We start from the raw sequence: 57,671 nt of genomic DNA, 5'->3' as shown, positions 1-57,671 counted from the left end.
TCGAGCAGGAAGGCGCGCAGACGGATGAGTTCGTCGATGTCCCCCGGCTCCGCACGCCGCACCACGGTGTCGGTCGCTGTCGTCACGCTGTCCTCCTGTGAAGGCCGAAGTGGGTGAAGACCTCGTCCAGGGCGCGGACCAGGTGGGCGATGTCCTCGTCGGAGTGATTCGGCGTGACGTTGACGCGGAATCGCTCGGTGCCGACCGGGACGGTGGGCGAGTTGATGGGCTGCAGGTAGATGCCGTGCAGGTCCAGCAGCCGTGCGGCCGACTGCTTGCACAGCTCGGCGTCCCCGACCAGGACCGGCAGAACGTGCGTCGTGCTGCACGGCATCACCTCGATCCCGGCGCCCTCCAGGGCCGTACGCAGATGAGCGGTCTTGCTTTGCAGCGCGTCCCGTTCGGCGGTGGAGGTCTTCAGATGTTCCACGCTGGCGTGGCAGGCCGCCACGACCGCGGGCGGCAGTGAAGTGGTGAAGATGAAGCCCGAGGCGAAGCTGCGGACCGCGTCGATCAGGGTGGTCGAGCCGGTGATGTATCCGCCGATGACGCCGATCGCCTTGGCCATGGTGCCCTGGATGATGTCGACGAGGTGATCGACATTCAGGTCTGCGGCGATCCCCGCGCCCCGGGGCCCGTACATGCCGATCGCGTGCACTTCGTCGAGGTAGGTGAGCGCGTTGAACTCGTGCGCGAGCTTGACGATCTCTTCGATGGGGGCGACGTCACCATCCATCGAGTAGACGGACTCGAAGACGACGATCTTCGGACGGTCCAGAGGCTGGCCGGCGAGCAGCTCTTCCAGGTGGGCCACATCGTTGTGGCGGAACGTCTTGCGCTCCGCTTTGGTGCTGCATATCCCGTTGATGATCGAAGCGTGGTTCAGCTCGTCGGACAGGACGATGGGATCGGGCAGCAGGCGTAGCAGGCACCGCAGAGTCGCATCGTTGGAGCTGTATCCCGTGGGAAAGACCAGGGCGGCTTCTTTGTGGTGCCATTCGGCGAGCGAAGCCTCCAGCGCGGAATAGTGGGCGTGAGTTCCGCCGATGTTCCGCGACCCCCCGGAACCGGCTCCGTACTCATCGATCGCCCGGTGCATGACCTCGACCACCTTGGGGTGCTGCGACATCCCAGGTAGTCGTTGCTGCACCATACGGTCACCTGCTGACTGCGCCCGTCGGCCGCGCGACGCGTCGCCTTCGGGTACGCATTCGCGTGACGATTGATTTCTGTGAACGTTCGGTACTGGCCATCTCGTCTGAGCTTGTCAAGCTTTTCCGCCAGATAGCTTTCGTACATTCCCCCGCCTTGCAACTAACATGCGCACTCGAGCGCACGTGTCATGTAAACGCCGGAATTACATACAGCGGGAACCTGCCCCGCAAGTCGGCCGCCTGCATCTGTGATGCACCTTCTGTATGACGGCTGGTCAACGGAGCTGACGGCGGCACGTGAGACGCTGATCACAGCACCGAGGGCGGGTTCGCGGAGGTGCGGCGTGCTCGCGTCGGCGGGCCGTACGCGGCAGGCGTCGGGGGCTGCGCCTTGCCAAGGTTGCACGTCAGGCGGTCGGGTGGGCGTAAACGAGCGTCGATGGCCGGCAGGAGGGGCGCGTTCGGGGGGCGGGGTGTCGGGCCGGCGGGAGGGGGATGTCGGTGAGGTGCCCCAGGATCTTCACCGGGTCTCCTTCCGGCAGGTAATCGCGGCTTCTTCGTTCCGCGCGCTGGTTCAGGGCGCCGACACCTGCACCTGCACCTGCACGGTGAAGTCCACCTGGTGAAGCATCGGCGAATGCGGCACTCGTGGCCGAGCAGGGATGCCTGAAAAGGGATTCGCCAGGGGTGCCGGACGTTGGCCTCGCGTTGCCCCAGGTCGGCGCCTACTTCCTAGGCGGAGGCCCGCGTTCCCGTGTGGCGCGATGTCGCCGTGATCAGCGCCACAGGGGGTGATGCCTCATAGCGGAAAGTGATCAAACTCCCCTTGCGTCGTGGAGGAGTTGTACGCAGAGTCACGCGTCGAGGTGGCTAAAACGGTTATTTCTGACTTCGGCTCACTAAAAGTCACGTAGTGCGCCATACACTCTGATGTGGCTCAAAAACTCCCGGACATCGGACATGATGGCTTGGAGTCTTCAACGGACTGTTGTTAGGTTCCCTTCCGTCGCTGAGAAGCGACAGTGTTCAAACGGGGGACGAACCAAATGAATCTTCGGCATGCTGACCACTCGACTGGTCTCGCCATTCACTTCTGCTGCCTCACCTGACGGCACATCACCACCGCAGGCAAGAGCCGAACTTCTGCTTCCGCGCACCGCCCGCAGTCGATTCTTCCCGGCCCCGCGGGGCCGTATCACCATGAGTTGAATCGGCCGGCTGCTCCCTTACCTTTCCTCGTGTTTCCGCGTATTCGCACATTCGACCCGCCATGGGAGCGCGAACCCGATGCCCGATTCCGCCGGCCGGTCCTTGCCGAGAGGTTCCCAATGACCGGCCATGAACTCCACCTTGCCGCATTTCCGTTGGGAGGCAGGAGTGCCGCCAGCGGCTCCTGCCAGGGCATCGTCCGGGCCGACGCGCTGCGGCCAGCGCCCCCGGCACCGCTAACCCGGTGCCTCCCGGCGCGCTCGATACCGGGCGGACCGACCCGCGACGCGAGCAGTTCGGCCACTTCGTCCCGCTGACCCCACTGGGCCGGGGCGCCCGCCGGACGCCACGTCAACCATGGGCTCACCGACCCGTAACCGGGGCGAGCCCGTACGACCGTACCCATGTCCCGGCGGCTCCATGGCAGCCCACAACGGCATCCGCACCGCCTTCATATCCACTCAGCACGGGGGAATCATGAGAGAAGTCAGCGTCAGCACGGCCGCGGCCGTGCACCGATGGGCGCAGGTCGCCGGTGACGCGCCGGCCATCATCTACGAGGGCACCGAGACCACGTACGCCCAACTGAGCGCCCGCGTACGCGAGATGGCCGGCGCCCTGTCCCAGGGTGGACTGCGGGCCGGGGACCGCGTCGCCTACCTCGGACACAACAGCGCGCTGCTGCTGGAGACGGCGCTCGCCGCCGCCCACCTCGGAGCGATCTTCCTCCCGGCCAACTTCCGGCTCGCCGCCGAGGAAGTGTCCTACCTGCTCCACGACTCCGGCACCCACACCGTGGTCGCCGAGGACGGGCACCGGCCGGTCGTCGACCGTATCGCCGACGGCTCGCCGGTCCGCCGCTTCCTGCTCGGCGACCGTGACCCGCTCGTCCCGGCCGCCACCTCGGCCCATCCGCGCTGGGAGCCGCTGTCCGAGGCGGGCGGGAGCGCTCCGCGCGGCGAAGCCGTCAAGGTCGGTCCGGACGACACCGCCGTACTGATGTACACCTCGGGGACGACGGGCCGTCCGAAGGGCGTGATGCTGACCCACGGCAACCTGTGGTGGAACCACCTCAACGTGACCGGTTCCCTCGACGTACGCCCCCGCCACACCACACTCGCGGTGGCGCCCATGTTCCACATCGGCGGCCTCAACGCTTTCACCCTGGGCGCCCTGGCCCGCGGCGGCACCGTGGTCGTCAGGCGGGCTTTCGAACCCGCCCAGTGTCTTGACGACTTGGCGCGGTATCGGGTGAACAGCGTGTTCGCGGTGCCGGTGATGTTCGCCGCGCTGGCCTGCACCTCCGGATTCGCCGAAGCCGACCTGACCGCGCTGACGGCCGCGGTCGTGGCCGGGGCCCCGGTGCCGGGGCAGCTGGTACGCGACTACGCGGCCCGTGGCGTCCGGTTGCAGCAGGCATGGGGGCTGACCGAGACCGCGCCGTTCGCGACGTACCTGCCTGGACACCTGGTCGGCGACCACCCCGACTCGGCCGGCTTCCCCATGCCGTACACCGAGATACGGCTGACGAACCCCGAGACGGGAGCCACCGTCACCGAAGCGCGGGTGCCGGGGGAGGTCTGCGTCAGGGGGCCGCACGTCACCCCGGGCTACTGGAACAACCCCGAAGCGACCGCGGCGGCGTTCGACTGCTCCGGCTGGTTCCACTCCGGGGACATCGGCTACCTCGACGAGGGGGGACTGCTGCACATCGTCGACCGCCTCAAGGACATGATCATCAGCGGCGGGGAGAACGTCTACCCCGCCGAGATCGAGCGGGTACTCGCCGCGCACCCCGACGTCCATGACGTGGCGGTGGTGGGTGTGCCGCACCCCAAGTGGGGCGAGACCCCGATCGCGGTGCTGCGCCAGGACGGCGCGGCGCCCCGGCTCACCATCGAGGAAGTCCGCGCGTACGCCGGTCAGCGGCTGGCCCGCTACAAGCTGCCGACCGCCGTCAGCCATGTGGAAGCCCTGCCCCGCAACCCCAGCGGAAAGCTCGACAAGGTGGCTCTGCGGGCCTGGGCGCTGAGTGAGTACGAGACCGCCGGACCGCTCAACCACTGAACCATCGCCCCGGCGCATTGCTGGGCCAACTACGTACTCCTTATCGCGGGTTCGACCACATACCGGCCCATCGCGCCTACCGAACCCGCGTCACCACTGCGTCACGGAAGAGAAATGCACACCATGGACACTGCCCTGGCAGCCAACGACAAGGCCGAGCTCCTCATCGACGGCCATACGCTGACGGTGGCCGATGTCGTCAGCGGCGCCCGCCCCGCCGACACCACTCGCGTCCGCGCCCGGCTCGCCGAAGGCGCGGTCCAGCGCATCGAGCAGTCCCTCGCGCTCAAGAACAAGGTCATCGAGGCCGGTCTGCCCGTCTACGGCGTCACCTCGGGCTTCGGCGACAGCAACACCCGGCAGATATCCGGCCTCAAGTCGGAGGCCCTGCAGACCAACCTCATCCGGTTCCTGTCCTGCGGCATCGGCCCCGTCGCCACCCCGGACGTCATCCGCGCCACCATGATCGTACGGGCGAACTGCCTGGCCCGGGGCGCCTCCGGGATCCGTACCGAGATCCTCGAACTGCTTCTGGACTGCCTCAACAACGATGTGCTGCCGCCCATCCCCGAGCGCGGCTCGGTCGGTGCGAGCGGCGACCTGGTACCGCTGAGCTACGTGGCCGCGCTGCTGACCGGACAGGGCAAGGCGCTGCACCAGGGTGAGGAGAAGGACGCCAGCGCGGCACTGGCCGACGCCGGTCTCGGTGCGGTGGTGCTCGGGGCCAAGGAGGGCCTCGCGCTGGTCAACGGCACCTCGTTCATGTCGGGTTTCGCCACCCTCGCCGTCCACGACGCCACCGAACTGGCCTTCGCCGCCGACCTGAGCACCGCGCTGGCCTCCCAGGTGCTCCAGGGCAACCCCGGCCACTTCGTCCCGTTCATTTTCGACCAGAAGCCGCACACCGGAACCCGCACCAGCGCCCGGACCATCCGCGAACTGCTCGGCAACCCCGAGGACTGCGACCCGTCCGTGGACCCCGAGGGCGCTGCCCTGACGGAGTCCGGTTTCCGGCAGCTGGAGGAGCCCATCCAGGACCGGTACTCGGTGCGCTGCGCGCCGCATGTGACCGGTGTGCTGCGTGACACCCTGGACTGGGCGAAGAACTGGGTCGAGGTCGAGATCAACTCCACCAATGACAACCCGCTGTTCGATGTGGAAGCGGGCATGGTCCGCAACGGCGGCAACTTCTACGGAGGCCACGTCGGTCAGGCCATGGACGCGCTCAAGACCGCGGTGGCCAGTGTCGGCGACCTGCTGGACCGTCAGCTCGAACTGATCGTCGACGAGAAGTTCAACAACGGGCTCACTCCGAACCTGATCCCGCGGTTCGACGCCGACAGCTGGGAGGCCGGGCTGCACCACGGCTTCAAGGGCATGCAGATCGCCGCCTCCGGCCTCACCGCCGAGGCGCTGAAGAACACCATGCCGGCGACATCGTTCTCCCGGTCGACCGAGGCCCACAACCAGGACAAGGTCAGCATGGCCACCATCGCCGCGCGGGACGCCCGTACGGTCGTGGAACTGGTCCGCCAGGTCGCCGCCATCCACCTCCTGGCCCTGTGCCAGGCGGCGGACCTGCGCGGTCAGGAGTGCCTGAGCGCTCCGACGCGCGCCGCGTACGAGCTGATCCGCTCCGTCTCCGCCACGATGGACGGTGACCGGCCGCTGGCCCGGGACATCGAGCTCGTGGTCGGCCTCATCGCGTCCGGCGAGCTCCGCCGGGCCGTCGAGGACGCCGGGCGGGACTGATCCGTCACTTCGCGAGGGCCCGCTGAGAGTGATGGACCTGCGAATGCCTTCGGTGATGACCATGCGCTGACAAGGGCGGCTACAGCATTTGCTGCAGCCGCCCTTTCCCGGCTGGGCTCGTTCTCCCCGCATTCTGCCCAGCGGCTTGAAGAAGGTGCGCCGTGCGCCCTTCCCGCGGAGTCCGACCCGCAACGTACTCGCGCCGAACCCGATGACTCAGAGCCAGTCCCGCCGCTTGAAGATGACGTACAGGCTGGTGCAGACCACCGCCACCAGCACGATCGCGAAGGGATAGCCGAACGCCCAGTGCAGCTCCGGCATACGGTCGAAGTTCATGCCGTGAATCGTGCCGACGAGGGTGGGGGCGAAGAGGATGGCGGCCCAGGAGGAGATCTTCTAGAGGTGACGAGGCTGACCAGGACTCAGGCCGGGCGCGCGGGGGTGACAGGGCGCGAGCGCCCAGGGCCCATGCCGCGGCTGACGGCCGGTCGCAGGACGCCCACCGTCCGGCAGCGGTCACCAGGTGGGGTGGTGGCGGGCGATCAGTTCGGGGAACCCTCTGGTCAGGCCCTTCATGACGTTATCGCCGTAGCAGGCGAACAGGGGGTTGTCCGGGTCCACCGTCACGCCGCCGGCGGCGCTGACGTACCGGCTCGGCAGGGGCCGGACCGACGCCTCCAGACGAGGGCTGTAGAAGAACGGCATGGAGTACCGGTCGACCCCCGGGGCCGGGCGGACGACCCGGTGAACGGTGGCCTTGAGGTATCCGCGCGTGGCGACCTCCAGCAGTTCACCGAGGTTGACCACGAACGCGTCCGGCAGGACCGGGACGTCGACGAAGTGACCGTCCTCGACGGCGACCTGCAGCCCGCCTTTGTCGTCCTGCACCAGCAGGGTGAGCAGTCCGTAGTCCTTGTGGGTGCCCGCGCCGTCGCCCTTCGGGACGCTGCCCGCCGTGGCGTCCGGCCCCGGGTAGTGCAGCAGCTTGAAATGGATCTGCGGCTCCGGGGTGACCACATCATCCAGGAAGCCCTCGGGAGTCTCCAGGGACTCCAGGATGAGCCTGAGCATCCGGTGCGAGAGGCTCGTCAACCGGTCCATCCATGCCAGTACGGCCGGCCGCAGCTCCGGCAGGGCGGCCGGCCACTGGTTGGGGCCGACCAGCCACTGGTAAGCGGGCTCTCCCGGGCCGGGGCTCCGCGCCGGGCGCTCGGGACCGATGTCCAGCTGCCGGCGCTGGTCCGGGATGCCCCGGGTGCGCTCCCGCCCCATCGCGGAGTAGCCGCGGAAGTGCGGGGAGTTGAGGACGTCGAGAGCCGCGTGCTCCGACTCCGGCAGGGAGAACAGCCGACGCGTCAGGTCGAGCAGCTCGGCGGCGCCGGTGACGCCGTGGCCGGTGAGCTGGAAGAACCCGATGTCGTGGACGGCGGCCCGCAGCCGGTTCAGGAACCCGGCGCGCGCTTTCGGGCCGTGTTCGCTGTCCCGGAGATCGATCACGGGAATCGCTTCTGGCATGGAGTGCTCCTGGTTTCTCGATACGGTGGTGAACCTCACCACTGCGTTACGGTTCCGGACCGGCCCGCACGGAGGCGGCACGCCGGGACGGGGAGAAGAGAGAGAAGGCGGGGCAGTTGCAGGGGCGTGGGAACAGCCCGCGTCGACCAGGTGTCCGGCCGACGCCGTTGTCGATGCCCCGTCAGGACAGCGGAGTGCCGTGCAGGGTCACCGCGTCGGCCGCCCGCTCCAGTGCCGCCGCGCAGTCCCGCTCCGTCCCGGCGACGGCGACGAGGAGGGCATACCGGGAGCGGGAGTCGCCCGGCGGGTACAGCCGCAGCTCCCGGCCCGGGGCCGTCAGCACCCGTACTTCCCGGATCTCGGGCGGCAGCCGGTCCTCCGCGATCTCGACGGACTCCACCCGTACCTCCCTTTCGGGATACAGGAAGCGGACCGCGGCCGTTGCGGAGGCCCCGGACGTCCGGAAGTCCGGCGTGGCGCCGACCGCCAGATCGGCCGCCAGCAGGCCGATCTCCAATCCGGTGACCAGGCCGCCGAGGTACGGGACACGGCCGCCGCCGATCCGTGCGTTGATCTCCACGACCTTCGGGCCGGAGGAGGTCAGGCGCAGCTCGGTGTGGGTCACCGTGTCGGTCAGGCCGACGGCGGTGTGGGCTTTCTGGACCACTTCGAGCAGAACGTCGTCGGACAGCAGCGGGTCGTCCGCCCGGACCGTGTGGCCCACCTCCTGGAACCCGGGGGCGTAGCCGAGCTGCTTGTGCGCCACGAACAGCGCCGTGACCTGCCCGTCGCGGCAGACCGCCTCCACACTGATCTCGGGTCCGTCGAGGAACTCCTCCACCAGGGTGGGCCGTGCGTACCGGGGCACCTCGTCGAACCAGATCCTGCCCGCCTCCTGGTAGGCCCGTGCCAACTGCCGCTCGCCGCCCACGTAGGTCACTCCGCAACTCGCCGAAAGCGCCCGGGGTTTGACCACCACCGGATAGCCGATCCGGGCTGCCGCCTCGCTCGCCTCGGCCAGACTCGCGACGGCTGCCGACCGGGCCTGCGGGACGCCGGCCCGGTCGAGCGCCTTCCGGCCGGCGTACTTGTCCCGGCACGCCCTCACGGCCTCGCGCGGGCTGGTACGCAGCCCTAGCGCGGTCGCCAGCTCGGCGACGGCCTCCACGCGCGTCTCCTCGTAGGTGAGCACACCCGCGAATCGCTCGGGGTGGGCCCGGACGGCGGCGGTCATCGCCGCGACGTCCAGGGTGTCCACCACACCGAACGAATCGATGTAGGGCTTTTCCCAGGAGGGAGGCGCGGGGCACAGCAAATGCAACCGGTATCCGGACGCCATGGACCGCAGTACGTAAGCGCGCCAGTGCTCGCTGCCGCTGCCTACCAGCAGCAGGAGCGGCCGCCCCGAGGAACCGGCCGAAGAACAAGCCGCATCAGTGGTGTCGGTGTTCGCTGTCGGCATGTGGGCCGGTTCCTCCGTCGTGTCATGCGTGGGGCGGCAGGCGGGGCGAGTGGTGAGGGACGGGGGCTCCTGACGCTGTCCACCCGTCGGTGGTGGACGCATCGGCCGGTGACGGGCCGGCCGTGGGCGCCTTGGCCCCGGCCCCATCGTGAGCGCTGTGGGCCCTTGTCCCAGGGCACTCACATCATCACGTGACCGGCGGGCGTTATCCACCCCCGCGTTTTACGCCGAATGGGCGCCCACTCTATTTGGTTCGGGTTCTCTTCCCGGCAGAGTTGACGGGTGAACCGAGGAAGCGCGCCGCCCTTCGCCGGAGAAACGCATCTGCGCCCACCGTTGGGGGCAGGCGGCAGCAGCACACCCCGCACGGAACGCGCAAGGCGAATTCGACCGTCACTTCTTCGGTGTAAAAGATGCACGTGGACAACGCTGCCCGGACCGAGTGAAGATGACGAACGGACAGGGGCCGATACTTCAATGCCCGCCAGGCGCACCATTACTGCTTCGACAACTGTTCTTCCTCCGGCAACCGTCACACCACACCCGCCGCATCAACGCCGCGGTGCCGCTCGCCGTCGCACCACCGAAGCCGCGCCGTACGGGTCGACAGGTGCTCACTCAAGTCCACCAAGCCAGGTACCGCGTGTTCCGATATCGAGGCCGAGCGGCAGCGCTCCGGGGCTGTTCCCACTCTTGCGCGTCGGCTCTTCTTCTCTTCCGGGGTCCGACGGGGGCGCCTTGACAGGGCGGATGCCCGGCTGGTGCCCCCACTCCGTGCACGTCGTGAGCGAAGGAGTACCCATGCTCTCAGCGGACAAGAACCGCATTCTTTCCCAGGTTCAACGCGGTACGCGAATGGGTGAACTGCTGCGCAGATATTGGCATCCGGTGGCGCCGGTCCTGGAGCTGACCCAGCGTCGCGTCAAACCCGTACGGCTGCTGGGAGAGGACCTCGTCCTGTTCCGCAAGCCGGACGGCAGCCACGGCCTGATTTCCCGGCGCTGCCCGCACCGGGGCACCGACCTCGGTATCGGCTGGGTGGACGGTGACGTGATGCGGTGCGCATACCACGGGTGGGGATTCGATTCCGAAGGCCGTTGCACGAGCCAGCCGTTCGAGGAGACGGGCCCGTCCGGCGGATTCCGCGGCAAAGTCGGCGTCACCGCGTACCCCACCACCACGCTCGGCGGGCTGATCTGGGCCTATCTCGGCCCCGCCCCCGCGCCGCTGCTGCCCGACTTCGAGCCGTTCACCTGGGAGCACGGCTTCGTCGAGATCATCATGACGGAACTCCCGTGCAACTGGTTCCAGTGCCACGAGAACAGCATGGACCCCGTCCATTTCGAGTGGCTGCACCAGAACGGGAACGCCGTACGCAGCGACCCGGAATCCCCCACGTATGTACCCCGGCACCTGTCGATCGACTTCCTGGAATTCGAGCACGGTTTCGTCAACGGGCGGGTGGTGGAAGTCCCCGAAGTCCGCCCGACAGGTTCCTTCTCGAGCACGAACGACGTGACCGACGGCGGGATCCTCAGCCTGTGGCCCTACACCCTCGCCTCCGGGAACACCATCGAGTTCCGGGTGCCGGTGGACGAACGACGCACCCTCAATTTCACCTGGCAGTACTCCGTGCTCCCCGACGACGTACCGCCCGGCCGGCAGGATCCCGGCGCGATTCCGTACTGGTACGGCCCGCTCACCGACCCGGCGACCGGTGACATCATCACGTCGCACACCGGGAACCAGGATTTCGCCGCGTGGATCGGACAGGGAACGTTCGCGGACCGGACCGTCGAGCAGCTGGGGCGCGGCGACAAAGGCATCACCCTGCTACGGCGGAGGTACTTCGAAGCGATGCGGAAGGTGGCGCAGGGGGAGGACCCGCCGGGCACGGTGCGCGACCCCGCGGCCAATGTCAGCATTCAACTGCCCCTCCTCGGCAAGGCCCGCTACACACAAGGGGTACCGCGCGAGGTTTTCGAGAAGAAACTCGCTGCCCGCAAGAAGAACGGGCTCCTCGGGATCGGCGGATTCTGGGCGGTGCAGGCCGGGCGGCCGAGCCACCTCCAGAAGGAGTACGACGAGATCGCGGGCGTCGTACGGAAGGCACCTGCCGGCAGCGTGTGACGCCTTTCGCGCAGGCGTCACCCATACGGACCATTCAGCTGCCCGAGTCACTCACCCGGATCATTCACCACAGTGACTCGGCCGGCGAAAGGGCACCCTCACTACCCGGGCTGAGCGGCCGTCGGAGGAGATGATGACAGCGAGGATCCCCACAGGCGGGTGCATGGCTGTATCGCCGTGGTCTCTCCGCCGGCACGACTCATGGGGGGTTCGAACGACACGCCCCATCGGGGAGTCGAATGATGTGAGTTCATCGGGCTGTCCGGAACCACTGACGCCGCTTCGAGGTCGCTCCGCGTCACGTGTCTCCGGAGAGCGGCATCACGAGAGGACGGAGATGAATGCGGAGGCACTGCGGTTGCTCCTCACGGAGCGGCGAGCCTCAGTAGCGCCGGAATCCCATGGCCTCACGCGGCCCAGGGGAAAGGGCCGACGTGCCCCCGGTCTCGCCCAGCACCAGGTCGATCTCCTGCTCAACCGGGGCTGGGGGACCTATCAGCGTCTGGAGTCCGGCAAGTACCGGAATCCGCCCGTGGACTTTCTGCGGGACCTCGCCCTGCTGCTGCGGCTTTCCGAGGTGGAATGGGTGGCCCTGTGCCGCTACGCCGGCATCGGCGACCCGCCCAGGCCCCTCACGCCGCAGTCCGGGCAGGAGGTGCCCCAGGTGTGGCAGGAGGCTGTCGCCGGAATGACCCACGCCGCCTGTGTCATTGACGCGTCATGGAACATTCTTGCCCATAATCAGCCCTTCACCGATATTTTTCCGTACGGGAAACGCCCCACCAATACGATGCAGTGGATGCTCTTCGACGGTCGGCCCCTGCTCACCGACTGGGCCACCACCTGGGCACCGCACCTCCTACCCCTCCTGCGGGCCGATCTGGCCGCCCGCCCCGACGACAGCACGCTGCGCCGGTTCGAGGCGGCCGTACTGACGGATCCCTGCGCGGCACCCCTCTACGAGACCGCCGGTGTGGCCGTCCACCCGGACGAGGACAGGCGTCCGCTGCAGCATGCGCGGAGCGGTCCGGGCTGGGTCAAGATGTGCATGGCGCAGCCCACCACCTCACCCGGCACCCGCCTCATCATCCTGATCTTCACACCCTGCGCGGGAGGTCCGGCCCGTCCGGCGAGTGGCGTCTGCGACTCGGCCACGTCGGTGGCCGGACGGATGGCCAGGCCGCCGTGTGGCGACAGCCGGCCCCCGCGTGACGCGCCGGCCCGAGCCGCGGAGGATCTCCGCGCGATACTCTCCGCCCACCGCTGAACCGTCGTTGCGGGCCACCGCTCCCGAACGTGGTGGCTGTCCGTCTCCCCTCCGTACCAGGGATCGAGCCGATGTCTGCTGCCCCGGAAGTGTCCGCCGCCCCGGACGGCCGTGCCCCACGGCGTCTGCTCTCCAGTTACCGGGACCTGATGGCGGTCCCGGGCTTCTGGAGGAACGCGCTCGTCGGAATGATCTCCAAACTCCCGCCCAGCATGGTCACGTTGAGCCTGCTGCTGTTGGTCGGCCGGGACTACTCGTACGGCACCGCGGGCCTGATGGTGAGCGGTTCGGCGATCGGGCAGGGGGTGACGGCACCGCTGCGCGGACGGCTGATCGACCGGTACGCGCCACGTCCGGTCCTGCTGGGCTGCCTGACCGCCTATCTGACGGTGACCGCGCTGCTGCTGTTCATGGTGCGGACCGGGGGGCCCGTGCCGGTGCTCCTGATCACCGCGGTCGGTCTGGGGGCCACCGCCCCGCCGGTCGCGGTCATGATGCGCTCGGTGTGGTGTTCGGCGGGCGAGGGGGCGACGCTGACGACGGCCATGGCCCTGGATTCGTCCATGATGGGTGCCGCGCTGATCACCGGCCCGGTGCTGGCCGGCTGGCTGAGCCTGTCGGTGTCGCCCGTCGCCCCGTTCTTCGTCACCGCGACGCTGACGGCGCTTTCGGTCCTCCTCCTGCTGGTGGACGCCACGGCCGCGCCGCGCTCCGCCGCCGGCGCCGGGAGGCACTGGCTGGGGCCGCTGGCCTCACCCCCTTTGCGGCGGCTGCTGGCCGCGAGCGGACTGTTCGTGACCGCCGTGACCGCCGTCGACGTGCTCCTGCCGCTGTATGCCAAGGAGCACGGCGCCGGCGCGTACACCGGTCTCTACCTCGGCGCACTGTCCGTCGGCAGCGTGGTGGGGAGCTTCGGTCTGGGGGCCGTACCCGACCTGCTGGCCCATGGACCGAAGGCATTCGTCCTCCTGATCGTCTTCGTCCTCGGTACGGGAGCGCTGTGCCTGGGCACGCGGCTGTCCCCGGAGATGGTGCTGCTGCTCTGCCCGGTGGCCGGGCTGGCCATCGGTTCCACGTTCGGGACGCTGCGGACGATCGGCGGCGATCTCGCGCCGCCCGGCCGGATGACCGAGACGATGTCCTGGCTCAGCAGCCTCGATCTGGCCGGGGGTGCGGTCGGCGCCGCGGTCTTCGCGCATTTCGCAGCCGTCCGGGGAAGCGGGACGGCACTGCTCGTGGTGCCCGCGGTGGCTCTGCTGGCCGCGGTGTTCGGCTGGGGTGCGCGGACGCGTGCGGAGCCGCTGACGGCCGACGCGAACGGCTCCGGTGCCACGCGCGGCTGATGGCGCAGCTCCGGTGTCCGCGGGGTGGGCCACGAGGCGCCGGCGGTGTGTTCGTGCGTGCGCGCCGCGAACTCCCCGACCTCATGAACGGCTGCAGAAAAACCGTCCTCCACTGACCCGATAAATGGGACTAATAAGGTGGAGAAAGGCGGGGAACGATAAATACAGAGGATTCTGTTTTATCGCTCTCCAGGAAACCTGTGCGCGGGCGCGGTAGGTGCGTCGGTAACAGCGCGGACCCGTTCGCACCGTCGGACGGCATCAGCGGCATTCCGTCCTCGCCTCCCACACTTGCCACCCGGAAGAAACCGCGTGCGGTGCGCCTCGGCCCGAAGCGGCTCGCCACCTGCTGCCTCACAGCCCGCTGCGCACGCCCGCCCGGGCGCGGCGACCGCCGGATGACGTAACGAGCGTCCCCCTGCCCCGCGGAGCTTGCACGCCCGGGGGCCCGGTGTCTTGTCATCGCTGTTCGAAACGACGGAGGTTGACTCCCCATGTCCAGCATCGTCGTCCTCAACCCGGTGAAGTTCGGCCTCCATTACAAACGGGCGGTCCAGGCCAGAGGACACCGGCTCATTTCGCTCTACTCCTTCAGTGAGGAGTTGCTGGAAGAACGCTGGCCCCGCCATGCCGATGGTGACGATGTCTCCCTCTACAGCCGGGACTTCGATGGGATGCTGAATGAACTGGAGCCGTATCGGGACGACATCCGCGCGGTGCTCTCCGGCAGCGATGCGTCCGTCGACCTCGCCGACCGTCTGGCCCACACGCTCCGCCTCCCCGGCAACTGCGTGGAACTGGCCCATGCCAGGAACCACAAGGACGCGATGCGCCGGGTGGCCGGACAGGCGGGGCTGCGCATCCCCCGGTACCGGTTGGTCACATCGATCGCGGACATCCCCGCCGCCGCGCACGAGGTCGGCTTCCCCGCCATCGTGAAACACACCTACGGGGGCGGGTCCCACGGCGCCGTGCTGCTTGCCGACGATGCGGCGCTGGCCGGCCTGGACCGCCTGGTGAAGTTCGACCACTTCCGTGAGCCGGTCCGCAAGTGGCTGGTGGAACAGTACATCCGCGGCCGGGAGATCGCCGTGAACACCATGAGTTACGACGGGCAGCACCAGATCATCGACATGTGGTTCTACTCCCAGCCCGACGACTCGGACTACGACTTCCCCTACTGGAACAACGTCCAGATCAACCGCGAGGACCCGGACTGGGACCGGGTGGCCGCCTTTACGCACGAGGTTCTGGATGTCTTCGGCGTACGTATCGGCCCCGGGCACACCGAGGTGAAGTGCAACGCGGACGGCGTATACCTGATCGAGGTCGCCGCACGCCTGGCCGGCGGTCCCGTCACGGAAATGTGGCTGGCACACAGCGACTTCAACCCCTACTACGCCGATATCGACTGCCGTACCGCCCGGCGCCCGGAAGCGCTGGGGCAGCACATCGCGTTCGACGCGGCCTTCGGCGCGATCGCCGTTCGCAACGAGGGCGCCCCGGGAGTCCTGCGGGAGATCAAGGGGCTGGACGCGTTCTCCGCGGGCCCGGGTGTCGAAAAGATACTGGTCGCCTATGCCCCCGGTGACTGGGTCCCCACCACGGACAGTACGACCAATATCCCGCTGGGCGCGTGGGTGTCCGGTGACACCGTGGCCCAAGTCCGTGAGCGAATGTACCACTTGCGCGATCTCGTACAACTCGATATCGACCGGGAAGCGGGCGGGCCTTCTGATGCTTGACTTCCGCAGCGACATCCTCACCAGGCCCCGCCCCGGGGTGGCCGCGAGCAACCAGATTGCTCCGCGGCGGTGCGCCCTGCCCACGCTGCTCGGCCTGCGGAAGACACCCCCGCGGGAAAGAGCGACGTACGGACACGAACGGAAAAGGAAAGGCCGATGACGTCGGCCAAGACGCTGGTCGTCCTGTCCGGCGGCATCGACTCCGTCGTGCTCGCCCACGCCTGCAAGGCCGAGGGAAGAGAAATATCCGCCATCGCGATCGACTACGGCCAGCGCCACCGCAAGGAACTGGAGTACGCGGGGCGGGCCGCCGGAAAGCTGAACATCGACCTGACCGTCGCCGATCTCGGCGGCTATTCCCGGCTGATGCGTGGCTTCTCCCTGACGGACGCCGATGTCACGGTTCCCGACGAGCATTACACCCGTACCGGAAGCGTCAATGTCGTCCCGAACCGCAACCCGGTCTTCATGACGGTCGCCTACGCCCATGCCGTACTGGCCGGAGCGCAGGAAATGTGTCTCGGGTTCCTCGCCGAGGACGCGGCCACCGCGCCGGACACCTCGCCCGCGTTTCTGACGGCGTTCAACGCGATGGAAGCCCGAGCCCTGGAAGGGCTCGCTGATCCACCACCCCGTGTGACCGCCCCGCTGATCACCCTGCGCAAGGCCGACGTTCTGCTCCTGGGCACGGAGCTCGGCGTCGACTGGCGCGAGACTTGGACGTGCTTCAAGGGCGAGCGGTTCCACTGCGGAAGCTGCGCGTCCTGCCACGACCGCCGCAACGCGTTCGCCGAAGCGGACCTACCCGACCCGACCCGATATCAGAGGTGAACTCCGCTTCCGGCGAACCGGGAAGACCAGGAGAAGCCGAGCCCATGCCGGCCGAAACGGCCTGACGAGTATCGAGAGACCAGAACGGACGGAGTTGCACCCATGTATGCGATCACCAAGGAATTTCACTTCTCCGCAAGCCACCAGCTCGGCGCCCTGCCGGCAGGACACCAGTGCGCCAGAACGCACGGCCACAACTACCTGGTGGTTCTCGAACTCCGCTGCGACGACACGGAACTCACCGAGCCCGGTTTCGTACGCGACTACGGGGAACTCGACGAGTTCAAGCACTGGCTCGACGCGACCTTCGACCATCGACACCTCAACGACGCCGTCCCCGGAATGAACCCGTCCGCAGAGAATCTGGCCTGGTGGGTCTATCACCAGTGGGTCGAGCGGCTGCCGGAACTGAGCTGTGTACGGGTATCGGAAACGCCCCGGACCTGGGCCACCTACCGTGGGAAGTAAGAACGGTGCGATGAGCCGGCAGGAGACGACACGCGGCCGGAAGATCGTCGTCAATGAAATCTTCGGCCCGACGATTCAGGGCGAGGGCCCCTCCATGGGACGCATCTGTTCCTTCGTCCGGCTCGGCGGCTGCAATCTGACCTGTACCTGGTGCGATACGCCGTACACCTGGGACTGGACCGGGCAGAGCAACGAGGGCACGGCGTACGATCCGAAGGCCGAATTGCACGCCATGCACGTCGTCGATGTGGCGGACCGGCTCAGGGCCATGGATGTCCGGCTGGTCGTCATCTCCGGTGGTGAACCACTCCAGCAGCAGCAGACCGTGACGCTCCTGTGCCACATGCTGAAGGAGAGCGGGGTATCCGTCGAGATCGAAACCAACGGGACCATCGCGCCATCGCCCGCATTGACGGCGACGCAAGCCCGCTTCAACGTCTCGCCCAAATTGCGGCACAGCGGTATGGGGCCGGAACGGACGGTGGTACCGGTCGCGTTGCGGGCCCTGAACGCCACCGGTGGCGCGGCTTTCAAGTTCGTCTGCCGTGGCCCGGCTGATCTCGAAGAGGTCGACGCCATTGTCGCGCGCCACGGCCTGGAATCCGTCTGGATCATGCCGGAGGGGCAGGACCAGGAGACGCTGACCCGCCATATGTCGTCGCTCGCCGACGCCGTCGTCGCCCGGCGGTGGAACATGTCGACCCGTATCCATGTGCAGGCGTGGGGGAACCGCAGGGGTGTGTGATGGTGAAAGCCGCCTGGGAAAGGCAGGAAGCGGTCGACGTATCCGTCGACGCCGTCCGGCTCGAAGAGCTGGCCCGGCAGATTCTGATCGAAATCGGGGAGGACCCCACCCGCGAAGGACTCCGCGAGACTCCGCGACGTTATGCCAAATGGTGGAAGGAGTTCGTGGAGTACGACGCCGGAAAGGTGGATACCCTGTTCGAGAGCAGTACCCTGGGCCAGACGGTCATGGTCTCGGGCATGACCGTCTGGTCGTTGTGCGAACACCACTTGCTTCCGTTCAGCTGTGACCTGACTGTGGCCTACAAGTCCGGCGGGGTACTGCTCGGACTCTCGAAGTTCGCCCGTATCGCGCACAAGCACGCACACAAATTGCAGGTACAGGAACGACTCGTGGTCGACATCGCAGACGAGATCTCCGACATCACCGGGACGAATGACTTGGCCGTGATGGGGCGGGGTGAACATCTCTGCATGACCATGCGCGGTATCCGTACGCCTTCGACGATGTCGTCATCCATTTTCCGTGGGGTGTTCGACCAGTCGGAGCGTGCCCGGGCGGAACTCTTCGCCCAGCTCGGGGTGAAGTGACCGCGGTCGGCCGCGGGGCGATGGCCGGGGACGCGGTCCCCGCGCGTACGGGGCGGCCTCCTGTGGCCGCCGACGCCTGGCCGGCTCGGGGGCGGGCGACCCAGCGCGGCCGGTACTCCGTCGGGCAGGTGGCTGTTCATGCCCCGGCAGCTGGGCCCAACCGCCTCGGTGAGGCCCTCTGCGCCGGCCTCGGGCCAACCGTCAGCGACCAGTTCGACAATGAGGTTCCCGGACGAGAGAAACACGTGACATCCCGTGCGGTCGGCGGCCTCCGAGCCGAGGGCTACCGCTCCGCCGAAGGCCGGGGCGCTCAGCGCGGGCCTTCGGCGGAGCGGGTTCGGCGGGGCGCGGGTGGGTGCGTGAGTTGCCGCGTTGCACGGACGCCGAGGGGTCTCCACCCTGTTCGGGTTCCGTCGGTGCCCGTTCCGGGGACCCGACGCCGTGTTTCGAGGTGACAACTTACCTCCCAGGCCGAGTAGTCGTCCGCGATCCCCCACGTCCTGATCGTTTGTATGTGTCCGGGGCGGACGGCGCACCGGCCTGAGTTGCGTCACCCATCCCCGCATTCCCTGTCATTTCCCAGGTGCAGCTCTGCTGACTGCCCCGGGCTTCGTGTCTTGCGGCCCTGGCGCGGCTGATGGGTACTTCACCTTGCCCAAGGGCGGCAAGACCCGGATTGCGGATATGCCTCAGTCGGTTGCTTCCGAGCCGGCCGAGCACTTCGCAGAGCATCCTGTCCCTTCGAAATCGAGTTGCCCTGGGGAGGGCCCCGAGCCCGAGCGGGAGGCGAAGACGTTCCCCCTGATGTTGACCACGACTTACGGTAACGCTGTACGCGCCGACATCTTCAACGTCGAGGTCTGGAAGCCAACTCTGGCTGCGGCCGGTGTCATCCCCGTGCGGGAAAAGGGCGGACGGTGGCGGGTTTCCCGGAAGGACGGCTTCCACGTCCTTCGGCATACCTATGCCTCGATTGTTCTCGAAGCCGGCGGGTCCATGGTCACGCTGGCACGTTGGCTCGGTCATTCGAGCCCTACCATGCTGTCCTTTCGGTTCGGTCATCACTCTTGGTGACGTAGGGCGTTCGTCGCCGGGCTGGATGTGATCTGGTGAGTGGCGATCCACGGCTGTCTCGGCCGGAGACCGGCCGAGCTCATTCTCCCCGGATTCTCCCCAGCGGCCTGAAGGGGGCGCGCCGCGCGCACCCCGCTGCGGTGTTCGACCCGCAGCGCGCTTGTGCTGACGCCGATTACTCAGAGCCAATCCCGGCGCTTGAAGATGACGTACAAACCAGTACATACGATCGCCATCAGGACGATGGCGAAGGGGTAGCCGAGTGCCCAGTGCAACTCCGGCATGTGATCGAAGTTCATGCCGTAGATGGTGCCGACCAGGGTGGGGGCGAAGAGGATGGCCGCCCACGAGGAGATCTTCTTGATCTCCTCGTTCTGTTCGAAGCCGGCTTCCGCCAGGGCTCGCATCTCGGCGTTCTGTTGCTGGTTCACCAGGGTGGCGTTGACGGTGAGGATGTCCTGGAGGGCCTGGCGGAAGCCGTCGACGCGTTCGGTGGTGTGGGTGGCGTGGTCGGCGACGTCGCGGAGGTAGCGGCGGAGTTCTTCGTCGATGCCGTATTTCTCGAAGCCGGCGGTGAGGCTTTCCAGCATGCCGTTCAGCGGGCGGGTGGCGCGCTGGAATTCCACGACCTCGCGGGAGAGCTCGTAGATACGGCGGGAGACCCGCGGATCGCCGCCGAAGACCTCCGTCTCGATCTCGTCGATGTCGTTCTGGACACCGGCGACCACCGGCGCGAAATCGTCGACGACCGCGTCGAGGATCGCGTACAGGACCGCCTCGGGGCCGCGCTTGAGCAGTTCCGGGGTGGCCTCCATGCGGCGGCGCACGGAAGGCAGGTCGGGGGCGCCGCCGTGGCGTACGGTGATGACGAAATCGGGGCCCACGAAGACGTGCAGCTCACCGAAGTCGACCTCTTCGGGATCGTCGAGGTAACGGGCGGCACGCAGGACGACGAAGAGCGTCTCGCCGTAACGCTCCAGTTTCGGCCGTTGATGGGCCTCCAGCGCGTCTTCGACCGCCAGCGGGTGAAGGTCGAATTCCGAGGCGAGGGTGACCAATTCGGAGGACGACGGCCGGTGCAGGCCGATCCAGGCCATGGAACCGGCAGTGGTGCGCAGGTTACGGAAGGTGTCGGCGAGAGTTTCGTGGGTACTGAGGCGATAGCCGTCGCGGTAAAGCGTGGCGTTGATGACACTGCCGACGGATGCGGAACCGGTATCCGGAGCCGGAGCGTCCGGCGCGGCGTCCGCCGGCGGGGTGGTGGACGCGGTCCGCTTCTTCGCGGGCTTGCGCAGACCGCGCAAGGCGCGCAGCCCGCGGCCGGGAGGATCAGTGCTCATGGCGGAACCGACCTCCGTGACAGATGGGGTGAACAGGAACACGGGAACTCGACGCAGGATATATGCCCAGGGTGACGCCACTGCTCAGTGGCCATGGTGCAGGATGGAGGGAGCAAGTGACGCCATCCGTGTGTCGCACCCGAAGACGTATATGCGGGTATCCCTACAATTGCGCGATGCAGATACCGAAGTTGTTCAGTGCCCCTCCGGGAGAGGTGATTCGGTGAACCGGCCCGACGCCACCGACGAACAGTGGGAAGGGCTCGCCGAGGTCGTTCCCCTTCGCAGCGGCAGTGAATGGCCTTCATGGCCCGACCACCGTGCCCTGCCCGAGGAGGAACCGGGCGAGGAGATGCGGCGGTTCGTCGTCATCCGGGTGCAGACCTTCGCCGACGCGCGCGAGGTCGCCGAGTACCTGATGGCGCAGATCCCGGTGCTGCTCGACCTCAGCAGCGCCGACGCCGACGTGGCCAAACGCATCCTGGACTTCTCCAGCGGAGTCGTCTTCGGGCTCGCCAGCGGCATGCACCGGGTCGACACCAACGTCTTCCTGCTGACGCCCGTCGGTACCGAGGTGGCCGAGCCGCCGGCCGGTGCCGTACCCCGATCGTAGGAAGGCTTCCCAGCCGTAACGGTTTTGCGTGCGCCGGTTGCCTAGCGTCCTCGTATGGACACGGAAAGTGTGCGTCCGGCGGTCACCGAATTACGTCTGTCCGCCTTCAAGTCGCATCGCGGTGCGACCGTCCCGCTGGGCCCGCTGACGCTGCTGACCGGCCCCAGCGGCAGCGGCAAGTCCAGCGTGCTCCAGGCGTACGAGATCCTCGCGCGGCTCGGCAGCGGCGCCCGGCTCGGCTGGGCCGTGGGGGTGGCCCCCGGCGGCGCGGCCGGCTGCGTACCGGCGTGGGCGCGCCCCGATGAGCAGGGGAGACGCGGGTTCCGTATCGGCTGCACGGTCGACGGGCCGGTCGGCCCCGTCCGGCTCGATGTCGCCGTACAGGCCGAGCCGGAGCTGCGCATCGTCGGCGAGCGGCTGACCGGTGGCGGCGAGACCCTCCTGTCCACGGCGTTGACGGACCCTGCCCGGCGTGCGGTCCAGGCCGCCTGGTACACGGCCGGGTCGACGCCGGTGACGCGCGCGCCGCTGCCCGACGACCGGCTCGGTACGGCACTGCTGCCGTTGCGCGTCGCGGGCAAGACGGCGGGGCAGCGGCTGGTGCTGGCGGCGGCGGAGCAGATGGTGGTGGCGCTCCGGTCGGTGTTCGCGTGCGATCCACGACCGGAGGTGATGCGCGGGGCCGGGCCTGGGGGAGGCGCGGGTGCGGGGGGTGGTGCGGAGGCGGGTGGTTCCGGGAACGGGGGTGGTTCCGGGGGAGGGGCTGGAAATGGTGGTGGAGGTGGCTCCGGGGGCGGTGGTCGTGGGGGTGGTTCTCGTGCGGCCGGTGGTCGCGGGGGTGGTCGTACGGGGGGCGGTGGCACCGGGGGGACTGGTGAGGCCGGGGGTGGTACGGGGGCTGGTGTGCGAGTTGAGGGGGCTCTGTCGGGAGGGTTCGCAGTTGCGGCCGGTGGCGACGGGATGGCGGATGACGGGGGTACCTCGCAGGGGAGCTGGGGGTGGTCCGCCGGCGACGGGCGACTGCGTACGGCGTGCGACAACCTCCCCGCCGTGCTGGGGCGGACGAGCCGGGAGTGCGCACGGCGGCATGCCGTACTGGTCGAGGCGGTGCGCGACGGTTGTGCCGGGCCGGTCGAGGGGCTGCGGGCCGAACCGGTGGAGCTCGCGGGGAAGGTCGGCATGCGGGCGCTGGTCGAGCGCGGCGCTCTGCCGGCGATGCCGCTGGAACAGCTCGGGGACGGGGAACTGCGTTACGTCGCGCTCGCGCTGGTGCTCCTGACGGGGCCGGAGGTGCTGGCGATGGATCCGGTGGGCGAGGTGCTGTCCGCCCGCCAGGTGCTGGGGCTGATGGCGGACGGAATGGACCGGAGCCTTGATGACCGGCAGACGCGCGCGTTGCTGGAGCTCGCCGTGCGGATGGTGGGGCGGGGGCACGTCCGGCTGCTGGCGACGGTACGGGACGCGGCGGTCGCCGACGGGCTGCCCGGGGTGCAGGTGCTACACCTAGGAGTATGAGTGAAGATCTTCATGCGTTGCAGCGGCGGCTGGCGGACTTCGCGGCCGCCCGGGACTGGGGCCAGTACCACACCCCGAAGAACCTGGCGGCGGCGCTCAGCGTCGAAGCCTCCGAACTTGTCGAGATTTTCCAGTGGTTGACGCCGGAGGAGTCGGCGAAGGTCATGACCGACGCGACGACGGCCGGCCGGGTCGAGGACGAGGTCGCCGATGTGCTGGCCTACCTGCTGCAGTTCTGCGACGTCCTGGACATCGATGTGCTGCGGGCGCTGGCCGCGAAGATCGAGCGCAACGAGACACGCTTCCCGGTGAAGGGGACCGAACGAGCCAATCGTCACTCTATGGAGTGAAGGATCTTTCCACATCGTCTTGGTTGTCCACAGATTTGCGAATTCCTCTGGCCTTTTGGGCCTTTGAAGTTCACGCTGGGTAGTGGCAGGTAGATGCGGCGAAGCTGACGTGGTCTGAGGGAGGGGGCGCGGATGGACGCGGTGCGCATCATCGCGGCCAGTCGGCGCGGACTGGCGCAGGCGCGGACGGTCGAGGAGATCGTCGTCGAAGCGTGGCAGGCGCAGGTCCTGGCCGAGGCAGTGGGCAGCCATCTCGCGATATCCGGGCCGCACGAAGTGCGGTCCCGGGCGCGGGGATTGGGTGATGCGGGAGGGAGGACGAGCGCGGCCCTGCTGATCCCGGCACCGCGGACCGGCGGGCCGCGGGCGGCCCAGCTGTCCGAGGTACGGGACACCCAGGCGGCGCTGCGGGGCCTGTCCTGGCTGCTCGGCGAGGTGTGCGAGGCGTTGGTGGGAGTGGTCTGCGCGGCGGACGAGGAAGGGATGTACTGGACCTGCGTGGAAGCCATGGACGTCGCCGACGAGTCCCGGGACCGGGTGACCGGGATACTGAATTACCTCGCCGTACGGAAGCGCGACATGGGCTGACGGAGCACGCGCCGGTGCTGGCGCCTCGGGGGCGCCGGCTGTGCGCCGGGTGGGGGTGAGCGGGGGTTGGGTGGGTTTTTGGGTGGGTGGTGGGTCGGGTTCGGGTGTGTGGTGGGTGGGTGTCGGGTGGGGCTGGGTGGGGTGGGTGTGCGCTAGGCGGGTTTTGGATGTGCGTCGGGTGGGGGTGTGGGGGCTTCAGGGAGTGCCCGCCATTGTCCGCGCCCGATCGGCCGGCCGGAACCTATCTCCGGTGGCCGCGTTGAGCGCGTTGTCTGGTCGGGAGAGGTGGGTGGCGAGACACCCGGGGTGATGGTTTTCAGGTACGCCGGGGCAGGGGCGACGAACGCGGTGTAGGCGGTGGTGGGCATGAGCCCGGGGGTACGGGGTGCCGTTTCTTCCGGATGCCGGGTTGCCGATGTGGGCGGGGAGATTCCCCGTGGGAAGCACGATGCCCGTGCCGGATCGGGTTCGCCCTCCGAGCTGGGTGATGTACCTGTTCGTCTTCTTCGCGGTGAGCCGGTGACGCCAGTCAATAACCCGGCCTCACCCGGCCTCACCCGGCTTCGCCCCCTGCTTCGAAGCCTCGATGCGAGTGCCTGCGATGGCTGAGCGAGGAGCAGAGCAGCGCTTCAGTGGTGCCGTCACCCTCCCAACGGAAGCTCTTTGCGCGTGCTGATGTCCGGATGATGAGGTGGCACGATGACTGACCACGACGAGGTGGGGGACGTTCGGCCGTTGGCGTTGGCTTGGGTGAGTCGGCACCTGGAGGTTGGTGAACGGGTCGTCAGGGCCGAGGCTCTGTATGGCGGAATTACCGCCGAAATGCGGAGGCTGACCATTGGCACGCGAGACGGGGGCACCCGTGAACTGGTGCTTCGGACCTTTGTCGACCCGTTCTACGTGGGGTACGCCGAGGACTGGTTGAGTAGGGAGACCGGCGCCCTGAACCTGCTTGCGGGGACCGGTGTGCCGGCTCCTGGGCTCGTCGCGGTTGATCCGGCCGCCGCGCATTGCGAGTATCCGTCGCTTCTGATGACGCATCTGGAGGGCCGGACGGTCCTCGACGACGAGGGCTTGGAGACGCGCCTTTCCCTGCTGGCCCGTCAGCTCGTCGCCATCCATGCGGTGCGGCCCATCGAGCGGCCCCGGGAGTATGTGGCGTTGACGACCCCCGAGAGTGTCGTGGTTCCGGAGGGGGCCGACGAGGGGGTATGGGCCGCGGCGATCGACGTGATCCGCAGGCCCGCGCCACCCTATGAAGGGCGATTTCTGCACCGGGACTTCCAGCCCGGAAATGTGCTGTTCGACGTGCCGCCCACGGGGGCGGCGGATGCCCGGATCTCCGGCGTTGTTGACTGGGCGGCGACTTCTTGGGGCCCGGCGGATCTCGATGTGGCGCACTGCGCGACCACTCTCGCGCTGCTGCACGGACCGGCGTGGGGGCTGCGGTTCGCCGACGCGTACGAGGAGGCCGGTGGAGCGCTGGCCGCGGACGCGAGCGAGCGGAAGTACTGGCTGGTGCGGGATGGGCTGGCCGCCTCGGAAGAGGTGGGGGAGGTGGCGCAGGTATGGCGGAAGGCAGGCAGAACAGAGCTGACGACGCGGGTCGTGGAGGAGCGGCTGGACGCCTATGTCACCGCCCTGATGGAGACGCCGGGCTGAGCCATATCGGCGGGGAATTCCGTACCCGCATCTGAGCATCCAGGACCTGAGCATCCAGGACCTGAGCATCCAGGACCTGAGCATCCAGGATCTGAGCACCCAGGAGTACGGCCGACAGCTCTGCGCCCTGCAAAACGAACGGCTATATCCCTCGACGTAGCTGGGCGGTGCGCCCCGATAGGAGAAGCCCCCGAGATTCGCTCTCGGGGGCTGCGTTCGTTCGGGGGAGAGGAGAAGAGAGCGAAATTCCGCGACGGTGGCCCGGGAGGCTGGGGGCTGGGTGGGGAATTGGGGCGCGCGGGGGCAGGAGGGGCGGGTGAGAGGGTGCGGTTTGGGAGTTGAGGCGGCGGGCCTCAGGGGGCAATGAGGCCGATGGTGTTGTGGGTGGTGGTGGGGGCGTAGTGGGGCGTGTCATGAGTGGTGGCGTCGTAGCCGGTGGTGAGGAGTTTTACGGCGGAAGCCGGGAGGGGCGGGAGGGCGGGGGTTTTGCACTCGGCGTAGCCGCTGGTGTCGGTGGCGGCCTCGCACAGGAGGGTTTTTTCTCCGGAGACGGTGAACTTGACGGGCAGGCCCGCCACCGGGGTGCCGTCGCGTTCGGTGAACTTCGCCTTCAGGCCGGTGGTCTGCCGGGTCAGGACGTCGAAGAAGCCGGAGTGGGCGGAGGCGTTGAGGCGCTTGGGGGCGGCGTGGCGGTCCTGGTGTTCCAGGGCGGAGGCGGCGGTGACGGTGAGGGCGCTGGCCAGGGTCAGCGCCGTGGTGGAGATGGCGGCTGTGCGGGTGGCGGGATATTGCACGTCATACCTCTTTCGGTAAGTCGTAACTCCGACTTACCGATCAACGTGCGGAGGGTGTCGAGGGTGTGCGATACGGGCCGGTTGAGCCGAAAGAGTGAGACGCGGTGTTGGGGCGATGTGGGCCCGAAGTGCGTTTATGGGACCGGAGGCGGGCCCCAGGGGGTTTCGAGGGTTTTGCGGAGAGTGTTGACCGCTTCGTGGCCGATGCGTTCGGCGAGTTGGCGTTCCAGACCTTGAAGAAAGCATTCGGCTCGCCGGTGGGCGCTTTCGCCTTTCGCGGTACGGCGGATCAGCCGTTGCCGGGCCGAAGCGGGGTCGGGAATCTGTTCCAGCAGGCCCGCGGCGACGAGGCCGTGCACGGCCTGATGCGCGGTCTGCCGGGCCACGCCCATCCGCCGGGCCAGCGTGGCGACGGTGGTGCCTTCTGCGTCCAGTACGGCGAAGAGCTGGACCTGGGTGGAGGTCACCGGCGGGCCGCCGGCCGCGTTCATGGCCGCCAGAAGCGCCTCCTCGAACCAGCGTCGCGCGTCACCGAGCAACTGGGGGAGGTTGCGGCGGGGCGGGGGCGGCACAACCAGGTCTGTAGCCGGGTCCGTAACTGGGTCCATGGCTGGGTCCTCGCGGCAGAGTGGTGGATGGATGGGGAGGGCGGACCTCGCGACAGCGGACCGGAGGGCTTGCCCGGAGGGAGTGGCGCGTGTCAGGGTACCTGACACGTCGATCGTCAGGCTGCCTGACGATCGGTGGCCGGATTCCCCCTGGGAGGTTTTGTGACCATCGAGTACGCCACGCGGTACCGCCGGGCCTCGCGCATACCCGCCGAGCCGGGCAAGCCGTACTTCATCGAGAAGGGCGAGGGGGACCGCGCCCACCTGTTCGGCGACCTGGTCACCGTCTACGCGGGCGGGGAGCAGACCGGGAACATGTTCAACTTCTTCACCTGCGAGGGGCCGAAAGGCGACTTGATCCCGGCCCACCTGCACTCCGACACGTATGAGGTCTTCTACGTCACCCAGGGCGCGGTCCGGCTGTTCGCCGAGGACACCGAGGGGCAGCAGCAGGAGAAGCTGCTGACGCCCGGCGACTTCGGCTTCGTGCCCGCGAACTGCCCGCACGCCTACCGCATGGAGCGCCACCACAGTCAGATCGTCGGCGTCGCGGCGGGACCCGGCGGCACCTTCGAGCGGTTCTTCGAGAGCCTCGGCGCGCCGACGGAGCAGCTCGGGCTGCCGCGTGAGCCCCTCGTACCGGAAGAGGAGAAGTTCGGGACCGTACCCCGGCGGTACGACGTGCGCTTCCTGCCCGGCCACCGGTGGCGAACCCGGCAGCCGTAACGGACACTCGCCGTCCCGGCAGCCGTAACGGACACCCGCCGTGATCCTCCGACCGGCGACCCCGCAGGCGCGGTGCGAGACTGCCGGAGGAGGTGAGCGCCATGGCCGGGGAAGCCTTTGCGGACGCCTACCCGGGCGCCGAGGGCTACGGAAGGCTCGAAGCGCTGCTGGAGCACGCCCAGCGCGCGGCGCCGACGGACATGCCCGACCTGGTGAACCAGCATGCCGCGGCCCTCGGCCTGCGGCACGTGAGCCTCTATCTGGTCGACATCCAGCAGCGGCAGCTGTGCCCGCTGGGCAGCGGGCAGCCGTCACTCGCCGTGGACGGCTCGCACGCCGGATGGACGTACCGCACCCTGGCCATGCGCGTGGAGGACGTGGAAGGCCCCGAGGGCGGCATCCGGGTGTGGCTGCCGCTGGTGGACGGGGTGGAGCGGCTGGGCGTCATGGAGGCGCACACCGAACTGCTGGACAGTGAGCGCCTGCGCCGCTGCCGTTCGCTGGCGGCGCTGCTGGCCCCCATCATCACCTCGAAGCGGGCCTACAGCGACACGTTCGTACGCCAGGCCCGTACGCAGCCGATGCGGCTGCCCGCCGAGATGGTACGGGCCTTCCTGCCGCCCCGCACGATCGGCAACGAGCAGGCGGTGTCCACCGCGGTGCTGGAGCCCGCGTACGAGCTGGGCGGCGACGCGTTCGACCACTCCATGACGCAGAACACGCTGCACGCCGCCATCATCGACTCGATGGGCCACGACCTGGCCGCCGGTCTGGCCACCTCGGTCGCCCTGGCGGGCTGCCGCAGCGGCCGGCGCGCCGGGGAGGACCTGCGCGAGACGGTGGACACCGTCGACCAGGCGCTGTTCGAGTGGCTGCCCGACCGGTTCGCCACCGGTATCTTCCTCCAGCTGGACCTGGACGACGGGCGGCTGCGCTGGATCAACTGCGGCCACCCGCCGCCGCTGCTCATCCGCCGGCACACCGTCCTCGACCACGCGCTGGAGCGCCCCGGCCAGCTGCCGCTGGGCCTGCCCGGGGCGCTGTCCCCGGACCCCCGGACCGTCCATGTGGCGGATCTGGAGCCCGGCGACCGGGTGCTGCTGTACACCGACGGCGTAACCGAGGCGCGCGACTCGCAGGGCAGGCTCTTCGGCCTGGAACGCTTCACGGACATGATCATCCGGGCGACGGCGGGCGGCGAGCTGGCCTTCGAGACGCTGCGCCGCCTGATCCACTACATCGTCGGCGACGAGGGCAACGAGCTGCGCGACGATGCAACCCTGCTGCTCGTGGAGTGGCTCCCGGGCCCCTGGGGACCGGGCGGGGACGTACCCGCCGGGTGAGGTCCCCGAAAGCCCGGAAGCCCGGAAGCCCAGGGAGCCCCCGGGCCCCAGACCCGGAACCAGCCCCGGAACCAGACCCCAAAAAATGTCATGCCACCTGCGGCATAACCTCGGAAGCAATCAGCTCCAGCTGATCGAGATCGGTCAGATCCAGCATCTGGAGATACACCCGCTGCGAGCCCACGGCCCGGAAGCGGCCGAGGCGTTCGACGACCTCGGCGGGGGAGCCGGCCAGGCCGTTGGCCTTCAGTTCCTCGACCTCGCGGCCGATGGCGTCCGCGCGGCGCTTGACCTCCGCGTCGTTCCTGCCGACGCAGGCGACCAGGGCGTTGGAGTAGACGAGGTCGTCGGCGTCGCGGCCGCGCTGCTCGGCGGCCGCCCGTACCCGCTTGAACTGCTGCTCGGTGTCGTCCAACGAGGCGAAGGGGATGTTGAATTCGTCCGCGTACTCGGCGGCGAGCGCGGGGGTGCGCTTGACGCCGTGCCCGCCGATGAGCACCGGCACCTTGGGCTGGGCCGGCTTCGGCAGCGCGGGCGAGTCGGTCAGCTGGTAGAACTTCCCGTCGAAGCTGAAGCGTTCGCCGGTGGGCGTCTTCCACAGCCCGGTGATGATCGCGAGCTGCTCCTCCAGGCGGCCGAACTTTTCCTTGGGGAAGGGGATGCCGTACGCCTTGTGCTCGTCCTCGTACCAGCCGGAGCCCAGGCCGAAGTCGATCCGGCCGCCCGACATCTGGTCGACCTGGGCGACCTGGATGGCGAGTACGCCGGGGAGGCGGAAGGTGCCGGCCGTCATCAGGGTGCCCAGCCGGATGCGGGTGGTCTCCCGGGCCAGGCCGGCCAGGGTGATCCAGGCGTCCGTCGGGCCGGGCAGCCCGTCGGTGCTGCCCATGTGCAGGTAGTGGTCGGAACGGAAGAAGGCGCCGTAGTTGAGGTCCTCGGCGGCCCGGGCGACGCGGAGAAGGGTGTCGTAGGTGGCCCCCTGCTGGGGCTCGGTGAAGATCCGGAGTTCCATGCCGCCCATCTTGCCCTGCACGTGCCGGGCGGCGGGAACAGGCACGGCACCGGGGCCACCGGCGGCCGTCGCCCCGGGCGGCCCCGGTCCGCCACCCTCGCTCACCGGTGCTGCCGCAGCTGCCGCCCGGCGAACGCCGGACCGCACCCTCGCCCTCCACCCTCACCCCCACCCACTCTCCCCCTGTCCTCAACCGCCCCCACCCGTCCCCACCTGCGAAATGACTTTGTCGGAAACGTCCGCACCGGGCGATACTCGTACGCGTGTTCCTGACGATAACGACCACCGGCAGCGACGGGCGCCCCGCGACCGACCTCGGGTTTCTGCTGCACAAGCACCCCGGCAAGGCGCAGGCGTTCTCGACGGCGTACGGCACGGCCCATGTGTTCTACCCGGAAGCGGACGACGGCCGGTGCACGGCCGCGCTGCTCCTGGAGGTGGATCCGGTCGCGCTGGTGCGGCGCGGCCGGGGGAAGGGCCGGGGCGGCGCGCCCGACTCGGCGCTCGCGCAGTACGTCAACGACCGCCCGTACGCGGCCTCTTCGCTGCTGGCCGTGGCCCTGAGCACGGTCTTCGCGAGCGCGCTCAAGGGGCAGTGCAAGGCGCGCCCCGAACTGCCCGCGCAGCCGCGGCCGCTGCGCCTCGATCTGCCCGCGGTGCCCGCGCGCGGCGGCGCCGAGCTGGTGCGCCGGCTGTTCGAGCCGCTGGGGTGGACGGTACGGGCCGAGCCGGTGCCGCTGGACGCGACGTTCCCGGAGTGGGGCGACTCGCGGTACGTACGGCTCGGCCTGGAGGGCGAGCACACGGTCGCGGAGGCGCTGCGGCACCTGTATGTGCTGCTGCCGGTGCTGGACGACGCCAAGCACTACTGGGTCGCGCCCGACGAGGTCGACAAGCTGCTGCGGGCCGGCGAGGGCTGGCTGGCGGACCATCCGGAACAGAAGCTGATCACCGGCCGCTACCTCGCCCGCCGCTGGTCGCTGACGCGCGACGCGCTGGAGCGGCTGGAGCTGGCCCGGCTCGCCGAGGCGGACGACACGGCCGCCGAGGAGATCGACAACGCGGTCGAGGAGTCGTTGGAAACCGAGGCCGGGGAGCCGGCCGGTACGGAAGCGGCGGAGCCGGCCGAGGCCACGGAGCAGGCGGGCGGAACCGGGGAGCGGCCCGTCCCCCTGGCCGTGCAGCGGCGGGCCGCGATCCTCGGTGTGCTGCGCGAGGTGAAGGCGGCGCGGGTGCTCGACCTGGGCTGCGGGCAGGGCCAGTTGCTGGGTGACCTGCTCAAGGAGCCGCGGTTCACCGACATCGTCGGCCTGGACGTGTCGATGCGCGCGCTCCAGGAGACGCGGCGCCGGCTGCGGCTGGACCGGATGCCCGAGCGGCAGTCCGAGCGGCTGCGCCTGGTGCAGGGCTCGCTCGCGTATACCGACGCCCGGCTGAAGGGGTACGACGCGGCCGTGCTCAGCGAGGTCGTCGAGCACGTCGACCCGCCACGGCTGTCCGCGCTGGAGTACGCGGTCTTCGGCGCGGCCCGGCCCCGTTCGGTCGTGGTGACGACGCCGAACGTCGAGTACAACGTGCGCTGGGAGTCGCTGCCCGCCGGGCACGTACGCCACCGCGACCACCGCTTCGAGTGGACGCGGGAGGAGTTCCGGGCGTGGTCCGGGGAGGTGGCGGAGCGGCACGGGTACGAGGTGGAGTTCCGGCCCGTGGGCCCGGACGACCCCGAGGTGGGGCCGCCGACCCAGCTGGCGCACTTCCGTCTGGCGGCGGACCGCGTGTCCGTACCCGCGCCCGCCCGGCCCGCTTCCGTACCCACGACCGCCCTCACCCCCGCAAAGGAGGCCCAGGCATGACCGACGCTTCTTCCGTCCGCCGCCCGCTGGGCGTCCCCGACCTGTGCCTGGTGGCGCTCATCGGCGCCACCGGCTCCGGCAAGTCCACGTTCGCCGCCCGGCACTTCAAGCCCACCGAGGTTCTCTCCTCGGACTTCTGCCGCGGGCTGGTCAGCGACGACGAGAACGACCAGAGCGCCAGCGGCGACGCCTTCGACGTGCTGCACTACATCGCGGGCAAGCGGCTCGCGGCCGGCCGGCGGACCGTCGTCGACGCCACGAACGTGCAGCGCGAGGCGCGCGCCCAGCTGGTGAAGCTGGCCCGCGAGCACGACGTGCTGCCGGTGGCCATCGTCCTGGACCTGCCCGAGGAGGTGTGTGCCGAGCGCAACGCGGCCCGCGCGGACCGTGCCGGGCTGCCGCTCCGCGTCATCCAGCGCCACCAGCGCGAACTGCGGCGCTCGCTGCGCCACTTGGAGCGCGAGGGCTTCCGTAAGGTGCATGTGCTCAAGGGCGTGGAGCAGGTCGAGGCGGCGGAGCTCGTCACCGAGCGGCGCTTCAACGACCTGCGGCACCTGACCGGCCCGTTCGACATCGTCGGCGACATCCACGGCTGCCGCTCCGAGCTGGAGACGCTGCTCGGGCGCCTGGGGTACGACATCGAGCGGGACGCGCTCGGCCGCCCCGTGGACGCCCGGCACCCGCAGGGCCGTACCGCGGTCTTCGTCGGCGACCTGGTCGACCGCGGCCCGGACAGCCCCGGTGTGCTGCGCCTGGTGATGGGCATGGTCGCCGCCGGGCACGCGCTGTGCGTACCGGGCAACCACGAGAACAAGCTCGGCCGCTACCTCAAGGGCCGCAAGGTGCAGCACAGCCACGGGCTCGCCGAGACCGTCGCCCAGCTGGAGCGGGAGGACGAGGCGTTCCGCGGCGAGGTCGCGGCCTTCATCGACGGCCTGGTCAGCCACTACGTGCTCGACGGCGGGTCGCTGGTGGTCAGCCACGCCGGGCTGCCGGAGAAGTACCACGGGCGCACGTCCGGGCGGGTACGGTCCTTCGCGCTGTACGGCGACACGACCGGCGAGACCGACGAGTTCGGGCTGCCGGTGCGCTACCCGTGGGCCGAGGAGTACCGGGGCCGCGCCGCCGTGGTCTACGGGCACACCCCCGCCCCGCGCGCGAGCTGGCTGAACAACACCATCTGCCTGGACACCGGCTGCGTCTTCGGCGGCCGGATGACGGCGCTGCGCTGGCCGGAGCGCGAACTGGTCGACGTACCGGCCGAGCGGGTCTGGTACGAGCCGTCCAAGCCGCTGGCCACCGAGGCGCCGGGCGGCGCTGACGGGCGGCCGCTGGACCTGGCCGACGTCGCCGGGCGGCGGGTCGTGGAGACGCGCCACATGGGCCGGGTCGCGGTCAAGGAGGAGAACGCGGCGGCGGCCCTGGAGGTGATGAGCCGGTTCGCGGCCGACCCGCGGCTGCTGCCGTACCTCCCGCCGACGATGGCGCCCTGCGCGACCTCCAGGGAGGACGGCTACCTGGAGCACCCGGCCGAGGCGTTCGCGGCCTACCGGGCGGACGGGGTGCGGGAGGTCGTGTGCGAGGAGAAGCACATGGGCTCGCGGGCCGTGGTCCTGGTGTGCCGCGACGAGGCGACGGCGCGGGAGCGGTTCGGCGCGGCGGCGGGCGTGAGCGGCGCCGTCTACACCCGTACCGGGCGCCCGTTCTTCGACGACCCGGCTCTGACCGAGCAGGTGCTGAAGTCCGTACGGGAAGCCGCGGAGGGCGCGGGCCTGTGGGAGGAGCTGGCCGACCCCACGGCGTCCGGCTCCGGGCACTGGCTGCTGCTCGACGCCGAACTGCTGCCGTGGTCGCTGAAGGCGGCGGGGCTGCTGCGCGGGCAGTACGCGGCGGTCGGCGCGGCGTCCGGCGCGGCCTTCCCCGGGGCGCTGGACGCGCTGGAGGCCGCCGCGGCCCGCGGCGTGGAGGTACCGGACCTGCTGGCGCGCCAGCGGGAACGGGCCGCGGACGCCGCCGCGTTCACCGAGGCGTACCGGCGTTACTGCTGGCCGGTGGACGGCCTGGAGGGCGCACGGCTCGCACCGTTCCAGATCCTGGCCGCGCCGGGCCGCAGCCTGGCTGCCGTACCGCACGACGAGCAGCTGGCCTGGCTGGACCGCCTCGTCGAACACGACGGTACGGGCCTGCTGCGGCGCACCGGCCGCCTGGTCGTCGACACGGAGGACGAGGCGTCGGTCGCGGCGGGCGTCCAGTGGTGGCTGGACCTGACCGCCGACGGCGGCGAGGGCATGGTCGTCAAGCCGCTGGGCGCGCTGGTGCGCAAGGGCGACGGACGGCTGGTGCAGCCCGGCGTCAAGTGCCGCGGCCGGGAGTACCTGCGCATCATCTACGGCCCGGAGTACACCCGCCCGGAGAACCTGGAGCGGCTGCGTGTCCGCCACCTCGGCCACAAGCGCTCCCTCGCCCTGCGCGAGTACGCCCTCGGCCTGGAGGCACTGGACCGGCTGGCCGACGGCGAGCCCCTGTGGCGAGTGCACGAGGCGGTCTTCGCCGTGCTGGCGCTGGAGTCGGAGCCGGTGGATCCGCGGTTGTAGGGCGGGGCCGGGCCCGGTCGAGTACGGCCGGGCCCGGCCGTGGCCGGTATGGAGCCCTCGCCCGGCCGGTTGCCGGATGCTGGGGTTCGAAGATCGACACGGACGGCGGGGGCCGCCGGGCGAGGAGTTGTTGATGCACCCGTTCTCGTACGTCTCCGCCGAGGACGCGCTCTTCGGCGCGGTCGGTATCGAACTCGACCACGAGGCCGGGACGCTGGCCGTGGGCGGCGACGGCGTGCCGCGGACTGAGATACGGCGGGCCGCCGGTACGCCCCTGGAGAGCCATGTGCCGATCGGCACGCGTGATCCGGAACGGCTGGCCATGAGCGTCGACGGGGTTGCTGTCGACCTCCGCCCGGCCAAGGGCTTCCTGACGCGCAAGTCCTACCGGGTGGACGTGGCCCGGAAAGGCCCGGGAGCCGCGGCCACCGCGGGCTACGGCCACCGTCTGGTCCCGGTATCGCTCGGCACCAGCCGCCTGCTGCGCGAAGGCACGCTCCTGGGCGTCCTGACGTCGACCGGGGACGGGCGCGTGACGGCCGAGTGGGAGAAGGGCGCCGCCCCGGTGCCGTACGACGCGTCCGTGGGCTACGCGCTCGCCGCCGCCTTCGGTACCGGAGCGGAACCGATGTGGAAGCTGGCCTGGGACGCGGTCCTCGGCACCTTCTTCTGACTCAGCGCTCCACCGGCGGCAGCACCCGGGAGCACGTCGAGCGGGCGACGAACGCGATGCCGTCGTAGTCCTCGGCCGGTACCAGCGGCGCCACGTTGAACCGGTAGGCGAACCGGGGCACGTTGGCGCCGAAGCTGCGCTGGGCCTGCGCCGACCGCAGCCACCGCGCGTCCTCGGGTGGTGATCCGTCCGCGGTCAGGTCGATGTAGAAGTCACCGGGCACGGCGTGGGCGAACCGCGCCTCGACCGACCGGGTGCCGGTGCCGATCCGGTGCCGGAGCGGCGGGCCGTGGACGTCGGTGCCGCGGCGGGCGAGGAAGGAGCCCTTGCCGAAGAGGAGGGCCAGCGCGTAGTAGGCGTCGCCGTAGCGGGTGCGGAGTCTGCTGCCGAGCGCGGGCACTCCCGCGCCGTACGTGCTCTTCGCTATGTGCCCGTTGTGCGCCCAGACCATGACGCGCGCCTGCGGGTTGGTGTCGACCAGGCGCGCCACGGCGTCGGCCATGTAGCGGTCGCGTACGGCGAACACGCTGTCCTCCCCCGACGGCTGGTCGGGGGAGCGGGTCACCAGGTCGGCGGCGCGGACGAGGATGCGCGCGTGCTCCAGGACGTCGTCGACCGCCGCCGCCGGTGTCCGGGTGCCGTCCTCGCCGTCCGCCGCGAGCCGCTCGGTGAACGTCTGCCGGTGGCCGGCGATGAGGTCGGCGAGTGCCTCGGCGCGGTGCACGAGGGTGCCCCGCAGGTCGGGCCGGGAGGCGGGGCGGGCCTGCGCCAGCACCTCCAGGTCGCGTACCTCCGCCGCCCGCTCGGGCGCCGTCCGGCCCAGGAACGCGCTGACCGCCGCGACCGAATCGGCGCAGCGCTGCGGGTCCGTACCGACGAAACGCACCCGCCGCTCCTCGGGCAGGCCCTCGTTGTGGGCCCGCAGCCACTCGACCAGATCGAGCATCTCCGCGGTGCGCCAGGTCCAGAACCCCAGCCGGCTGATCAGGCGGCGGGGGTCCCCGGTGCCGTGGCGTACGTAGGCGTCCAGGGCGCGGGCGGCGGACGCGCTGGCTTCCATGGCGAGGACGGTGAAGCCCTCCTCACGCACCAGGAACTCCACCAGCCGGTGCTTGAGCCGGAAGAACTCGTGCGTGCCGTGGGTGGATTCGCCGAGGCCCACGATGCGTACGCCGCGCAGGGCGTCGCCCAGCGGTCCGAGATCCCGGTGGGGCGTGCCCGGTTCCAGCGCGTCGAGGGGCCTGGCGTGCTCGGTGAGCCAGCGCGCGATGTCGTCGGGCACCGTCGTGCTTCTCCTGTCTGCGGGCGATCGGGCGGAACCCCGGCGGGACCGTGGACCGTCAGGGAACGGGTGCCGGCTGCTGCTCCCGGCACGCCGCGAGGATGTCCTGGAGGTCGCGTACGGCGTCCGGATGACCATGCTCGGAATACACGCCGGCGGTATTGACGACAACTTCGTCCACGCCCGCCCGACCGTATTCGGCCAACTGTGCCGCGATGTCCTGGGGCGATCCGTACACAAAAGTGCCGGAGTCGACCAGGGCGCGGGCGCCCAGATTCGGCTGGCTGTGGTGCACCCGCAGGCCGGCGCGGCGCAGCATGTCGGTGTAGTGCGGCCCGGCGAGGTGGGCGTGCGCGGCGGTGTACGCGAGCCGGTACGGGATGCGGTGCGGACGGTCGACCGCGGCGTGCACCACGGTCACCATGCGGGGCCGGGCCCGGTCCGCCGCGGCCGCGCCCCGGGCCATGGCGGGCAGCAGGGTGTCCCGTACGTATCCGGGCGGCGTCATCCAGCTGATCGCCACGTCGGCCGCCCGCCCCGCCGCGTGCGCGAGCACCGGCCGCAGGACGCCGAGTCCCACCTCCACGCCCGGGTGTGGCATGCCCGGCAGGCCGACGGTGCCCGCACCGCCCGGTGTCTCCGCGTCGAGCAGGCGCCGTACCTCCGTGAGGTAGGAGAGGCAGGCGTCACGCGGACTGTCGTACGGCTTGCCGTGCAGGCCGGTGACGAAGTCGGGCGTCGCGGGGCCGAGGCCGAGGACCATCGGCTGCCCCGTGAGCCGGGCGAGCGAGCGGGCCTGGACCGCGGCGTCCACCGGGTGCCGCAGCGGCATCAGGACGACGCCGGTGCCGACCGGAACGCGGTAGCCCCGGCCGGCCAGGTAGGCGAACACCTGGTGGGTGTCCGCGCTCAGGGACTGGCCCTGCCACAGGCGGGCGGCCTGCCCGGAGCGCACCAATGAGGCGAAAGGGACCACGGCTTCGGGGTCGGTGGGCATGACGGGGAACAGGACGGAGACGCGCATACCTGGGCCTCTAACGGGACGCGGCTTCGGTCAGGTACCCCGATGCCTGGAGATGGAAGAGCCGGGCGTAGACGCCGTCGGCCCGGACGAGTTCCTCGTGCACACCGGTCTCGATCACCTTGCCGTTCTCCATGACGACGATCTGGTCCGCCATCCGGACCGTGGAGAAGCGGTGGGCGATGACGAGGGAGGTCGCGCCGCGGGCGATGTCGCGGAGCCGGGTGAAGATCTCCGCCTCGGCCTCCGCATCGATGGCGGCCGTCGGCTCGTCCAGGACGACGACGGGCGCCCGCCGCATGAAGGCCCGGCTGAGGGCGATCTTCTGCCACTGGCCGCCGGAGAGCTGGTGGCCGTCCTCGAAGTGGCGGCCGAGCATGGTGTCGTACGTGCGCGGCAGTGACGCCACGATCCCGGCGGCGCCGGCGGCCTCGGCGGCCTCGGCGACGCGCGCGGTGTCGTCGCGGGCCTCGATGCGGCCGAAGCCGATGTTGTCGCGCACCGGCAGCTCGTACCGGATGAAGTCCTGGAAGATGACGCCCATCTGGCGTTGCAGGTCGTCGAGGTCGTACTCCTCGATCGGCACGTCGTCCACGAGGATCTGGCCGCTGGTCGGCTCGTAGAGGCGGGTGAGCAGCTTGACGAGGGTGGTCTTGCCCGCGCCGTTCTGCCCCACCAGGGCGACGCACCGGCCCGCGGGGATGGTGAAGCTGACGCCGTCCAGGACGACCCGGTCGGTGCCGGGGTAGACGAAGCGCACGTCGCGGAACTCGATGCCCTTGGTGATCTTGGCCGGAAAGGGCCGGGTGCCTCCCTTGAGCTGCCGCTCGGGCAGCGCGAAGAAGTCGAAGAGGTTCCCGAGGAAGAGACTGTCCTTGTAGAGGGCCGCGATACCGAGCAGCAGACCGTGCGCGGACACCTGGACCGAGCCGACCGCCTGGAGGTACCCGGCGAGCTGCCCGACCTGGCCGAGGCTGGTCGTGGAGTGGACGGCCCACAGGACGGCGCCGGACGAGGCGGCGACGCTGAGGAAGCCGAGCGCGCCGCCGAGCAGCGACTGACGGCGCGCCAGCCGCCGGTCTACGTCGAAGAAGGTGCGCACGAGGCGGGTGTAGAGGTTCAGGAGGTGCGGGCCGAGCTGGAAGAGCCGGATCTCCTTGTACGAATGGTCGGTGGTCGCCAGGTGCTGGTAGTAGTACAGGCGGCGCCGGTCGGCGGCCCGGTCGTACTCGATCTCGTACGCCTGGTGGCTGAAGAACATGTACGAGATCACCGACGGGACCGGAGAGAGCAGGATGACCAGCGCGATCCAGGGGTTCCACGAGAACAGCACGGCGCTGACGGTCGCCAGGGTGAGCAGTTCCCTGACGGACTCCAGGAGCTGGGTGAAGACCTGGTAGACGCGGCCTCCGTTGCTCTCCTGGAAGGCGCGCTGCATCTTGTCGTAGATCTCGGCGTCCTCGTACTGCTGGAGGTCGAGCAGGGTGCCCTTGCGCATCACCCACTCGCCCACCCGCGCGGTGAGTTCGAGCCGCAGCAGCGTGTCGAGGTACTGCTGGCACGTCCCCAGCAGATGGTTGGCGAAGCCGGCCGCCATCAGGCCGCCGCCCGCGAGCAGCGCCGCCCGGCCGGCCCCCGGGTCACCGGCGACGGCGTCGGCCACGCCCTGCACGGTCGCGGCCACGAGCCCGATCTGTACGGCCGGGACGAGGGCGACCAGCACGGACACGGCCGTGAAGGCGGACACCCGCAGCGGGCTGAGCCGCCAGAACAGCCCGATGACACGCAGCCAGATCATCGTTCCTCCTCGACGGTGGCGGCCATCCGGCCACGGATCGCGTGCAGCACCTGGCCCCACAGCGCGTGGACGCGCGCCTCGCGGTCCAGGTCGATCGGCAGCAGCCGGTTAACCTGCATGTGCGCCAGGCTCGCGAGGATCTGGTCCGCCGAGCCGACCAGGGCGCCTTCGCGGTCCGCCGCGCGCACGGCCTCGGCCGCCCGCGCCACGGCGGGCGCCTGGGCCGCGAGGACACCGGCGAGCAGTTCCCGGTGGGCCCTGCCCTCCTCGTGGGGGGCGCGGTCCCAGGGACTGAGGAGTTCGCACAGGTAGGCCCGGTTGCCCCGGAACAGGCCCCGGGTCTCGCGTACGCGCGACTCGTCCTGGCCGCTCTGACCGGCGCGCCGGGACGGCTCGACGCCCCACTGCGCGTACAGGGTGTCCAGCGCGGCCATGGCCAGGAACTCCGGCTCCATGCCGAGGCGCAGCGACAGGAGTTCGGCGGTGGCCTCGCTGTTGGCCTGGAACAGCCGCTCGACCGCGTCGAAGGTCTCCGGGCCGCCGTAGCGGGCGATCTCCGGCGCGTAGCCGGCGATCTCGATGTCCCGGGCGAGCCCCTGGCCCACCAGGTCCCGGCCCCACGCCGTGACGCGGGTGAGCACCTGGTCCGCGTCCGTGCCGCGTACGCGCAGCCGCAGGTGGGGGAACGGGTCGGCGTAGCGGAGGTAGAACCAGCGGTCCAGCACGTCCTGGCCGCGCAGTTCGGCGACGAGGTCGCGCAGGGGGCCGGTGACGATCTCGTCCTGCCGCTCGGGGGCCGCGTAGACCTTGAGGAAGGTCCATGCGCCGCCCGGCACATGGCGCTCCACGGGAACCTCCCGCCGCTGCCGCGGCACGGGGCGGCGGGTGGTCCGTACGGCGTCGCGGGTCACGACCGGTACGACGATCTCGGTGGCGTAGCGCTCGCCGTCGCCGTCCTGGAGCCACATGCCGTCGAAGTCCGGCAGCATCTCGTGGAGGACGAGCGCGCGCTGCTTGCGCAGTTCCTGTTCGAGTTCGGCGCGGTACAGGGGGTGGTCGAGGTCGAGCAGCAGCCGCTGGTCGGCGTCGACGAGGTAGACGTGGCGCGGCACGCGCCAGCGTGTGCGCCAGCCGTCGAGGTCGTCGGCCGAGCCCGCCGTGAGCCGCCACTGCGCCGGCCGCAGAACCATCCGGCCACGCACCACCCGCGGCAGGAACGGCGCCACCTCCGCCGGGCCCCAGTGGAACCCGGTCGGCAGCACGCAGCCGTCGTGCGACACCTCGATCAGGAAGCGCGCCACGTTCGGCGCCAGGCTGGGGCTGAGCATGTGGTGCTGGGCGACGACGATCTCCCGGTCCAGCCGCCGCGACCACAGGTGGAACCGGTCGTCGCTGACGCCGACGAGGATGTCGTCCAGCGCGATGACCTGGTCAGGGGCGACCGACGGAGTCGTGTTGACGGCGATCTCGTACGGCCGGATGGCGGGGCGCAGCGTGACGTTGGCGGCGCGTCCGTAGGGCGGCAGGAACGCCAGCTCCGCGTAGGCGACATCGGGGAAGAGGGCTTCCTCGCGCCGGGCGTAGGCGCGCAGCCGGTCCACGGCCGCCTCGCCGAGCACGTCGCTGAAGCGCCCGTAGGTGCGCCCGCCGTAGGTGAGGCTGTCCGAGCGCAGCACGCCGCGCCACTCCCCGCGGTCGACGGCCTCCCGGTCGGCGGCGTGGACCTGGAGGTACGCCTCCATGACCGGGGGCGGGTCCGGTACGGGCCCGGCCGGGGCGAGCCGGTCCAGCCAGGCATCGGTCAGCTCGACCTCGGTGGCACGGTCCCACCACGCCTGCTGGGCGAACTCGACGAGCAGGCCGTCCAGGTGGGAGGTGTCGTCGGGAGGGGTGGGCGGCAGGGCGATGCTGCGGGGCGGGTTGGTGTACGTGGGCGGGGCGTCCAGTCCGGTGTCGGGGCTGAGCAGGCTGAGGACCGGCACGCGTGTCCCGGCGCCGTAGCGCTCGCTGAACTCCTCGCGGTAGCGGGTGAGGTGGCTGTGTGTGTTGTGGGCCGCGCTGAGCCGGATCAGTACACCCACCGCGTCGGCGGCCGCTTCCCCGATCGAGGCGTTCAGGACGGGGTCGCGCAGCTCCACGGCAGTGTCGGCCTGGTAGGTCCGCCCCTTGAAGTCCTGGACCAGCTCGCGCTGAGCGGCTTCGAGGCGGCGCAGCGACTCGGTGGTGTGCGTACGGTCGGCCAGGTCGGCGACCTCGCGCAGCCGCTCGGCAGTGTGCGCGGCGGCCGGGACACCCGTGAGCTTCTTCAGGACGTGCAGCTCGGGCCGCTCCGCGGTCTGCGGGGGCCGCAGGTCCCCGGTAAGGAAGCCGAGGTCCCACATCTGCTGTACGAGGCTGTCCACGCGTTCGGCCGGCACCTCGGGGAAGGCGGCCGACAGTTCGGCGGTGAGCCGCTCGTACGGAACGGGCACGGCCGCGCTCCGTACGACCAGGTCCACGGCGGGCGTGGCCCGGATGCGCACGGCGCGCTCGTCGTGCCGGCCGTACTTGTCGGCCTGCGGCAGGACGAAGCGGTCGCCCGCGCGGTGCGCCATGGGGTTGAGGACCAGGTGCAGCTGCCGGAGAACAGCCGGGTCGTCCTCCAGGCGCTCGATCAGGGCGAGCAGCCAGCCCATGTCGGCGCGCACCCGGACGCGGTGCTCCCCGGGCCCGCCGAGCCGGGCCGAGGTCTTGTCACCGAACTCGCCCATGGCCACACCCGAGAACGCGCCGAACGGCGTGGGCCTGGTCGCCATCCGCGTCACATAGCGCAGCAGCCCGGAGTGCAGGCGCCGGGTGCGTTTCTCGCCGAGGCTGTCCAGACGGTCGAGGCCGGCGGACAGGTCCTCGCTCGCGATCAGCAGGGCGCGTTCGACATCGGGACGCCGGGCGAGCGCGAGCAGCGCCTCCGGGGTGCGGGCGGGGTCCTCGGTGACATCGAGGCAGGTGCGGGCCGGCAGGACCGGGGACCGCAGGAGGAAGAAGCCGGCAGGCTCGTACAGGGGCATCGGCATCACCGGGCGAGGAAGGCGCGGAACCAGTGCGGCCGCTGGTCACCGACGGCGGCGAGCAGGGTGAGGGCGACGCCGGCGGCGCCGGTGAGCAGCCCCGGGTCGTCGACGGGACGGCCGGGCTCCTCCACGTCGGCGAAGCCGAGCGGCCGGTCCGGGGCGTACGCGTCGAGCAACTGCCCGACCAGCCGCGGCAGCCGGTCGCGGGCGGCCGGGCTCCAGGGCGCGAAGTCCAGGGTGAGCATGACCAGTCCGGCGAGGCCGTGGCACAGCGTGGGCGACAGCGGCCGGATGTGCTCGGCACGGGCCAGCACTCCGTCGAAGGCCCGGACGGCGGCGGTGCGTAGCTCGTCGTCGTCGATGGCCGAGGCGACGGTCAGGAGCGCGCCGGCCACGCCCGCGGCGCCGTAGCACCAGGCGATCCGGTCGTGCCCGCACCCGGCCGTCCCCTCCCGGCCGTGTTCGTCGACGGGCGTACCGTCGCTCCAGGTGGGGCCGTATGCGTCGAAGCCCGCCTGGTCACGGACCCAGCGGGTGAGCGTGTCCAGGGCCTCCAGGTGGCCGGGACGGCGGTGCCCCGCCTCCCAGGCGGCGGCGAGCGCCGCGGCCACGCCCGGCACGCCGTGCGACAGGCCCAGGTTCAGATAGCCGTGCGGATACTTCGCGTGGTAGTCGCCGACCGGCGGGTAGTACGCGGGGGTGATGAGCCAGCGGCGCGGAGTGCCGTCGGTCTCCGCGGGCCCCGCGAGCCAGATCAGGTAGTCGGCGAGCGCGGCGGCGGCCTCGGCGACCCGCTCGCCGGGGGCGGCGACGGAGCTGAGGTGGACGAGGGTTCCGGACGCCCCGGTGACGAGGTCGTAGTCCAGGTCGCTGACGGCCCGTTCGGTGCGGTGCGGGGGAGCGGCGAGGACCTGGTCGGCGAGGCGCTCGTGCATCCGGTCCAGGCTGGGGCCGAAACGGGGTTCGTCGCGGGTGACGTCCGCGAGCGCGAAGGCCAGGCCGCTGGTGCCGGCGAACAGGGCATGGAACTCCAGGGGTTCGACCTGGGTGGACAGCACCGCCTCGCGGATGTGGCCGCAGGCGGTGTCGAGAGCGCCCAGCCCGGCCCGCGCGGCGTACAGGTGGAGCAGCGCCAGGCCGGCCTGGCCCTGGGCGAGGCCCGGCGGGTACCAGCCGCCCCAAGTACCGCTCTGCTCGGCGGCGCGCACCACGAGGTCGTCGACCTGCGCGGTGGTCGTGGTCGCGGCCACGACGTGCCGGACGGCGGCATGCGCGCGCCGCACGAGTCCGGCGTCTGCCGTGCGAACCCAGGTGCCGCTATCGTGAGGAGCGAGTTGCATGGTCGGTTCCTGTCTGTTCGGCGTGCTGCGCGCACTCCGCGAGGACGGGGTGCTGCCGTGACTGCACCACGGCAGCACCCGTCATGCGTTCAGCCTGCGATTACTTGGGGGCCACGCAGAAGATCGTGCACATCGAGGTGCAGGCGCAGGTCTTGGTGACCTTGCAGCCGACCTTGGTGCAGACCGTGCGGGTGGCGATCGAGGAGATGGACGGCGTGGGCGCCTGCTCCCCGGTGGGGCCGGCGGGGGTGGAGATCTGCGCGTCCAGGTCGAATGCGTCCGACATCTTCATTCCTTTCACATGCCTTTCCCCGGCGGGAATGCGCCGGGTGCGCCGGTTCTTTCCCGGTGCGAAAGAAATTCTGTCGGGCCGCCCCGGCCGCCTCCATTGGCCGCGGCGACAGTATTCGGCGGTATCAGGAATGCGATGCGGCCAGCATCCCCGGACACCTGCCGGTACAGCTGTGTACGGCGAAGGCGTACGACGCCAGGCAGGCGGCCAGCCGCGAATCGAGTTCGAGCTTGGCCATGACCGCGGCGACATGGGCGCGTACGGTCCTTTCGGTGACGTAGAGCCGTCGCGCCATCGACTCGTTGGACAGTCCCTCGGCGAGCAGGAGAAAGGTCTCCCGTTCGCGCGGGGTGAGCCGTCCGACCTTTCCCAGAGACGGTTTCCAGTGCGGTTCGCCCGCCGCGCGCGCGGGGCCGGGCATGGGTGTGCCGAAGTCGCTCACGGTGCTGCAACGCTCCTGTCTGCCGGACGGGGCATGCGAAAGGTGCTGGTGGTCGGGCGGCGCGGAAGAGAGCGGACGCGGGAGGGCCGCGGGACGGCTGCGCGTCGGCGGGCGACGGCGCGAAGGGCGCGGGCGGACGGCCGGGCGGTCGCGTGCGCCGGGGCCGTCCGGACCGGCTTACGCGGCGGTGTGCGCCGGCCGGTCGCCGGTGCGGCGAAGACAGCTTGCGCTTCCCCAGCAGCGCGAGTTGCCCTTCACCGTGTTTCGCCCTGTTTCCGCCCCGCCATAATCCTCGTTTCCCGACGCGCCGGTCCCGCCGGAAAGGCGTTCCGTTCCGGGAATCGCGGGCCGCTGCGGAAAATCGTCGCCAATGGTCAAGGAACGATCAAGTCTCCACCGGGCCCCAACACGGTGTGTCGCCGCGCCCGACAGATCGTCGCGCAGCGTCCGGCAGGGGCTGTCACCAGCGGGTACGGGGGGTGGAACCGGTACCTCCGGTGAGGTCGATCGGTGTGGCTTTCCTGGTTTCTTGCTCACGCTCCGCAGAGGCTTCCGTGGCACCATCGGCGGTCGGCGCGCATTCCGCGGAATTCCCCTTTCCGATTAGTCATGTACAGGACGACATTCATCACGTCAGCCGTTGCGGCGGCCGTGTGGTCAGCGGCCCGCGCTGGGTACGCACGTTCCGCGCCGTGACCCGCGGCATCCGCTCGATGGAGGAGATCACGGCGGACCGCGAAATTCCGGAGGCGTCCGCCAGGTTGACCACCCGCTGCAACTGCGCGCAGATGTCGTCGATATGCACCGGGCTGAAGGAGTGCAGCACCACCGCGCCGCGCCCCCGGCCGAAGTCGATGACCCCCTCGCTGCGCAGCATGCGCAGGGCCCGCAGGATCGTGTTCTTGTTGGCCCCGTATTTCCTGGCCAGCTGCTCCGCCGGGGGAAGCTGATCGCCTTGGGCGTAGTGGCCCGAGGCGATGTCCATTCTGAGTTTCGCCCTGATCCGGGCGTAGAGCGGTAAGGCCGTCTCGCCGTTCGGCGGGCGGACGGCGGCCGGGTCGGGAGCCAGTGACATGTCCGGTGATCTCCGTTCTGGGTGCGGGTCGCCGCCCGGCCGGTGCCGGTCCCCGGGTCGGGTATAGACCTGTGTCGATCCCTCGAAGAGACGGGCTTTCACCTCAGTCGAGGCCGGGGTAGGCCGTACCGTAGCCCGGGGCTTGACGCTCTTCAACCAGTTCCGACAAAGTTGCCCAGCGCCATTTCACCTCAGTGGAAACGGCGGCCCAGGCCGAAGGGTGGACCCCATGCCCGAGGACGCGGAGCGCAGTCTCTCCGCGAAGCTGAACCGGCTCTTCGCGAGCGTGCGGCCGGACCCCGCCCACGAGTACAGCAACGAGAGCGTGGCCGCGGCGATCCGCGGCACCGGGGTGTCGATCTCGCAGAGCTACATCTGGCAGCTGCGCAAGGGCAAGAAGACCAACCCGACGCTGCGCCACCTCCAGGCGCTGGCCCGCTTCTTCGGCGTGCCGACGGCGTACTTCGTCGACGACACCGCCGGCGCGGCCCTCGACGAGCGGCTGACGGCCCTGGCGGCCGAACAGGCCCGGATCGGCGAGGCGCTCCAGGGGAGCGAGGCGCGCCTGCTGGTCCTCCGGGCGGGACAGCTGTCGCAGGCCCGCCGCAAGCAGGTGATGGATCTGCTCGACGTGGTGTACCGGCTGGAGCAGGCGGAGCGCGGGGGCCGGCAGGACGGCTGACCGAATGGCCGCCAGATTCCGGTAAATGCGCCTATTCGAGCGGTAGTTCGTCGTTCGCGCGTCACAACTGGCGGCACATGTACGTAAGTTGGTGCGCCAATGAACCCTCACCGTAACCGTTGCCGCACGCGCGGTATGTGCCGCGGCGATGTCGCCGGGCGCGTCGAGGTACACATGTTCGGTGAGGTCAACGGCCTTGTGAGGGTACTGAGTTGAGTGGCGGAAGAGCGTTGACGGGGGCTGGTCGGGTCCCTACTGTTCTGTAACTCAACCGAGCACAGCTCGATCAATTCACGCAAGAACCTCGCCTGTAACGAAAGAAATCAGAGACGAGCCCATTTCTCCGCCACGCTGAGGAACCGGGCCGGGCCCTCAGGGCGACCACAAGCATGGGTCCCGGGTGTCCGGGGACGAGGTGAGCGCAATATCGGGGGAGGGGACGGATGAGTCTCTTCGAGGACGGCAGACCCTTTTTGCGGGCGCTGCCGGCGCAGGACCGGCGGGCGCTGCTCGCGCTCGGCCGGGCCCGTGGATACGCGCCGGGCGAGGTCGTCCTCAGGGAGAACGACACCACCACCTTCGTCGTGGCGATCGTCAGCGGCTGGGCGAGCGTCTCCCTGGAGACCGAGCGGGGCGTGCGGCTGATCCTCGCGCTGCGCGGCAGCGGCGAGGTCGTCGGCGACCAGGCCGCCGTCGACCACCGCCCGCGCAGCGCCACCGTCACCGCGCTCGGCCCGCTGGACGGGGTGGTCGTGCCCGGCGACCGGTTCCGCGGCTACCTCGCCACCCGGCCCGTCGCGACCGTACTGATCATGCGCCAGTTCAGCTCCCGGCTGCGCAGCTCGGACGGCGAACGGCGGTCGCTGGCCTCGGAGAAGGTGCTGCAGCGGCTCGCCGCGCGCCTGGTGGAACTGGCCGAGCGCACCGGGCACCCCGGGGAGGGCGGTGTCGACGTCGATCTGCCGCTGCCCCAGCACGACCTCGCGGCGGCCGTCGGCTCCACCCGCGAAGCGGTGGCCAAGGCGCTGCGGCTGCTGCGCGAGCAGGGCGTCGTACGGACCGGGCCGCGGCGGCTGGCCGTGCTCGACCTCGCGCTGCTGCGGCTGCTCGCCGAGGGACGCGCGGTCCGCGGCCGGGCGGCGGGCGGGCCCGCTCCCCTGCGTCCCGAGGAATCTCCGCCGGCTGTGTAAACGGCTACAGCCACCCTCTCCCGCCCCGGCCATGCTGCTGCACGTCGGCACCCATCAGGAGGTCCAGTGAGCACGGAAGCCTTGCACCGACTCGTCGTCAGCGGAGACGTCTGCGGATCCGGACGGCTGGGGCTGCGTGCCAAGCTGCGGATGCGCGAGGCGATGTACGACGTCTTCGAGGCGGGGTTCGCCGCCGTGGGCGTCACCGAGGAGTCCTTCCACCTGGAGGACCGCGGGGACGGCGTCCTCGTCGCGCTCGACCCGCACGTACCCTCCGCCCAGTTGGTCGGGCCCTGGCTGGAAGGCGTCTACCAGCGGCTGCGGCAGGTCAACGAAGGGCGCGCGGAGCCGCTGCGGCTGCGCGTCGCCATGCACGCCGGGCCGGTCGTCCGGGACGAGAAGGGCCTGGCGGGCCGCGCGGTGGACCTCGCCTGCCGGCTGTGCGACAGCGGCACGGCCAGGAGCGTCATGCGATTGGCGGACCGGGCGCCGCTGCTGTTCGTGGTCTCCGACTCGCTGTACCGCGACGTGGTGGCCGAAGGCGGCACCTGCATCGAGCCCGAGCACTACCGCAGGGCGCGGGTGTCGGAGAAGGAGACGGACGAGGAGGCGTGGTTCCACGTCCCCCGGCTGCCGCAGCCGCCACTGCCGGACGCGGCATCACAGGAGGCACCGCCGGACGCGGCGGTGCGGGCGCGGGAGCGGCCGTGCGCGACGGGGGTGCGCGCGGCCCGGGGCCCGGCGCCGGAGCAGGGCGGCGGGACGGGGCATGGGGGTACGGTCCCGCCGCCCGCTTCCGGGCCCGGACCGGCCGCCGGTCCGGCCCCGGCCCCCGCGCCCCAGCCCCCCGCGTACGCCGCCAAGTACCGCTTCGACCACATCGGCGGCAGCAACCAGATCTACGACGGCAACACCTTCAACGGGGACTTCACGGGCGTACGGCAGGGCGATGCCGCGGCGGCGCGGGGCGACGCCGCACCGCGACGGCCCGCGACGGACGCCGCCGACGACGGCACCGGAGCCGAAGGCGGTGCCCGATGACCGACGTCGACGATGGAGCCGCACCCGCCGGCGAACAGCCCCCGCCGCAGCCCGAGGGCAGGCCCGCCAAGGACGACGACGCCGCGAAGGCCGCCAAGGACGGCCGGGCCGAAAGCCCCGAACAGCCCGAGGAGAAGCCGCGGCTGGACGCTCCCAAAGGCAGCCCGCTGGGCGGCGCGGGGGAGGCGGGCGGCGCCCGCACCGCCCGCGAGGCCCGCACCAACCTGCACGTCGAGGGCGACAGCCAGATCTACGACGGCAACACCTTCTACCAGACCCAGGTCCGCGTCGGAGTCGGCGCCGACACCGTCTTCGTCGACGGCCCGGTGCCGGACGAGGAACTGGAGCACCTGGCCCGGATCTACTGCCCGGCGCCCGGCTACGACGCGATGCGCACCCGGCTGGAGCGCACGCACCTGCTGGCGCTCTGCGGCGAGCACGGCACCGGCCGTACGACCACCGGCCTCGCCCTCCTCAGGGACATCGCCTCCGGAGTGTCCCGCCTGGACCCGTCCACCGCGCTCGGCAGCGTCGACCAGGACAAGTTCGAGGCCGGCCGGGGCTATCTGCTCGAACTGCCCGCCGACGACACCTCCGTGGCCGGCGCCGACCAGGGCGACGGCACCGGCCACCGGCCCTCCGAACTGCACCTGGACCGGCTCAGCGCCCTGCTCGCCGGGCGCGGCGCGTACGGCGTCCTGGTCGTGGGCAGCGGCGACTTCGCCGACCGGCTGGTGCGCGGCCGCTACGGCGCGCTGTGCGTGCCGCCGCCCGCCGACGACGTCCTCGGACGCCATGTGGCCGACCTGCTCGCCGACGCGCCGCTGGAGCTGCGGCACCTGGCCCTCACCAACGCCCGGCGCCCCGACGTACGGCAGGCGCTGGGCCTGGACGAGCTGCGGCCGGGCGAGGCGGCCCGGCTCGCCACCCATCTCGCCGCGCACGCCAAGGGCGACACCGACGACGCCCAACTCCTGCGCGAATGCGCCTGGTTCGCGCCCCATCAGGCGCAGGAGTGGTTCGCCGGGGCCGACCGGCCCGGCACCCTCCCCGAGGCGCTGCCCGCCCTGCGCGCCGCGGCCCTGCGGCTGTCGCTCGCGGTCTTCAACGGCTCGGCGGAGAGCCTGGTCACCGAGGCCGGCGAACTCCTCGCCTGGGAGCTGGCGGTCACCCTCGACCCCCAGTACGCGCCGGGCCGCTCGCTGTTCACCGCGCAGACCGCCGCCCGGCTGGCCGCGGCCCGCGCCGTACCGGGCCGCGGCGTCGAGGATCTGGGCGACGCGGCCATCCCCGTACGGGTGGCGCGATTCCAGGGGCGCAGGCTGGCCACCGCCGTCCTCTTCGAGGCGTGGGACGGCTACCACAACGCCCGCGGCCCGCTGACCCGCTGGCTGCGGTCCCTGTGCGACGACCAGCGCCCCCAGATGTGGGTGCGCGCCGCGATCACCGCGGGCGCGCTGTGCGCCCGCGACTACCTCTACGGATTCTCCGAACTGCTGCTGCCGCTCGCCCGCGCCGACAGCCCGGTGCAGCAGATGGCCGCGGCCACCGCGCTCGCCGAGGCGTCCCGCGCTCCCGAGGTGCAGCCCGCCGTACGCGGCCTGCTGCGCGACTGGGCGCGCGGCGAGGACCGGACCGCCCGCGAGACGGCCGCCTTCGCCCACGGATACGGCCTCGCCGCCGGCTCGGTCGCCGCCTCCCTCGACGAACTGGGCCGGATCGGCTCGCGGGAGGACGACGGCAAGTCCGTCGACGCCGCCTCGTACAGCGTCGTACGGCTGCTGGCGGGCCCCGAACCGGACGTCGTGCTCAGGCGGCTGGCCCGCTGGCTCGGCGACCGGCGGCAGACCCGCCAGAACCTCGCGCTGATGGTGGTGCTGCGCGCGCTGTCCACCCGCACCTCCCACCTGTGGGGGCTCAAGGACCGGCCCGCGCTGGAACCGTACGGCTCCTGGCCGCTGGCGGCGGCGCTGCTGGCCGCCCACCCGGAACGGGCGCCCTGGCTGGCGGACCTGGTGCACACCGCGCTCGGCACGGCGCGCTCGGGCGCCGCGGCGCAGCAGGAGACGGGCCGCTGGATGCGGCGGGCCGCCAAGGACCAGCGGCAGCTCGACGTGCTGTGCGCATTCCTGCCACGGCTGGTGGAGGGGCGGCGCGACCGGGACCGGTTGCTGCTGCTCGTCGCCCGGCTGGAGCGGGACAGTGACGAACCGCTCGCCCCCCGGGCGGCCGCCCGGATGCGGGCGGTGCTGGAAGGAGAGGGACGACGATGACGCAAGACGGCCGACACGGCGCGCAGCACGGCCAGGGGCCGGGGCCGGGCGCGCCCGCGGGGCAGGGGCCGGGAGGCGGAGCTGCGGTGCGGGGGCCGCTGGTCCGGGAGTACGAGTCGTCCGGACGGTTCCGGCGGCCCAGCATGCAGGTGGCCGCGGTGCTCCGGTACGAGAACGGCGGCTACAGCGTGATGTGGCCGGACCGCCGCGAGGACGTCAACAAGCCGCTCTTCCGCGGCCCGTTCCGGGTCATGGAGGTGCGGATGGGCTGGCATGTGACCGAGTTCCGCACCGAACTGCCCGCGGCGGGCGACGCGGAGTCCTTCCGCGCGTCCGTGGAGGTGCGCTGGCGCGTCGTGGACGCCTACGCGACGGTCTGCGCCAACGTCTGGGACCTCGCCGGGTACTTCTCGCCCGTGCTGCTCAAGGCGCTGCGCGGGGTGACCAGGCGCTACCGCATCAGCGAGGCCGAACGGGCCGACCGGGCGGTGGAGGCCGAGCTGGCCGACCTGCGCCTGGGCGAGGAACTGGGCCTGGAAACGGATGTGTTCGTACGGATCGACCTGAGCGAACGCGGCATCAGCGCGGAGCGGCAGCGCACCGAGATCGACCACGAGGGCGACCTCGCGCGGCGGCAGCACGCGGAAGAACTGAAGAAGGAACGGCGGGAACAGGAATTGACCCGGATGCGGGCCACCGAGCTCCAGGAGATGCTCAGCGGCAGTGACGACAGCCGGATCGCGTGGTTCATGGCCCGGGACAAGGCCCGTGCCTGGGACATCCACCAGGCGATCCTCCAGGAACGCCGCGAGGAGCGGGCCCTGTCCATCGAGACGGTGTTCCGTTTCGTGGACGGCGGCCTGATCGAACGGCACGACCTCAACGACCAGACCCTGGCCGCCATCGACTTCCTGCGCTCGACGACGAGCGGGGTGGTCGGGCGGGCGGCCGACTCCTTCCTGGAGCAGCCGCGGCGGCGCGAGCTGGAGGACGGCTCGCACGGCGCCGAGCGCGACCGGGTCCGCGAGCGGCAGCGGATGGACTGGGCGCACGAACCCGATCCGGACGCCGCGCCGGCGCCCGGACGGGAGCCCGTGGACGGGGATCCGGCGTACGACGACGACCGGTACGGCAGCGACGACCGGTACGGCGACGACGGCGGATACGCCACCGAGCGCGGCGACACCCCGTACGAGCAGAACGACCGCGGCCGGGTCTACGAGCCCGACCGCGTCCAGCCCGCCGCCGAACGCGACGACCACCGTGACAAGCCCGCGCCGCGCCGCGGCCGGGGCCTGGACTGGGGGGACGAATGACCACCTGCGCTCCGCCCGCGCCCGTGTCCGCACCGGCCCCCGCCCATGGGGCCTGTCACTGCACCGCCTCCGCATCAGGCCCCGACTTCGTGGCCGAGCGCCTGCTGAAGGCCGTACGCGAAGAGATCAGCCGGGCCGACACCAAGGCGTCCGTCATGATGACCGGCGCCACGGCGGCGCTCGTGCTGCTCTTCGGCCGGGACGGGCAGCTCCTGGCGATGCCCGCCGTCCGCGCCGCCCTGCTGATCACCGGCACGGTGCTCTGGACCCTGGGCATAGCCATGTTCGTCGCGGCGGTGCTGCCCCGCACCCGTACCGCGGCGGACGGCTGTCTGACCTTCTTCCCGCAGCTGACCCGGGGCGCGTCCGCCGAGACCCTGCTGCCGCGGGTCGCCCTCGCGGGCCTCGACACCGGGCAGTGGGCCGTCGAGCAGGCGTGCGCCCTCGGGCGCATCCTCGGCACCAAATACCGCTGGCTGCGCTGGGGTGTCGGCTGCCTGGCCGCCGGGGGCTCCTGCGCGCTGGCCGGAGGACTGTGGTGAGCGCGGCGCACCGGACCCGGCGCAGAGCGCGCCGCGCCGTCGTCGCGGCCCTGACCGTGCTCTGCGCGACCGTACCGCTCGGCCCGCCGCCCGCCTGGGCCGCGCCCACGCCCACCGCCCCGACGGCGGGCCCGGCACCCGTCGACTTCTCCGTCGTCGTGGACGCCTCGGCCAGCATCGACAAGGACGCGCTGGCCCGCGAGGCCGAGGCCGCCGCGCTGATCGGCCAGGGCGAGATCTCCGAGCGCTCCCGCGCCGGCGTCATCGGCTTCGGCAGCGCGGAGAAGGAGGGCCAGCAGCCCGTACGGGAAGTCTGCCCGCCCACCGTCGTGGACGCGGCGGGCCGCCAGCGCATCAGCGACTGCGCCCGTCGCCTGACCGACCGCGCGGACGCCGGCCTCGGCCCCGGCACGGACTTCCCCGCCGCCCTCACCCAGGCCCTGACCCGGCTGCGCGAGAACGGCACCGAAGGCGCCGCCAAGGTCGTCTTCCTGCTCACCGACGGCAAGCTGAACGTCGAGGACAGCCCCGCCTACGGCGCCGACCCCGCCGCCCGGCGGCAGGAGGGCGAGAAGCGGCTGCGCGAGGTGCTCGACCGGGCGCGCCGCGAGCACGTGCAGATCTGGCCGTTGGGCTTCGGCAAGGGCATCGACAAGAAGGCCCTCCAGCAGATGGCCGACGGCGGCTACCGCAACGGCTGCGCCGACCTGCCCGGCGCCCGCCCGCGGCCGGAGGTCGTGGACGGCGCGGCGGACGTGGACCGGGCGCTCCAGGGCGCGTTCGCCGCCGCCCGCTGTGCCCGTGTCGAGCAGGGCACCAGCGGCAAACCGCCGGGCGAGCTGGAGGTGACCATCCCGCCGATCGCCACCGACGGATCGATCACCGTCACCAAGCGCGACCCGCGGGTGACCGCCACCTACTACGACCCCAAGGGCCGCAAGGTGCCCCTGCAAGGGGAGTTCGACGGCTCCCGCTTCGAGGTCAGCGGCCAGGACGGGCCGGTCGAAGCACTGCGGGTCAAGGACCCGCTGCCGGGGAAGTGGCGGGTGAAGCTGTCCGCACCCGAGGGGCACCGGGACCAGCCCGCGACCGTACGGGCCATCTGGCAGGGCGTGCTGCGCTCGTCGGTCACCCTGGAGCCGTCCGCGCCCCGGCCCGGCGAGAACGTCGTCGTACGGATGCGGCTGCAGACCCGGCGCGGCGTGGTGATCACCGACCCCGGGCAGCTCGCCGGGGTGCAGGCCGCCGCCCAGCTGTCCGGCGACGGCTTCGAGCCGGTGGACGTGCCGCTGCGCGACGACGGCAAGGGGCCCGATGACAAGGCCGGTGACGTGCTGTTCGGCGCCTCGGTCACGGTCCCGAAGACGGCCGCCGGGGCGCTGCGGCTGACCGGCGCGATCGCCGCGCCCGGTATCACCGGCGACCGGCGGCCGTACGACACCCGCGTCTCCTCGGGGCCCGCGCCGGTGGTGGCCGGTGTGACACTGGAGAGCCACGAGGTGCACCCCGGCGGTACGGTCGGCGGCAAGCTCGTCGCCCGCAACAACGACAGCCGCCCGCACACCCTGCGGCTGGGACTGGCCGACCAGTCCACGGCGGCGGCCCTGCGCATCGGCCCGGCCACCGTCACCGTCGCACCCGGCGCGCAGCAGCCGGTGCCCTTCACCGTCTCCTTCGGTGCCGGCACCCCGCCGGGCGACGCCGGCGGCCGGATCACCGTCACCGACCGGACCGACGGCGGCCGGGAGGTCGGCTCCGCCTTCCTGACCGTCACCGTCACCCCCGCGCCCACCTGGTGGGACCGCTGGTGGTGGGCGGTCGTCGGCGGCGCCGGACTCCTGCTCGCGGCCGCCGCGGTCATCGGCATCCGCGCCACCGCCGCGCGCAGGCAGGAATCACTGCAAGGGCTCGTCCTCGAACTGCGCCGCGACGGCACCACGCTGGGCGAGCTGAAGGTACGGGGCGCCCGGACGCGCACGTTCTGCTTCGCGGTGGACAACCCGTCCTCGCCGCGCCCCGGCCTGCGCCGCCGGGACGCGGGCTCGGCGCAGGCGTACCGGCTCCAGCGCAGGGGCGACGGGCTGCGGCTGCGCGCCCCCAGGGGCGGCGAACAGCCGGTTCCGCGCGGCGCGCCCGTCTCCCTCGACCACGACCTGGAACTGCTCGTGCGCGGCGGGCGCGGACCGGGCCGGGAGCGCACGGGCCAGGGGCGCCGGCCGGGCACGCCGGCCGGCAGCCGGAACACGGCCGGCCGGTTCACCGGGCGGTTCGGCCGGGGCGCCGCGCCCGGCGGACGCGGCCCCTCGGCCAACGGCAATGGCCGGCAGCCCGGCCCGGCCGGAGCCGGCGGTCCGGGCGGGGCGAGCGGATCGGCCGACTATGACGGCGCGTTCTGAGGCGTCCGCGCCACCGGGCGGCGGCCCGCGCACCCCGCCGCCCGGACCCCCGGCAGCACCACGACTCGCAGCACAGGCCGCCCCCGACGGGCGGACGAGGGGAGCGACACCATGAAGATCTACCAGCCCATGCTGTTCCTGGGGCTGGGCGGCACCGGCGCCCGGATCGGGGCCGAGCTGGAGCGGAACCTGCGCCGCGAGCTGTGCGGACCGGACGGCACCGACCTGGTCGGCCGCGGCACGCAGCGGGCCCCCTTCCAGCTGCCGGACTGCCTGCAGTTCGTCTACGCGGACTTCAGCGAGAGCGAGCTCGACCGGGTGCCGCACCTGAGCGCGCGCGGCCCCGAGGCGGCGGCCTTCGCCCGTACCTCCCGGGCCGTGCACAACCTGCTGCCCACCTACGACAACTCGCCCGAGATGACCCGCATGCTGCGCATCGCGAAGCATGACGAGACCGTCGGCTGGCTGCCGCCACGGATCGACGAACCCCGCGTCTCCCCGCTGCACACCGGCGCCGGACAGTTGCCCACCGTCGGCAGGGCCGCGCTGTTCGCCACCATGCGCAACGGCCCCGACCAGGTGCTCGGCCCGCTGCGCGACGCGATCGACGCGCTCAGCAATTCGGCGGGCGACCTCCAGGAACTGGGCGGCGGGCAGATCCGCGGCTACGACGTGTTCGTGGCCTTCTCCGTCGCGGGCGGGACCGGCGCGGGGATCTTCTACGACTTCCTCCACCTGCTCGGGCACGCCTTCCACTCGGTGAACCTGCCGGGTGCCAAGATCTATCCGCTGGTCGTGATGCCGTCGGCGTTCCCGCCGGAGTCCGGCGGCGGCCGGGAGGCCGAACTGAACGCGGCCCGCGCCCTGGTGGACCTCTCGCACCTGGTCGACGACCAGAACGCGGCGGACGCCTCCGACGTCCTCGGCCACGGGGAACAGCGCGGCTCGCTGAGCGTGGACTACCCGGAGCTGGGGACGGTCAGCCTGCGCTCCTCCACCGTCCAGACGGCGTTCCTCTTCAGCCGTACCGCCGGGATGCGCCCCGACGACCTGCGCCGCTCCATCACCGCCATGGTCACCTCCCTGATCGGCACCGACCTGGGCGAGGAGAACGTCCGGGGCCGGGCCGACGACGCGTACCAGTCCTTCGCCGCCAGCTTCGTCAACCGCGGCACCAGCCGGTCGGCCGCCGCAGCCACCGGCATCGGCCTCCAGGGCATGTCCACCGCGCTGGCCGCCTCCATGACCGTGCCCGTCGACGAACTCGCCGAGATCGTCGCCGCCCGCATGCTCGCCTGCGCCGTGCGCGGCCTGGTGGAGCGGGCCCGCCAGGGCGGCAGCGACCAACGGGCGCTGGTCGCCGAGGCGTTCAAGGAGTCCGGCATCGAGGACATCTGGACCCGGGAAGCGCTGAAGGTGGAGGCGCCCGACCCGCTGCCCAGGGGCGCCAGGAACATCACCACGGCGCTGCGCGACCGGCTCGGCGACATGGAGGACCAGCTCGCCCAGCTCGACCGGCAGCTGGACCGCCGCTCCGTGGAGCTTGCGGAGCGCTTCAACCCGCGCCGCGGTCTGCTCTCCCTGCTCAAGAAGCACGACCCGTTCCGCCTGGAGCGGGTGTTCACCGGCAACCCGGGCGACCGCGACCGGGTCGCGCAGGCCGGTTTCTCCGGGATGCTCGACAACCGGCGCAACCGCCCGCAGCGCCCCGAGGGCGTCGACACCAGCCCGCCGCAGGTGCCGCGCATCGGCCGCCGGATGGCCGGTGTGGTGCCCGCGCGCTGGGGCGACCCCGAGGTGGACGCCGCCCTCCAGGAGCAGGACGCCTGGTACCGCTGGGCGGCCTGCCGGGTCTGGCATACCCGGTGGAAGGAGCAGGAGCCCCGCTGGCGCCCGCTCGCCGACCGGGCCATGAAGGACCTGACCGCGCTGGTACGGGCCTTCCGCGACCACGAGGAGGAGGAGAACGACCTGTTCCGCGAGCGGCGCCGCGAGCTGTACCGCGAGGACCGCACGGGCGTGTCCTACCTCCTCCCGCCGCAGAACACCCTGGACGCCTTCTACGACGACGTGCTGACCCGCCTCCTCCAGCGGGAGGGCATCCCGGACAGCCAGGACGAGGCCGCGCTGCTCGTCCGCATCATCGAACCGCAGCACTGGGAACACGCCCTGGAAGCCGTACAGCGCTCGCCGCGCGCCGTCGTCAAGGAGGTCAAGCAGGTCCTGGAGGCCCGTATCAAGAAGCTGTTCGGGGAGGCCGGCGTCCACCAGGAGCGGCCGCTGCTGCCCTCCCTGGGCGACCTGCTCGCGGCGGCGTCCGGTGACGAGGAGTCCGTCGAGGCGGTGGACGAGAAGTGGCTCGACCAGTTCCGCTCCCAGCTCGCGGGCCTGCTGCCGGCCGGGTTCACGCCGGACGGCACCGGGAAGCTCAAGACGCTCATCGTGCGCCCGCAGACCAAGGCCAAGGGCAGCGTGGACCGCTTCCTGGAGCAGTCGCTGCTGCTGCCGCGTGACGAGAACCGGCTGCCGGCCGAATTCCGCGCGGTGCCCACCGAATCCATCACCGTCGTGCTGTTCCGCAGCGAGATGAGCCTGACCGACATCTCCGAGGTGCGGCAGGTGCTGCGTCTGTGGGGCCGGGCCAGGGAGCGGGAGGGGCGCGAGGACCACCTCCAGTGGCGCCAGCGCACCGGCTACCGCGACTCCTGGCTGGCCAGCACGGAGAGCGACCGGCAGCGGGTGCTCCAGCGCATGCTGTGCGCGATGTGGAACGGCCGGGTCGAGGTCAACGGCGACCCGCTCTCCCCGGACAGCGTCTGCTTCCGGCTGCGCAGCGGCGACTCGGCCACCATGACACTGGCCCTGGAGCCGTACGACCAGGACGTCTCCAGCTGGTCCGACCTGCTGC

The 57,671-nt window shown here is 71.0% G+C and carries 45 protein-coding genes and 1 pseudogene (2 of these 46 cut by a window edge); 29 read left to right on the top strand and 17 right to left on the bottom strand.

All coding sequences use genetic code 11. The features are described 5' to 3' along the window. Both CP984_RS09175 and hemA read right to left on the bottom strand, forming a co-directional pair. Window positions 1-86, bottom strand: the beginning of a protein-coding gene (locus CP984_RS09175) for a GNAT family N-acetyltransferase (RefSeq protein WP_003980868.1). The gene continues 433 nt to the left of window position 1, outside the view; only the first 86 of its 519 coding nucleotides appear in the window; it begins with the start codon at window positions 84-86; its stop codon lies beyond the left edge, outside the window. Next, window positions 83-1,153 carry a 5-aminolevulinate synthase gene (hemA, locus tag CP984_RS09170; protein ID WP_197049373.1) on the bottom strand — a complete coding sequence of 357 codons (1,071 nt, stop codon included), beginning with the start codon at window positions 1,151-1,153 and terminating at the stop codon, window positions 83-85. The genes CP984_RS09175 and hemA overlap by 4 nt, the downstream gene beginning before the upstream one ends. A 1,687-nt stretch (window positions 1,154-2,840) precedes the next feature. Between hemA and CP984_RS09165 the strand changes: the two genes are divergently transcribed. Continuing rightward, complete coding sequence (locus CP984_RS09165; protein ID WP_003980865.1) at window positions 2,841-4,430, top strand: AMP-binding protein; 1,590 nt, start codon at window positions 2,841-2,843, stop codon at window positions 4,428-4,430. 123 nt (window positions 4,431-4,553) lie between these two features. Then, window positions 4,554-6,182 carry an HAL/PAL/TAL family ammonia-lyase gene (locus CP984_RS09160; RefSeq protein ID WP_176564538.1) on the top strand — a complete coding sequence of 543 codons (1,629 nt, stop codon included), beginning with the start codon at window positions 4,554-4,556 and terminating at the stop codon, window positions 6,180-6,182. Window positions 6,183-6,398: 216 nt separating this feature from the next. Here the strand turns inward: CP984_RS09160 and CP984_RS09155 are convergent. The 3 genes and pseudogenes from CP984_RS09155 to CP984_RS09145 all read right to left on the bottom strand — a co-directional run. After that, window positions 6,399-6,578 (bottom strand): annotated as a pseudogene (locus CP984_RS09155) (CorA family divalent cation transporter); the annotation flags it as partial. A 120-nt stretch (window positions 6,579-6,698) separates the two neighbouring features. Further along, window positions 6,699-7,697 (bottom strand): isopenicillin N synthase family dioxygenase, encoded by a 999-nt coding sequence (locus CP984_RS09150; RefSeq protein WP_030183545.1) that lies wholly within the window; start codon window positions 7,695-7,697, stop codon window positions 6,699-6,701. 181 nt (window positions 7,698-7,878) lie between these two features. Continuing rightward, window positions 7,879-9,159: an ATP-grasp domain-containing protein gene (locus CP984_RS09145; protein WP_078575294.1), complete on the bottom strand. Its 1,281-nt coding sequence runs from the start codon at window positions 9,157-9,159 to the stop codon at window positions 7,879-7,881. A gap of 801 nt (window positions 9,160-9,960) precedes the next feature. On the opposite strand from CP984_RS09145, the gene CP984_RS09140 reads away from it, so the two are divergent. The 9 genes from CP984_RS09140 (at window position 9,961) to CP984_RS41220 (ending at window position 19,352) form a co-directional block, all read left to right on the top strand. Then, a complete protein-coding gene (locus CP984_RS09140; protein WP_030183551.1) occupies window positions 9,961-11,289 on the top strand; it encodes a Rieske 2Fe-2S domain-containing protein in 1,329 nt (442 codons plus the stop codon). Between the two features lie 532 nt (window positions 11,290-11,821). Then, window positions 11,822-12,556, top strand: a complete 735-nt coding sequence (locus CP984_RS09135) for an MmyB family transcriptional regulator (protein ID WP_003980859.1) — start codon at window positions 11,822-11,824, stop codon at window positions 12,554-12,556. Window positions 12,557-12,627: 71 nt separating this feature from the next. Then, window positions 12,628-13,899 (top strand): MFS transporter, encoded by a 1,272-nt coding sequence (locus CP984_RS09130; protein ID WP_226048632.1) that lies wholly within the window; start codon window positions 12,628-12,630, stop codon window positions 13,897-13,899. Window positions 13,900-14,393: 494 nt separating this feature from the next. Beyond that, window positions 14,394-15,644 (top strand): ATP-grasp domain-containing protein, encoded by a 1,251-nt coding sequence (locus CP984_RS09125; RefSeq protein WP_003980857.1) that lies wholly within the window; start codon window positions 14,394-14,396, stop codon window positions 15,642-15,644. 156 nt (window positions 15,645-15,800) lie between these two features. Beyond that, the gene (locus CP984_RS09120; protein WP_003980856.1) at window positions 15,801-16,475 is read left to right on the top strand and encodes a 7-cyano-7-deazaguanine synthase; all 675 of its coding nucleotides are present in this window, start codon (window positions 15,801-15,803) and stop codon (window positions 16,473-16,475) included. A 102-nt stretch (window positions 16,476-16,577) separates the two neighbouring features. Then, complete coding sequence (locus CP984_RS09115; protein ID WP_003980855.1) at window positions 16,578-16,943, top strand: 6-pyruvoyl trahydropterin synthase family protein; 366 nt, start codon at window positions 16,578-16,580, stop codon at window positions 16,941-16,943. Between the two features lie 10 nt (window positions 16,944-16,953). Continuing rightward, complete coding sequence (locus CP984_RS09110; RefSeq protein WP_003980854.1) at window positions 16,954-17,688, top strand: 7-carboxy-7-deazaguanine synthase QueE; 735 nt, start codon at window positions 16,954-16,956, stop codon at window positions 17,686-17,688. After that, the gene (gene folE, locus CP984_RS09105) at window positions 17,688-18,278 is read left to right on the top strand and encodes a GTP cyclohydrolase I (RefSeq protein WP_003980853.1); all 591 of its coding nucleotides are present in this window, start codon (window positions 17,688-17,690) and stop codon (window positions 18,276-18,278) included. The genes CP984_RS09110 and folE overlap by 1 nt, the downstream gene beginning before the upstream one ends. A gap of 804 nt (window positions 18,279-19,082) precedes the next feature. Further along, on the top strand, window positions 19,083-19,352 hold the full coding sequence (locus tag CP984_RS41220) for a site-specific integrase (protein WP_176564537.1): 270 nt from the start codon (window positions 19,083-19,085) through the stop codon (window positions 19,350-19,352). Between the two features lie 179 nt (window positions 19,353-19,531). Here the strand turns inward: CP984_RS41220 and CP984_RS09095 are convergent, their stop codons facing one another. Further along, window positions 19,532-20,692, bottom strand: coding sequence for a magnesium and cobalt transport protein CorA (locus CP984_RS09095; RefSeq protein WP_003980852.1), 1,161 nt, complete (start codon window positions 20,690-20,692; stop codon window positions 19,532-19,534). A gap of 223 nt (window positions 20,693-20,915) precedes the next feature. Here CP984_RS09095 and CP984_RS09090 point away from each other — a divergent pair, with 223 nt between their 5' ends. The 5 genes from CP984_RS09090 (at window position 20,916) to CP984_RS09070 (ending at window position 25,420) form a co-directional block, all read left to right on the top strand. After that, window positions 20,916-21,305 (top strand): cell division protein SepF, encoded by a 390-nt coding sequence (locus tag CP984_RS09090; protein WP_003980851.1) that lies wholly within the window; start codon window positions 20,916-20,918, stop codon window positions 21,303-21,305. Between the two features lie 54 nt (window positions 21,306-21,359). Then, entirely contained in the window at window positions 21,360-22,820 is a 1,461-nt protein-coding gene (locus tag CP984_RS41980) for an ATP-binding protein (protein WP_003980850.1), read from the top strand. Further along, a complete protein-coding gene (locus tag CP984_RS09080; RefSeq protein ID WP_030181851.1) occupies window positions 22,817-23,170 on the top strand; it encodes a nucleotide pyrophosphohydrolase in 354 nt (117 codons plus the stop codon). Before CP984_RS41980 ends, CP984_RS09080 begins: the two co-directional genes overlap by 4 nt. 132 nt (window positions 23,171-23,302) lie before the next feature. Then, complete coding sequence (locus tag CP984_RS09075) at window positions 23,303-23,758, top strand: DUF6099 family protein (protein WP_003980848.1); 456 nt, start codon at window positions 23,303-23,305, stop codon at window positions 23,756-23,758. 699 nt (window positions 23,759-24,457) lie between these two features. Beyond that, entirely contained in the window at window positions 24,458-25,420 is a 963-nt protein-coding gene (locus tag CP984_RS09070) for a phosphotransferase family protein (RefSeq protein WP_003980847.1), read from the top strand. A gap of 353 nt (window positions 25,421-25,773) precedes the next feature. Here CP984_RS09070 and CP984_RS09065 read toward each other — a convergent pair whose 3' ends face one another. Beyond that, the gene (locus tag CP984_RS09065) at window positions 25,774-26,214 is read right to left on the bottom strand and encodes a hypothetical protein (RefSeq protein WP_003980846.1); all 441 of its coding nucleotides are present in this window, start codon (window positions 26,212-26,214) and stop codon (window positions 25,774-25,776) included. A 134-nt stretch (window positions 26,215-26,348) separates the two neighbouring features. Beyond that, window positions 26,349-26,822, bottom strand: a complete 474-nt coding sequence (locus tag CP984_RS09060) for a MarR family winged helix-turn-helix transcriptional regulator (RefSeq protein ID WP_043979495.1) — start codon at window positions 26,820-26,822, stop codon at window positions 26,349-26,351. A 162-nt stretch (window positions 26,823-26,984) separates the two neighbouring features. Here CP984_RS09060 and CP984_RS09055 point away from each other — a divergent pair, with 162 nt between their 5' ends. Both CP984_RS09055 and CP984_RS09050 read left to right on the top strand, forming a co-directional pair. Beyond that, window positions 26,985-27,548: a quercetin 2,3-dioxygenase gene (locus CP984_RS09055; RefSeq protein WP_003980844.1), complete on the top strand. Its 564-nt coding sequence runs from the start codon at window positions 26,985-26,987 to the stop codon at window positions 27,546-27,548. A gap of 101 nt (window positions 27,549-27,649) precedes the next feature. Continuing rightward, entirely contained in the window at window positions 27,650-28,891 is a 1,242-nt protein-coding gene (locus CP984_RS09050) for a PP2C family protein-serine/threonine phosphatase (protein WP_003980843.1), read from the top strand. An 88-nt stretch (window positions 28,892-28,979) separates the two neighbouring features. Here CP984_RS09050 and CP984_RS09045 read toward each other — a convergent pair whose 3' ends face one another. Next, window positions 28,980-29,903 carry an LLM class F420-dependent oxidoreductase gene (locus CP984_RS09045; RefSeq protein ID WP_003980842.1) on the bottom strand — a complete coding sequence of 308 codons (924 nt, stop codon included), beginning with the start codon at window positions 29,901-29,903 and terminating at the stop codon, window positions 28,980-28,982. 263 nt (window positions 29,904-30,166) lie between these two features. Here CP984_RS09045 and CP984_RS09040 point away from each other — a divergent pair, with 263 nt between their 5' ends. The 3 genes from CP984_RS09040 to CP984_RS09030 all read left to right on the top strand — a co-directional run bounded on the left by CP984_RS09040 (window position 30,167) and on the right by CP984_RS09030 (window position 35,023). Then, a complete protein-coding gene (locus CP984_RS09040; protein ID WP_003980841.1) occupies window positions 30,167-31,756 on the top strand; it encodes a 3' terminal RNA ribose 2'-O-methyltransferase Hen1 in 1,590 nt (529 codons plus the stop codon). Then, complete coding sequence (locus CP984_RS09035; protein WP_003980840.1) at window positions 31,753-34,350, top strand: polynucleotide kinase-phosphatase; 2,598 nt, start codon at window positions 31,753-31,755, stop codon at window positions 34,348-34,350. The genes CP984_RS09040 and CP984_RS09035 overlap by 4 nt, the downstream gene beginning before the upstream one ends. A gap of 133 nt (window positions 34,351-34,483) precedes the next feature. Next, on the top strand, window positions 34,484-35,023 hold the full coding sequence (locus tag CP984_RS09030) for a hypothetical protein (RefSeq protein ID WP_003980839.1): 540 nt from the start codon (window positions 34,484-34,486) through the stop codon (window positions 35,021-35,023). Window position 35,024: 1 nt separating this feature from the next. Here the strand turns inward: CP984_RS09030 and CP984_RS09025 are convergent, their stop codons facing one another. The 8 genes from CP984_RS09025 to CP984_RS08990 all read right to left on the bottom strand — a co-directional run bounded on the left by CP984_RS09025 (window position 35,025) and on the right by CP984_RS08990 (window position 45,323). After that, complete coding sequence (locus tag CP984_RS09025; protein WP_003980838.1) at window positions 35,025-36,305, bottom strand: erythromycin esterase family protein; 1,281 nt, start codon at window positions 36,303-36,305, stop codon at window positions 35,025-35,027. 58 nt (window positions 36,306-36,363) lie between these two features. Continuing rightward, window positions 36,364-37,329, bottom strand: a complete 966-nt coding sequence (locus tag CP984_RS09020; protein WP_003980837.1) for an LLM class flavin-dependent oxidoreductase — start codon at window positions 37,327-37,329, stop codon at window positions 36,364-36,366. A 10-nt stretch (window positions 37,330-37,339) separates the two neighbouring features. Continuing rightward, the gene (locus CP984_RS41975; protein WP_003980836.1) at window positions 37,340-39,124 is read right to left on the bottom strand and encodes an ABC transporter ATP-binding protein; all 1,785 of its coding nucleotides are present in this window, start codon (window positions 39,122-39,124) and stop codon (window positions 37,340-37,342) included. Further along, window positions 39,121-42,171 carry a lantibiotic dehydratase gene (locus CP984_RS09010; protein WP_003980835.1) on the bottom strand — a complete coding sequence of 1,017 codons (3,051 nt, stop codon included), beginning with the start codon at window positions 42,169-42,171 and terminating at the stop codon, window positions 39,121-39,123. Before CP984_RS09010 ends, CP984_RS41975 begins: the two co-directional genes overlap by 4 nt. Window positions 42,172-42,176: 5 nt before the next feature. After that, on the bottom strand, window positions 42,177-43,457 hold the full coding sequence (locus tag CP984_RS09005) for a lanthionine synthetase C family protein (RefSeq protein ID WP_003980834.1): 1,281 nt from the start codon (window positions 43,455-43,457) through the stop codon (window positions 42,177-42,179). 157 nt (window positions 43,458-43,614) lie between these two features. Continuing rightward, window positions 43,615-43,800, bottom strand: coding sequence for an FDLD family class I lanthipeptide (locus CP984_RS09000; protein ID WP_030181863.1), 186 nt, complete (start codon window positions 43,798-43,800; stop codon window positions 43,615-43,617). A 130-nt stretch (window positions 43,801-43,930) separates the two neighbouring features. Next, window positions 43,931-44,248, bottom strand: a complete 318-nt coding sequence (locus CP984_RS08995; RefSeq protein WP_003980832.1) for a response regulator transcription factor — start codon at window positions 44,246-44,248, stop codon at window positions 43,931-43,933. 628 nt (window positions 44,249-44,876) lie between these two features. Continuing rightward, window positions 44,877-45,323 carry a GntR family transcriptional regulator gene (locus CP984_RS08990; protein ID WP_003980831.1) on the bottom strand — a complete coding sequence of 149 codons (447 nt, stop codon included), beginning with the start codon at window positions 45,321-45,323 and terminating at the stop codon, window positions 44,877-44,879. A gap of 229 nt (window positions 45,324-45,552) precedes the next feature. Here CP984_RS08990 and CP984_RS08985 point away from each other — a divergent pair, with 229 nt between their 5' ends. The 8 genes from CP984_RS08985 to CP984_RS08955 all read left to right on the top strand — a co-directional run. Then, a complete protein-coding gene (locus CP984_RS08985; protein WP_003980830.1) occupies window positions 45,553-46,005 on the top strand; it encodes a helix-turn-helix domain-containing protein in 453 nt (150 codons plus the stop codon). Window positions 46,006-46,448: 443 nt separating this feature from the next. Beyond that, window positions 46,449-47,195 (top strand): Crp/Fnr family transcriptional regulator, encoded by a 747-nt coding sequence (locus tag CP984_RS08980; RefSeq protein WP_003980829.1) that lies wholly within the window; start codon window positions 46,449-46,451, stop codon window positions 47,193-47,195. Window positions 47,196-47,261: 66 nt separating this feature from the next. Then, window positions 47,262-48,236, top strand: a complete 975-nt coding sequence (locus tag CP984_RS08975; protein ID WP_063604398.1) for a nucleotidyl cyclase domain-containing protein — start codon at window positions 47,262-47,264, stop codon at window positions 48,234-48,236. Next, on the top strand, window positions 48,233-50,509 hold the full coding sequence (locus tag CP984_RS41210; protein WP_003987026.1) for a hypothetical protein: 2,277 nt from the start codon (window positions 48,233-48,235) through the stop codon (window positions 50,507-50,509). Before CP984_RS08975 ends, CP984_RS41210 begins: the two co-directional genes overlap by 4 nt. Beyond that, complete coding sequence (locus tag CP984_RS08970; protein WP_129820896.1) at window positions 50,506-51,825, top strand: hypothetical protein; 1,320 nt, start codon at window positions 50,506-50,508, stop codon at window positions 51,823-51,825. Before CP984_RS41210 ends, CP984_RS08970 begins: the two co-directional genes overlap by 4 nt. Continuing rightward, window positions 51,822-52,367, top strand: a complete 546-nt coding sequence (locus CP984_RS08965) for a Pycsar system effector family protein (RefSeq protein WP_053800983.1) — start codon at window positions 51,822-51,824, stop codon at window positions 52,365-52,367. Before CP984_RS08970 ends, CP984_RS08965 begins: the two co-directional genes overlap by 4 nt. Beyond that, on the top strand, window positions 52,364-54,763 hold the full coding sequence (locus tag CP984_RS08960) for a vWA domain-containing protein (RefSeq protein WP_050498825.1): 2,400 nt from the start codon (window positions 52,364-52,366) through the stop codon (window positions 54,761-54,763). Before CP984_RS08965 ends, CP984_RS08960 begins: the two co-directional genes overlap by 4 nt. Window positions 54,764-54,874: 111 nt before the next feature. After that, on the top strand, window positions 54,875-57,671 hold the 5' portion of the coding sequence (locus CP984_RS08955) for a tubulin-like doman-containing protein (protein WP_003987290.1). Its footprint extends 692 nt past the window's final position; only the first 2,797 of its 3,489 coding nucleotides appear in the window; it begins with the start codon at window positions 54,875-54,877; the stop codon falls past the right edge of the window.

Origin of the sequence: Streptomyces rimosus (assembly GCF_008704655.1) — a bacterium.
In the GTDB taxonomy this organism is placed as follows: domain Bacteria; phylum Actinomycetota; class Actinomycetes; order Streptomycetales; family Streptomycetaceae; genus Streptomyces; species Streptomyces rimosus.
The sequence above is the reverse complement of the archived record's forward strand: the minus strand, read 5'-3'. Positions and strand labels throughout refer to the sequence as shown.

Bases quoted from the DNA above. Each gene is read 5' to 3' on its own strand.
- CP984_RS08965 (WP_053800983.1), top strand. From the start codon at position 51,822: ATGACCACCTGCGCTCCGCCCGCGCCCGTGTCCGCACCGGCCCCCGCC.
- CP984_RS09000 (WP_030181863.1), bottom strand. From the start codon at position 43,800: ATGTCGGACGCATTCGACCTGGACGCGCAGATCTCCACCCCCGCCGGC.
- CP984_RS09035 (WP_003980840.1), top strand. From the start codon at position 31,753: ATGACCGACGCTTCTTCCGTCCGCCGCCCGCTGGGCGTCCCCGACCTG.
- CP984_RS09095 (WP_003980852.1), bottom strand. From the start codon at position 20,692: ATGAGCACTGATCCTCCCGGCCGCGGGCTGCGCGCCTTGCGCGGTCTG.
- CP984_RS09115 (WP_003980855.1), top strand. From the start codon at position 16,578: ATGTATGCGATCACCAAGGAATTTCACTTCTCCGCAAGCCACCAGCTC.
- CP984_RS08980 (WP_003980829.1), top strand. From the start codon at position 46,449: ATGAGTCTCTTCGAGGACGGCAGACCCTTTTTGCGGGCGCTGCCGGCG.
- CP984_RS09140 (WP_030183551.1), top strand. From the start codon at position 9,961: ATGCTCTCAGCGGACAAGAACCGCATTCTTTCCCAGGTTCAACGCGGT.
- CP984_RS41980 (WP_003980850.1), top strand. From the start codon at position 21,360: ATGGACACGGAAAGTGTGCGTCCGGCGGTCACCGAATTACGTCTGTCC.
- CP984_RS08970 (WP_129820896.1), top strand. From the start codon at position 50,506: ATGACGCAAGACGGCCGACACGGCGCGCAGCACGGCCAGGGGCCGGGG.
- CP984_RS08990 (WP_003980831.1), bottom strand. From the start codon at position 45,323: ATGTCACTGGCTCCCGACCCGGCCGCCGTCCGCCCGCCGAACGGCGAG.
- CP984_RS09020 (WP_003980837.1), bottom strand. From the start codon at position 37,329: ATGCGCGTCTCCGTCCTGTTCCCCGTCATGCCCACCGACCCCGAAGCC.
- hemA (WP_197049373.1), bottom strand. From the start codon at position 1,153: ATGGTGCAGCAACGACTACCTGGGATGTCGCAGCACCCCAAGGTGGTC.
- CP984_RS09120 (WP_003980856.1), top strand. From the start codon at position 15,801: ATGACGTCGGCCAAGACGCTGGTCGTCCTGTCCGGCGGCATCGACTCC.
- CP984_RS09045 (WP_003980842.1), bottom strand. From the start codon at position 29,903: ATGGAACTCCGGATCTTCACCGAGCCCCAGCAGGGGGCCACCTACGAC.
- CP984_RS41210 (WP_003987026.1), top strand. From the start codon at position 48,233: ATGACCGACGTCGACGATGGAGCCGCACCCGCCGGCGAACAGCCCCCG.
- CP984_RS09165 (WP_003980865.1), top strand. From the start codon at position 2,841: ATGAGAGAAGTCAGCGTCAGCACGGCCGCGGCCGTGCACCGATGGGCG.
- CP984_RS09145 (WP_078575294.1), bottom strand. From the start codon at position 9,159: ATGCCGACAGCGAACACCGACACCACTGATGCGGCTTGTTCTTCGGCC.
- CP984_RS09060 (WP_043979495.1), bottom strand. From the start codon at position 26,822: ATGGACCCAGTTACGGACCCGGCTACAGACCTGGTTGTGCCGCCCCCG.
- CP984_RS08985 (WP_003980830.1), top strand. From the start codon at position 45,553: ATGCCCGAGGACGCGGAGCGCAGTCTCTCCGCGAAGCTGAACCGGCTC.
- CP984_RS09160 (WP_176564538.1), top strand. From the start codon at position 4,554: ATGGACACTGCCCTGGCAGCCAACGACAAGGCCGAGCTCCTCATCGAC.
- CP984_RS09130 (WP_226048632.1), top strand. From the start codon at position 12,628: ATGTCTGCTGCCCCGGAAGTGTCCGCCGCCCCGGACGGCCGTGCCCCA.
- CP984_RS09030 (WP_003980839.1), top strand. From the start codon at position 34,484: ATGCACCCGTTCTCGTACGTCTCCGCCGAGGACGCGCTCTTCGGCGCG.
- folE (WP_003980853.1), top strand. From the start codon at position 17,688: ATGGTGAAAGCCGCCTGGGAAAGGCAGGAAGCGGTCGACGTATCCGTC.
- CP984_RS09080 (WP_030181851.1), top strand. From the start codon at position 22,817: ATGAGTGAAGATCTTCATGCGTTGCAGCGGCGGCTGGCGGACTTCGCG.
- CP984_RS09110 (WP_003980854.1), top strand. From the start codon at position 16,954: ATGAGCCGGCAGGAGACGACACGCGGCCGGAAGATCGTCGTCAATGAA.
- CP984_RS09070 (WP_003980847.1), top strand. From the start codon at position 24,458: ATGACTGACCACGACGAGGTGGGGGACGTTCGGCCGTTGGCGTTGGCT.
- CP984_RS41220 (WP_176564537.1), top strand. From the start codon at position 19,083: ATGTTGACCACGACTTACGGTAACGCTGTACGCGCCGACATCTTCAAC.
- CP984_RS09125 (WP_003980857.1), top strand. From the start codon at position 14,394: ATGTCCAGCATCGTCGTCCTCAACCCGGTGAAGTTCGGCCTCCATTAC.
- CP984_RS41975 (WP_003980836.1), bottom strand. From the start codon at position 39,124: ATGATCTGGCTGCGTGTCATCGGGCTGTTCTGGCGGCTCAGCCCGCTG.
- CP984_RS09150 (WP_030183545.1), bottom strand. From the start codon at position 7,697: ATGCCAGAAGCGATTCCCGTGATCGATCTCCGGGACAGCGAACACGGC.
- CP984_RS09010 (WP_003980835.1), bottom strand. From the start codon at position 42,171: ATGCCCCTGTACGAGCCTGCCGGCTTCTTCCTCCTGCGGTCCCCGGTC.
- CP984_RS09075 (WP_003980848.1), top strand. From the start codon at position 23,303: ATGGACGCGGTGCGCATCATCGCGGCCAGTCGGCGCGGACTGGCGCAG.
- CP984_RS09050 (WP_003980843.1), top strand. From the start codon at position 27,650: ATGGCCGGGGAAGCCTTTGCGGACGCCTACCCGGGCGCCGAGGGCTAC.